This is a genomic window from Phaeodactylibacter luteus, assembly GCF_007993045.1.
Classification (GTDB): Bacteria; Bacteroidota; Bacteroidia; order Chitinophagales; family Saprospiraceae; genus Phaeodactylibacter; species Phaeodactylibacter luteus.
Genome location: NZ_VOOR01000006.1, coordinates 115,343 through 173,013 on the forward strand (window position 1 = coordinate 115,343; position 57,671 = coordinate 173,013).

42 protein-coding genes (2 of these 42 running past the window's edge) are annotated in these 57,671 nt (G+C 53.1%); 28 read left to right on the forward strand and 14 right to left on the reverse strand.

Annotated features, from left to right (window positions below; translation table 11 throughout):
• The 5 genes from alr to FRY97_RS04405 form a co-directional block, all read right to left on the reverse strand.
• Positions 1-860 carry the 5' portion of an alanine racemase gene (gene alr, locus FRY97_RS04385; protein WP_147166214.1) on the reverse strand. The gene continues 295 nt to the left of window position 1, outside the view, so 860 of the gene's 1,155 nt are visible here — the first part of the coding sequence; the start codon lies at positions 858-860; the stop codon falls past the left edge of the window.
• A 14-nt stretch (positions 861-874) separates the two neighbouring features.
• Positions 875-2,032, reverse strand: a complete 1,158-nt coding sequence (locus FRY97_RS04390; protein WP_147166215.1) for an amidohydrolase — start codon at positions 2,030-2,032, stop codon at positions 875-877.
• A gap of 22 nt (positions 2,033-2,054) precedes the next feature.
• A complete protein-coding gene (locus FRY97_RS04395) occupies positions 2,055-3,524 on the reverse strand; it encodes a sodium:solute symporter family protein (protein WP_147166216.1) in 1,470 nt (489 codons plus the stop codon).
• Between the two features lie 87 nt (positions 3,525-3,611).
• Positions 3,612-4,058 (reverse strand): GNAT family N-acetyltransferase, encoded by a 447-nt coding sequence (locus tag FRY97_RS04400; protein ID WP_147166217.1) that lies wholly within the window; start codon positions 4,056-4,058, stop codon positions 3,612-3,614.
• Between the two features lie 362 nt (positions 4,059-4,420).
• On the reverse strand, positions 4,421-5,653 hold the full coding sequence (locus FRY97_RS04405; protein WP_147166218.1) for an aspartyl protease family protein: 1,233 nt from the start codon (positions 5,651-5,653) through the stop codon (positions 4,421-4,423).
• 445 nt (positions 5,654-6,098) lie between these two features.
• Here FRY97_RS04405 and FRY97_RS04410 point away from each other — a divergent pair, with 445 nt between their 5' ends.
• The 21 genes from FRY97_RS04410 (at position 6,099) to FRY97_RS04510 (ending at position 39,649) form a co-directional block, all read left to right on the forward strand.
• Positions 6,099-9,092 (forward strand): SusC/RagA family TonB-linked outer membrane protein, encoded by a 2,994-nt coding sequence (locus FRY97_RS04410; protein WP_147166219.1) that lies wholly within the window; start codon positions 6,099-6,101, stop codon positions 9,090-9,092.
• A gap of 20 nt (positions 9,093-9,112) precedes the next feature.
• On the forward strand, positions 9,113-10,711 hold the full coding sequence (locus FRY97_RS04415) for a RagB/SusD family nutrient uptake outer membrane protein (RefSeq protein ID WP_147166220.1): 1,599 nt from the start codon (positions 9,113-9,115) through the stop codon (positions 10,709-10,711).
• Positions 10,712-10,799: 88 nt separating this feature from the next.
• Positions 10,800-14,075: a VCBS repeat-containing protein gene (locus tag FRY97_RS04420; protein WP_147166221.1), complete on the forward strand. Its 3,276-nt coding sequence runs from the start codon at positions 10,800-10,802 to the stop codon at positions 14,073-14,075.
• Positions 14,062-14,640: a hypothetical protein gene (locus FRY97_RS04425; RefSeq protein WP_147166222.1), complete on the forward strand. Its 579-nt coding sequence runs from the start codon at positions 14,062-14,064 to the stop codon at positions 14,638-14,640. The genes FRY97_RS04420 and FRY97_RS04425 overlap by 14 nt, the downstream gene beginning before the upstream one ends.
• 54 nt (positions 14,641-14,694) lie before the next feature.
• Positions 14,695-17,979: a VCBS repeat-containing protein gene (locus tag FRY97_RS04430; protein ID WP_147166268.1), complete on the forward strand. Its 3,285-nt coding sequence runs from the start codon at positions 14,695-14,697 to the stop codon at positions 17,977-17,979.
• Complete coding sequence (locus tag FRY97_RS04435) at positions 17,972-21,241, forward strand: VCBS repeat-containing protein (RefSeq protein ID WP_147166223.1); 3,270 nt, start codon at positions 17,972-17,974, stop codon at positions 21,239-21,241. Before FRY97_RS04430 ends, FRY97_RS04435 begins: the two co-directional genes overlap by 8 nt.
• Before the next feature lie 504 nt (positions 21,242-21,745).
• Complete coding sequence (locus FRY97_RS04440) at positions 21,746-22,465, forward strand: hypothetical protein (RefSeq protein WP_147166224.1); 720 nt, start codon at positions 21,746-21,748, stop codon at positions 22,463-22,465.
• A gap of 19 nt (positions 22,466-22,484) precedes the next feature.
• A complete protein-coding gene (locus tag FRY97_RS04445; protein WP_147166225.1) occupies positions 22,485-23,573 on the forward strand; it encodes an endonuclease in 1,089 nt (362 codons plus the stop codon).
• 58 nt (positions 23,574-23,631) lie between these two features.
• The gene (locus FRY97_RS04450; RefSeq protein ID WP_170254493.1) at positions 23,632-24,954 is read left to right on the forward strand and encodes an alkaline phosphatase D family protein; all 1,323 of its coding nucleotides are present in this window, start codon (positions 23,632-23,634) and stop codon (positions 24,952-24,954) included.
• 52 nt (positions 24,955-25,006) lie between these two features.
• Positions 25,007-25,780, forward strand: a complete 774-nt coding sequence (locus FRY97_RS04455) for a DUF6503 family protein (RefSeq protein WP_147166226.1) — start codon at positions 25,007-25,009, stop codon at positions 25,778-25,780.
• Positions 25,777-26,751 (forward strand): glycosyltransferase family 9 protein, encoded by a 975-nt coding sequence (locus tag FRY97_RS04460; protein ID WP_147166227.1) that lies wholly within the window; start codon positions 25,777-25,779, stop codon positions 26,749-26,751. The genes FRY97_RS04455 and FRY97_RS04460 overlap by 4 nt, the downstream gene beginning before the upstream one ends.
• A gap of 508 nt (positions 26,752-27,259) precedes the next feature.
• Positions 27,260-28,330 carry a PorP/SprF family type IX secretion system membrane protein gene (locus FRY97_RS04465; RefSeq protein ID WP_147166228.1) on the forward strand — a complete coding sequence of 357 codons (1,071 nt, stop codon included), beginning with the start codon at positions 27,260-27,262 and terminating at the stop codon, positions 28,328-28,330.
• Between the two features lie 109 nt (positions 28,331-28,439).
• A complete protein-coding gene (locus FRY97_RS04470) occupies positions 28,440-30,911 on the forward strand; it encodes an OmpA family protein (RefSeq protein WP_147166229.1) in 2,472 nt (823 codons plus the stop codon).
• Between the two features lie 358 nt (positions 30,912-31,269).
• Positions 31,270-31,884, forward strand: coding sequence for a nicotinamide riboside transporter PnuC (gene pnuC / locus FRY97_RS04475; RefSeq protein ID WP_147166230.1), 615 nt, complete (start codon positions 31,270-31,272; stop codon positions 31,882-31,884).
• A 309-nt stretch (positions 31,885-32,193) separates the two neighbouring features.
• Positions 32,194-33,840: a Na(+)-translocating NADH-quinone reductase subunit A gene (locus tag FRY97_RS04480; RefSeq protein WP_147166231.1), complete on the forward strand. Its 1,647-nt coding sequence runs from the start codon at positions 32,194-32,196 to the stop codon at positions 33,838-33,840.
• Positions 33,841-33,889: 49 nt separating this feature from the next.
• Positions 33,890-35,212 (forward strand): NADH:ubiquinone reductase (Na(+)-transporting) subunit B, encoded by a 1,323-nt coding sequence (locus FRY97_RS04485; protein WP_147166232.1) that lies wholly within the window; start codon positions 33,890-33,892, stop codon positions 35,210-35,212.
• 36 nt (positions 35,213-35,248) lie between these two features.
• The gene (gene nqrC, locus FRY97_RS04490; RefSeq protein WP_147166233.1) at positions 35,249-35,983 is read left to right on the forward strand and encodes an NADH:ubiquinone reductase (Na(+)-transporting) subunit C; all 735 of its coding nucleotides are present in this window, start codon (positions 35,249-35,251) and stop codon (positions 35,981-35,983) included.
• Between the two features lie 96 nt (positions 35,984-36,079).
• Positions 36,080-36,790, forward strand: coding sequence for an NADH:ubiquinone reductase (Na(+)-transporting) subunit D (locus FRY97_RS04495; RefSeq protein ID WP_147166234.1), 711 nt, complete (start codon positions 36,080-36,082; stop codon positions 36,788-36,790).
• A 67-nt stretch (positions 36,791-36,857) separates the two neighbouring features.
• Positions 36,858-37,469 carry an NADH:ubiquinone reductase (Na(+)-transporting) subunit E gene (nqrE, locus tag FRY97_RS04500; protein WP_147166235.1) on the forward strand — a complete coding sequence of 204 codons (612 nt, stop codon included), beginning with the start codon at positions 36,858-36,860 and terminating at the stop codon, positions 37,467-37,469.
• 142 nt (positions 37,470-37,611) lie between these two features.
• Positions 37,612-38,925: an NADH:ubiquinone reductase (Na(+)-transporting) subunit F gene (nqrF, locus tag FRY97_RS04505; RefSeq protein WP_147166236.1), complete on the forward strand. Its 1,314-nt coding sequence runs from the start codon at positions 37,612-37,614 to the stop codon at positions 38,923-38,925.
• Between the two features lie 370 nt (positions 38,926-39,295).
• Positions 39,296-39,649, forward strand: coding sequence for a hypothetical protein (locus tag FRY97_RS04510; RefSeq protein ID WP_147166237.1), 354 nt, complete (start codon positions 39,296-39,298; stop codon positions 39,647-39,649).
• A gap of 66 nt (positions 39,650-39,715) precedes the next feature.
• On the opposite strand, the gene FRY97_RS04515 is transcribed toward FRY97_RS04510, so the two are convergent.
• Positions 39,716-40,480, reverse strand: a complete 765-nt coding sequence (locus FRY97_RS04515; RefSeq protein ID WP_147166238.1) for a hypothetical protein — start codon at positions 40,478-40,480, stop codon at positions 39,716-39,718.
• A 378-nt stretch (positions 40,481-40,858) separates the two neighbouring features.
• Here FRY97_RS04515 and FRY97_RS04520 point away from each other — a divergent pair, with 378 nt between their 5' ends.
• On the forward strand, positions 40,859-42,046 hold the full coding sequence (locus FRY97_RS04520) for a Pycsar system effector family protein (RefSeq protein ID WP_170254494.1): 1,188 nt from the start codon (positions 40,859-40,861) through the stop codon (positions 42,044-42,046).
• Positions 42,047-42,330: 284 nt separating this feature from the next.
• Here the strand turns inward: FRY97_RS04520 and FRY97_RS04525 are convergent, their stop codons facing one another.
• Genes FRY97_RS04525 through FRY97_RS04535 form a run of 3 tightly spaced genes read right to left on the reverse strand, consistent with a single transcriptional unit; the run spans position 42,331 to position 44,865 of the window.
• Positions 42,331-43,374 (reverse strand): NAD-dependent epimerase/dehydratase family protein, encoded by a 1,044-nt coding sequence (locus FRY97_RS04525; protein ID WP_147166240.1) that lies wholly within the window; start codon positions 43,372-43,374, stop codon positions 42,331-42,333.
• A gap of 12 nt (positions 43,375-43,386) precedes the next feature.
• Complete coding sequence (locus FRY97_RS04530; RefSeq protein WP_170254495.1) at positions 43,387-44,505, reverse strand: anhydro-N-acetylmuramic acid kinase; 1,119 nt, start codon at positions 44,503-44,505, stop codon at positions 43,387-43,389.
• 9 nt (positions 44,506-44,514) lie between these two features.
• Positions 44,515-44,865, reverse strand: coding sequence for a c-type cytochrome (locus FRY97_RS04535; RefSeq protein ID WP_170254496.1), 351 nt, complete (start codon positions 44,863-44,865; stop codon positions 44,515-44,517).
• Between the two features lie 279 nt (positions 44,866-45,144).
• Here FRY97_RS04535 and FRY97_RS04540 point away from each other — a divergent pair, with 279 nt between their 5' ends.
• Both FRY97_RS04540 and FRY97_RS04545 read left to right on the forward strand, forming a co-directional pair.
• Entirely contained in the window at positions 45,145-45,966 is an 822-nt protein-coding gene (locus FRY97_RS04540) for a prohibitin family protein (protein ID WP_147166243.1), read from the forward strand.
• 332 nt (positions 45,967-46,298) lie between these two features.
• Positions 46,299-47,546 (forward strand): NAD(P)/FAD-dependent oxidoreductase, encoded by a 1,248-nt coding sequence (locus FRY97_RS04545; protein WP_147166244.1) that lies wholly within the window; start codon positions 46,299-46,301, stop codon positions 47,544-47,546.
• A gap of 311 nt (positions 47,547-47,857) precedes the next feature.
• Here the strand turns inward: FRY97_RS04545 and FRY97_RS04550 are convergent, their stop codons facing one another.
• From FRY97_RS04550 to FRY97_RS04560, 3 genes are all read right to left on the reverse strand, one after another.
• Entirely contained in the window at positions 47,858-48,085 is a 228-nt protein-coding gene (locus FRY97_RS04550; protein WP_147166245.1) for a hypothetical protein, read from the reverse strand.
• 445 nt (positions 48,086-48,530) lie between these two features.
• Positions 48,531-50,645: a methionine--tRNA ligase gene (gene metG / locus FRY97_RS04555; RefSeq protein WP_147166246.1), complete on the reverse strand. Its 2,115-nt coding sequence runs from the start codon at positions 50,643-50,645 to the stop codon at positions 48,531-48,533.
• A gap of 535 nt (positions 50,646-51,180) precedes the next feature.
• Complete coding sequence (locus tag FRY97_RS04560; protein ID WP_147166247.1) at positions 51,181-51,498, reverse strand: hypothetical protein; 318 nt, start codon at positions 51,496-51,498, stop codon at positions 51,181-51,183.
• A 630-nt stretch (positions 51,499-52,128) separates the two neighbouring features.
• Between FRY97_RS04560 and FRY97_RS04565 the strand changes: the two genes are divergently transcribed.
• Together FRY97_RS04565 and FRY97_RS04570 are read left to right on the forward strand one after the other, a co-directional pair.
• Entirely contained in the window at positions 52,129-53,241 is a 1,113-nt protein-coding gene (locus FRY97_RS04565; protein ID WP_147166248.1) for a DUF1015 family protein, read from the forward strand.
• A gap of 47 nt (positions 53,242-53,288) precedes the next feature.
• Positions 53,289-54,467, forward strand: coding sequence for an amidohydrolase family protein (locus FRY97_RS04570; protein WP_147166249.1), 1,179 nt, complete (start codon positions 53,289-53,291; stop codon positions 54,465-54,467).
• On the opposite strand, the gene FRY97_RS04575 is transcribed toward FRY97_RS04570, so the two are convergent.
• Complete coding sequence (locus tag FRY97_RS04575; RefSeq protein WP_147166250.1) at positions 54,464-54,919, reverse strand: hypothetical protein; 456 nt, start codon at positions 54,917-54,919, stop codon at positions 54,464-54,466. The two genes, FRY97_RS04570 and FRY97_RS04575, sit on opposite strands and share 4 nt — an antisense overlap.
• 301 nt (positions 54,920-55,220) lie before the next feature.
• On the opposite strand from FRY97_RS04575, the gene der reads away from it, so the two are divergent.
• A complete protein-coding gene (der, locus tag FRY97_RS04580; protein ID WP_317131901.1) occupies positions 55,221-56,525 on the forward strand; it encodes a ribosome biogenesis GTPase Der in 1,305 nt (434 codons plus the stop codon).
• A gap of 106 nt (positions 56,526-56,631) precedes the next feature.
• Positions 56,632-57,180 (forward strand): dTDP-4-dehydrorhamnose 3,5-epimerase, encoded by a 549-nt coding sequence (rfbC, locus tag FRY97_RS04585; protein ID WP_147166252.1) that lies wholly within the window; start codon positions 56,632-56,634, stop codon positions 57,178-57,180.
• 86 nt (positions 57,181-57,266) lie between these two features.
• On the opposite strand, the gene FRY97_RS04590 is transcribed toward rfbC, so the two are convergent.
• Positions 57,267-57,671, reverse strand: partial view of a sodium:solute symporter family protein gene (locus FRY97_RS04590; RefSeq protein WP_147166253.1) — the 3' end only. 1,185 nt of this gene lie beyond the right edge of the window; the window shows 405 of its 1,590 coding nt (coding positions 1,186-1,590); its start codon lies beyond the right edge, outside the window — the gene reads right to left on this strand; it ends in the stop codon at positions 57,267-57,269.

Consider the following 57,671-nt stretch of genomic DNA (forward strand, 5'->3'; position numbering starts at 1 on the left):
TTCATGGTATCGCTAGCCAGGTAGGAAGTGCCATAGCCTACATATTCGCCGGTGCGCACCGTTTTGACATCCATCACCTGGCTTTTCCAGGTGATCAGCCTTTCCAGCGGATTGTCTTGCCGGTTGGCTTTGGCATTGAATTCGATCAAGGTTTCCCGGCTGGGCCAGAAACCGTACTGCAGAATGCCGATCCGGACCATATCCATGCGGGTAGGAGGGTAGCGCATGGCAGCAGCGGAGCAGGCGGTATGGTAAAATTGCGGCTGCAAATGCTGGGCGCTGAACCACTTGGATATTTTCTTGTACAACTTTCGCTGTTGGGTGACCCGAACATAGTTGGCAATGCTTTCTGCCCCGGCAAAGTGGGTGCTGAGCCCTTCAAAGTGCAGGTGTTCCGGGTGGCTGCTGAGCAGCGCTGCCACAGCTGGGAGCTCATGCGCTTCGTAGCCTATGCGGTTCATACCGGTCTCAATTTCTATGTGTACCCGTGCACGCTTCTTTATCCGCTGTGCTGCTTTGGCGGCGTAAGCCAGCCGCTCCAGCTCAAAAGTATAGAAAGAAATGCCGGACTCGATGGCCCAGTCTACGTGCTCATCCTCGATCATGCCCATGATCATGATCTCGGTATCTGGGTGCTGTATGACCTGTTGCACCCGGTAGGCCTCTGCTGCATCAAAAACCGAGAAATGACGGATGCCGCAGGCTTCAGCCATAGGGACGAAAACCTCCAGCCCATGGCCATAAGCATTGCCCTTGACCACGGAGGATAGCCGGGGCTGCTCTCCGATCTGCGCTCTGATAAAGGCCAGGTTTTTGGCCAGGGCCTGTTGGCTGATTTCAATTTTTGAGGTAGCTAGCATAATGTAGTGATGGCTCAGTGGTTGAGGATGGCTTCGCACAAACGGGTGTACATGCGTACGCCAACCGGTATAATTTCATCGGGGAAATCGTAGTCGGGGTTGTGCAGGGCCGGGTGGTCTTCGCCCGAACCGATGCCGAACATCGCGCCCCGGTACTGCTGAGTGAAGGCCCCAAAGTCTTCCCCCCATTTGAAAGCATAAGGAGCGGTATGATAGGAAAAGCCCTCAGCCTCCGCCGCCGCCTCAATCAGGGCGGCCATTTCCGGGTCATTGCGGTTGGTCCGGAAGATATTCGTCCATTCTGTTTCGGCTTTGAGGCCGTACTTTTTACTGACCCGCCCGATGTAGTCCAAAAGCCTTTGGCTTAGCTTTTCCATTTCGGCCTCTGTCCAAGTGCGTATGGTGAGGTGTATTTCGCCATAGCCGGCCGAGACGCCATAGGCCACTTCCCCCAGGTTGATGTGCACCGGGGTAAGTATGGCAAAGCCTTCTTTGTCCCGGTCGGGCTGGCAGGCGGTCTGAGATGCTTTGATGATTTCTGAGATGGCCATAGCGGGGTTGGTCCCATTTTCCGGCTCACCGGCATGAGCTGTTTTGCCGTGCAGGCGTACGATCAGGCTTTGCACAGCTGCGCTGAAAGGCCCTTCCCGGCAGACGATCTGCCCTGACGGGAAACCGGGCAGGTTATGAAAGGCAAAAGCATGGTCGATCGGCAATAGCGCATCGAACCCAGGGTCGTCCAGCATCCACTGTGCGCCAGCGCCAATCTCTTCTGCAGGCTGGAACAAAAGGAGCACCCGCCCCTTGCCAGGGGGGTGGCCCTGCAGGTAGTGGGCGAAGCCCATCATCACCGCCATATGGCCGTCGTGCCCGCATTTGTGCGAAACGCCAGGATTGGTGGAGCGGTACGCAAATTCATTGACCTCTTCTATGGGCAGGGCATCGAGTTCTGTACGGAAAAGGAGGGTAGGCCCCGGCCGGCCACTGTCGAATACAGCAGCTACCCCATGGCCTCCCAGCCCTGTGAAAATCTGGCTGGGCTGTAAGTGCTCTAGCTTTTCCAAGACCCGCAGGGCGGTCTGCTCTTCTGCTCCGCTCAGCTCCGGATGCTGATGTAGCTGCCGCCGAAACGCCTGAACTTCAGGCAGCCATACTGGTTTAGTCTGCGTCATGTGGCAAGGTCGCGTTTTGGTTTTATGCCCGCCCTGCTGAAAGCCGGGCAGATGCAGGGTCTTCCGGGGCAGGTGTGAGGTAGCTCAATAATAGGAAGGAAAGCGCAGAAATACTAATCCCGGCGATATTGGAGTCCAGCCCGTACGGCAGTTGGTAGCCGGCCAGTATAAGCCCCAAGGTAGTGCCCCCGCCTAACAACATGGACCAAAATGCAGCAGTGGGCGTGCTGCGTTTCCAGTACATCCCCCCGAGCACAGGCACAAACAGGCCACTGACCATAAAGGCATAGGAAAGGAGCATGAGCTCCAAGACGTTCTGCATAGACATAGCTATCAGTAGCGCTATTGCGCCGATGGCAAAGGTCGCAACCTGCGAGTAGCGGAGGATTTTCTTTTCATGCCCTTTGATCGGCATGAAGCGTTCCAGGATATCCGTTACCACATTGCCGGAAGCCGCCATCAGGCAGCTGTCTGCAGTAGACATGATTGCAGAAAAGTAAGCGGAGAGCATCAGCCCGGTAAGCCCTGCGGGCAGTACAGTGCGCAGCAGCAGCGGCAGCCCCATCTCTGCATCCATTTGAGCAGGGTCAGTATAGCCTAAGCCAACGAACATACCCTGGTCTGCGCCTACGCGGGCGAACAAGCCGAGCAGTACGCCCATGAAGGCCATGATGGGGTACTCAAACAATCCCGCTATGTACCAAGCCCTGCGGGCTGTTTTTTCATCCCTACAAGCATAAATGCGCTGGTAGAGCGTCATCCCTACAAACCAAATGGGGATGATGGTCACGCCCCAGTTGACGAGCTGAGACCAGGCCACGTTCGTTAGGCTGAGCATCTCCGGCTGCACAGTGGCTTTGATGCTTTCGTACCCGCCCACTGCATAGTACCCCATCGGTATGCCGATGAAGACCAGGCCTGCCATGAGTATGATCCATTGCACGGTGTCGGTATAAATGACCGCTTTGAGCCCTCCCGCCACGGTATACACTACAGCAATGATCCCCATGATGATGAGGGCCTGCGTGAGGCTGAGGGCGGTAAAGGTGGCGGATGCCAGTTTGGCGCCAGCCAGGAGCTGGGAGCTGGTGAAACCTATGTAGCCGATGGCGGAGATAAAGCCGGCCAGCAGTGCAACTTTGGGGTTGAAGAGGTACTCAAAAAGCTGTGGGAAAGTCAGGAGGTTGATCTGTTTGGAGAGCCGGTTCACCTTTGGGATGAGGAAAACTGCGCTGAGCCAGGCCCCGATCAGCCCGGTGAACAGCATCCAAGACCCGGACAGCCCCATCATGAAGCCGAGCCCGCCCAAGCCTATGGAGAAGCCGCCCCCTACGTCAGTCGCTACAACCGACAAGCCAATGTGCATGCTGCCCATGTCGCGCCCGCCCACATAGTAGTCATCTGCATTTTTGTTCTGCCGGAAAAAGAAAAAGCCAATCCCGAGCATGGCTAGGAAGTAAACAATGAATATGGCGATGTCTATTGGGTGCATGGAGGTAGGATTTGTGGCAAACAGGGTCGCCCCGCGCCGGGCGGTTGAGCAGCCTGGGCGGGGTGGAGGAATATCTTATCGAAAGGGTTAGGCGCCAGCTTGCTTGAGGCGCATTTCGAGGTATTTATTGGTGAAGCCGAGCTTGGTGTAGAGGTGGCGCGCGGGGTTGTCCGGCTCAACGTGGAGAGCGATATCGCCTTGTGCCAGGCTAATGGCTTTTTGCATCAGCTGCTTGCCGATGCCCTTGCCGCGGTGCTGATTGTCTACCGCGATATAAACGAGGATGTTTTCCGGGATATACCCCTCCATGCCGGTCCGGTTGATGACTACGGCGCCTACAATCTCATCATCAATCAGCCCTGTGACGATATAACCGCCGTGTGAGGCAGATTCTTTCTGTGCATACTGAATGCACTTCATAATGTCTTCCCGGGGATCGCCATACTCGTCTAGGTGTTTGTGGAGAAAGTCTACGATTTTGTCTTTTTCAGGAATTGAGGCTGGGTCAAAAGGGGTAAATACCTTAAAATTCATATCGATGTTTAATCAGAAGTGTTTCAGGGCGGCTCGGGTTTGGTTTTTGTAAGACACTGATAGCCAAAGCCTTCCTGTGAAATAAAACATAATGGTTCCATATAAGCAACGCATAAAGGGCAGATAGGTTGGCTGCAGGCATCCCACAGGCTATAGGGGCGCAAACCAGATTGCCGTTTTTTCGCCCTGCCCCCTCCGTAAGGATAGGGGCCTGCCCCTGCCTAGCGGGCAGGTGCCGCTATGCTCCGGGGCTCGCTATCCGCTCGGCCCTGTCGGGCTTGCCACCCCTTCGCAGCGCTAGGCCAATGCCCGCCTATGGCTGATCTAGCACAAACGCCTATGGCATGTTGGTTTTCGCCCGGCTACAGCAGGTCTTCCAGCAAGAAGGCCACCTTGAACTTGGCCTCCCCTCTTCTTACCTTCATCCGGATGCGCTTGCCCGGCTGCTTTTGGAGCCGCCTGATGATGCCTTCGAGGGAAAGCAGGCTGGCGGGCATCCAATTGACCCGTAGTATCTCGTCCCCTGGTTTTAGCCCGGCCTGGCCAGCGGGGCTGTCATCCAGCACACTGTAGATGTCAAACTGGTTGAGGGCTGGGCCAGAGGCGATGATGAGGAGCCCGCTGCGGTCTTTCTTGAACTCTTCTTTGTAATATTTATTGGGCGCGAAGTAGGCCTTCTCCTCGATATAGTTCAGCACAACAGTGAAGCGGCGTAGTATGCCGTTGCCGATGATGCCGTTCCGGCGGTCGAGCTGCGTGGTGTCGATATTGGGTAGGTCATACTCCTGATAACTGGTGACGACCTGTGAAAAAGTGAAAGGGGGCAGCTTCAGTTCATCTACCTGCCCCTGATACCCGAGGAGGAACCCGCCCAGCCCTGCCCCAAGGTTGGTGGGGATGACGCGCTCTGGGATGTGGAGCCCCGGAGCGCTCTGCGTATTGATGAGCAAAGGCAAGGCCGCGCCGGTATCGAGCAGGAAATTCAGGTGGGAGCTGTCTGAGCCCTGGGCTACATCTGCCATGAGGTAAGGCTTGCTGCGCAGGAAGCGGGCGTCAACCTCGGTGAAAGCTCCTCCAGGCCCCTCGAAATTGTTGGGGTTGAAAAAGGAGATGACCTGCCGCCGGTAATCGATGCGCACAATAAAGCGCCGGAAAAAGTCGGCCCCTAGAATGCCGTGTATGTCGATCCCAGCATAGTCCTCAAACCGCATATAGTCTTCCTCAAGCACGAGCACTGCCCGGTTTTTTGCAAGAATGTCCCCCATTTTCAGGTTGACGCCCTGTGCCAGGTAAGCGTAAAGCTCCGTGCTGAGATCAGACCCCAAAATGGTGAAGCGCCGCTTGTAGTCGATTTGGAGCAAGTCGGTAATTTCCCGCTGTGTGATAATGGTGTGCTCTGCACCAGTATCAAAGATGAAATTGAGCGGTAGCAGCCCTTCGAAAAGTACGGGGACAATGACAAAGCCATTGATGTATTCAAAGCGGATATCCACCCGCTTGAAATTCTCCCGGACTTCAAGGTCGGCCAGTTGGGCAAAGGCTCCGGGGGCAGCCATGATCAGGCAGAGCAAAAAGGCAGTCAGGCAGGGCTTCATAAGCAGTCGGTGGTTTCCCGGATGTGGCTACCCATTGTAATGCGTTGTAGCACGGCTTGGTTCACCAAAGGAGGGCCCGGTGCAGCCCGGCGGAAAGAAAAGGTTGGCGCTGAGGCAGCAATACGATAAAGGCTGCCGTTTTAATTGGGCTGTTACGTAAACTGCAAGTTAATATCATAATTAAATTTGGTATTTCTGCTAATTGTAAAAAAGTGTTCGTTGGTTTTTGTTTTCTCAGCGTATTTTATGACTTTTACGACCTAGTTAGTGTAAAACCAACACAATTGCTTAGCCTTTCTACCGCTCCCATGAACCCAAATAATGAAAACTTGCCTAAGGGCTAAAAGACCTGCAAGGTGAGGTGCTTTGGCGAGCATCCCTCCCTTCCTCGGCGAGGCGATATTTTAATCAGATATAGTTTTACTAACTAAACCAATTGTAGTGTATGAAACTTAACTTCAACTCCATGACGAGGGGCGTCGTCTTGGTTTTAGCGCTGTTCCTGTGCAACTTCACCTTTGCGCAGCGGACGATCACCGGCACGGTGACAGACGCTGAAACCGGCGAGACGCTCATCGGCGCCAACGTTCTCGTGGTTGGGACTAGTACAGGTACCATTACAGACTTTGACGGTACCTATTCTCTGAATGTTTCGGAGGATGCCACGGCTCTTGAGTTTTCTTACACCGGCTATGGCTCTCAGCGTATCGAAATCGGCTCACAGACCGTTATCGATATTGCTATGAGCGCGGGTCAGCAGCTTGAAGAAGTTGTTGTTGTCGGTTATGGATCACAGAAAGAGAAAGAAATCACTTCTTCTGTCACTTCTGTAAGTGCGGAAGAGTTCAACCAAGGGCCTATCACCGACCCAGCACAGCTGCTGCAGGGCAAGGTAGCAGGCCTTCAGGTGTACAACCGGGGTGGAGACCCCAACGGGCGGAGCGTTATCCGTCTGCGTGGTATCTCTACTGTTGGGGCCAACACGGAGCCGCTCGTAGTAGTGGACGGCATCATTGGTGCCTCTCTGGACAACGTTGACCCCAATGATATCGAGAGCGTGACTGTCCTCAAGGATGGTTCCGCTGCTGCTATTTATGGCTCTCGTGGTTCTGCAGGTGTTATTTTGGTAACTACCCGTACGGGCCAGAAAGGGCAGGGGGTTCAGTTCTCTTACAATGGCCAGCTCGGTGCTTCTACTGCATTCAACAGCGTGCCAGTAATGAGCGCTGAAGAGTTTGTTGCTGCTGGCGGTACGGACCTTGGCTCACAGACCAACTGGACTGACGAGGTGACGCGCACGGGCATTACCAATGTGCACAGCCTTTCTGCTTCTGGCGGCTCAGGCAACACCAACTACCGCGTTTCAGGCAACTATCGTAACGTGGATGGTATCCTGAACAACTCGGGCTTTGAGCAGTTCAACGGCCGTGTCAACTTGTCTACAAAGGCATTCAACGACCGCGTTAGCCTGGACTTCAACTCTTCTTTCACCAACCGCAACTCTGACTACGGCTTCAATGAAGCACTGCGCTACGCGGTTCTGTACAACCCTACCGCTCCTGTTTTTGGTAAGGATGCACCGTTCCCTTTCGCCAGCGATCAGTATGGCGGGTACTTTGAGACCCTCGGCTTGTTCGATAGCTTCAACCCGGTCTCTATCATTGAGCAGAACCGCAATCAGGGCAAGCGTACAGAAGTAACTTACGGCGCACGCCTTGGCTACCGCATCACGGATAACCTGGAAGTTTCTGGGCGTGTGGCTCAGCAGAAAACTACGCTGGCCAACCGGGCTTACTACCCCACCACTTCCCTCTTCCGGGGCAATGCTACCAGCCCAACCCGGAAAGGCCGTGCAGACTTTTACGACGAGATCACTAGCTTCCAGCTGTATGAGGGCTATGCTACTTATGTGAACGACATCGGCAGCCGCTCCAACCTTCGGGTAACAGCAGGTTACTCTTATCAGCAGAACAACTTCGAGTCTACTTACCTGAGCCTGGGCGACTTCCCGAACAATATCCAGGACTACGGCAACCTGATCCAGACTTCTCAGGATTTGCAGAACGCTGGCTTTATCCAAGCCAACAGTGCAGTTTCTCCAGATGAGAAGATCATTGCTTTCTTCGCTCGTGCCAACTTCTCGTTCGACGATGCCATCTTCCTGAACGCTTCGGTACGCCGTGAGGGCTCTACTAAGCTTGGTGAGGACAACCGCTGGGGTATTTTCCCTGCCCTTGGTGTGGGTGTAGACCTCAACCGTTACCTCAACTTCAACCGGGTAGACCTCTTGAAGGTGCGCCTTGGTTATGGTGTGACGGGCTCTCTGCCAGGCCCCAATGGCTTGTCTCAGCCTATCCGCCAAGTGGTTAACGGCGCTGACGGCAGCGTTTCAACTGAGCTCATCCGCGCAGCTAACCCCGACCTGAAGTGGGAGGAAAAAGCTGAGCTAAATTTCGGTGTGGAATTTGGCATGGACCGCTTCACGGCTACCTTGGACCTCTACAACCGCGATATCTCTGACTTCATCCTCGAGCGTACTGTTGATGCAGCTGTATTCGGTGTAGACCGCCGCTTTGAAAATGCAGGCCGCCTGACTACACAGGGCGCAGAACTGACACTGGGCTACGATGTAGTCAATTCCAGCAAGGTAAGCTGGAATACTGGCGTCGTGCTTTCTACCTACAAAACGACACTGGAAGAGTACGTCATCCCTCAGGAAATCCGTGCTAACCTCGGTGCTCCTGGCCAGAACGGTACCAACCTGATCCGCGTAGCGGAAGGTGAGGAAATTGGCCAGATCTGGGGCCCTGTCTATGCTGGGGTAGGTGAGAATGGCGCGCCACTGCTTTCTGATATCAATGGCGATGGCCAGGTTATCGGCGATCAGGGCAACGCGCTGAACCCAGAGGCGGACTTCCAGGTATTGGGCAATGGTATCCCTGATCTGGAGTTTGGCTGGACCAACCAGCTGAGGCTGGGCGAGTGGTCTGTCAATGCCTTCTTCCGTGGCGCATTGGGCCATAGCCTCGTGAACACTTTCCGCGCTTTCTACGAGCCGCGCATTTCTTCTCAGTCTTCCTACAACTTTGTCAATACAGAACTGGTGGAAGAAGGGCTGACCGCAGCTCAGTTTAGCTCCCTTTATGTAGAAAAAGCAGACTTCTTCAAGCTGGACAACCTGACCATCTCTCGCAGCTTCAGCTTTGCCAAAGACAGCGCCATCCGCGGCCTCACAGTGTCGCTAACTGGACAAAACCTGTTTATTTTGACCAACTATACGGGTACAGATCCTGAACCAGCACTGGTCGATTATGGTTCTGCTGATAACGGCGGAGAAGTAGACTTTTCTAATCCTGACGTGCTCAGCCCAGGTATCGACCGCCGCTACAACTACTTTGCGTCGCGGACTTTCACCCTGGGAGTGAACCTCAATTTTTAACTAGAAAAATTTAAAAGGTGATGATTAAGCTTTTTAAGTATTCCATAATCTTCAGCCTGGGTCTTCTGGTTGTCGCATGTACTGACTTGGAAGAAGATCTGGTCGGCGATATTACTGAAGATTTCTCTGAAGATGGCGTCAATGTTGACGGCCCAGGAGGTAGCGATGGCCCACTTACGGCCCTCTACGCAGAGCTTCGCAACTCCGGAACTGCCAATCATGGCGGTTATTACTCCATACAGGAGATCACAACTGATGAGATGTTCATCGGTGCCAAAGGTGGCGACTGGTTCGATGGCGGCGATTTGATCCGCCTGCATCAGCACACTTACACGGCCAACCACCCGTTCATCAATGGCGCGTGGGTAGCTACCTACAACGCGATTGCTACCGCCAACGATAACCTCGGGAGCGGCAACCTGAACGAGTCAGAAGTGGCTCAAGCTCGTGCAGTACGTGCTTACTTCTACTGGCGTTTGCTCGACTCTTATGGCCGGGTGAAGCTCGTAACGGAGAACGATACCGATCCTCCTCAAGCTTCCCGCGAAGATGTCTTTGCTTTTGTTGAGAGCGAGCTGCTTGCTGCGTTGGGCATTTCTGAAGTTACTGCTGACATGGACCTTTCTGCAAGCCCGCTTGCTGACGGTGGCTCGGCTTATACCATGAACCGCTACGGTGCGCTCGGCCTGTTGGCAAAGCTTTACCTCAATGCTGAAGTTTACACGGGCATGCCTATGTATGACAAAGCAGAAATTGCGGCTTCGTTTGTAATTGACAGCGGTGTTTATGTGCTTTGTGACGAGGGCTGCTCTGTCCCTAACTTGGGCAGGCGTCCGGATGTTACTACAGACCCCGCTACCCTTGATGGCTATGCGGCGGTTTTTGCAGCCAACAACGAAGGTAATCCTGAGCATATCTTCTCTGTCCGTTATGACGAGGTGAACGGCCCAGGTATGAACTTCAGCCAGATGAACCTGCACTACTCCAGCCAGTTTACTTTCAACTTCCAGGAACAGCCATGGAATGGCTATGCCACGGTCGAAGAGTTCTACAACTCTTACGAGGATGGCGATAAGCGTAAGGAGGCGAGCTTCATCGTTGGCCCACAGCTAGACTTCAGCGGTTCTGCACTGCTCGACTATGCTGCCGATGATGATGACATTCAGCTCAACTATACGCCTGAGATCAACGAGCTGGCCCCTAACTCTTCACGCGAAGCGGGTGCACGCCCAGCTAAGTTCAGCTTCAAGCAGTTTGGCCGTGCCGAAATGGACAACGACTTCCCTATCGTCCGCTTGGGAGAGCTCTACCTGATACGTGCTGAAGCGCGTGCCCGTCAGGCTGACAACTGGGCTGTAGCTGAGGCTGACGTAAACGTACTGCGTGAGCGTGCTGGCGTTGACCCCTACAATGGGCAGTTGACAGAGGACGAGTTCCTGGCTGAGCGTGGTCGGGAAATGTTCCAAGAGACGGCTCGCCGTACCGACCTCATCCGCTTTGGCCGTTACAATGACACTTGGTGGGAGAAGCCTGTTTCTGAGCCATTCAAAAACATCTTCCCTATCCCTCAGGAGCAAATCAATTCAGGCGGTGGCCTGACACAGAACCCAGGGTACTAATCTGTTGCACCCTGAATAATTAGTCATCCCGAACGTTCTTGGTCTAGAGCGTTCGGGATACTTGTTCTTATCCCTATCTGAAGTCCTCATGAAACACTCTCCGCCCCTATTTGCCCGCGCAACCCCTGCCCGCATACTGTGGAGGAGCAGCCTGGCCTGCATCTTGGCCATGAGCGCCTGTTCGGCAGAACAGCCCAGCACGCTTTTTACCGCTTTGAGCCCCGATGAAACCGGGGTCAGCTTTGCCAACAACCTCTACTATACCGAAGCGTACAACCCTTATACCTACCGCAATTTCTACAACGGGGGAGGAGTCGCCCTAGGCGACATCAACAACGACGGTCTGATCGATATCTATTTCGCCGGCAACTTGGGCCCCAATAAGTTGTACCTCAATAAAGGCAACCTACAGTTTGAAGACATTACAGAGCAGGCGGGCGTTGCTTGTGAAGGGGTTTGGACCTCCGGCGTCAGTTTTGTAGACCTCAACGGTGATGGGCTCCTGGATATTTACGCCTGTAAAGCTGGCAAGCCCGGTGGCCCCAACCGGCACAACGAGCTCTTTATCAATCAAGGAGACCTTACTTTCAGCGAACAGTCAAAAGACTATGGGCTGGACATTACCGGCCTCTCCATTCAGGCCGCATTTTTTGATTACGACCTGGACGGAGATCTCGACTGCTATCTGCTCAACAACTCCCTGCGCTCCGTCGGTGGCTTCGACATGCAGGAAGGCCTCCGGGACCAATACGACCCTGAGGGCAATAAACTGCTCGAAAACCGGAATGGGAAATTCGTGGATGTCACCCAGCAGGCTGGCATCTATTCCAGTAGTATTGGCTATGGGCTGGGCATCACCTTAGCGGATTTTGACCAGGATGGCTACCCCGATATTTTCCTTTCCAATGATTTTTTTGAAAAAGACTATCTCTACTTCAACAACCAGGACGGCACTTTTTCTGAGCGGTCCGACAGCAGTTTCTATTCCCTTTCTATGGGCTCTATGGGGGCAGATGCCTGCGACCTGGACAATGACCTCCTCTCCGAAATTTTCGTCACGGAGATGCTGCCCCGCTCGCTTGACCGCAAAAAGACCAAGGCGGTATACGAAGAGTGGGATAAGTACAAGCTGAGCGTCAGCAAAGGGTATCACCATCAGTTTTCCAGGAATGTGCTGCACAAAAACTACAACGGGGCTCAATTTGCCGAGCTCGGCCGGCTGGCCGGAGTGGAAAGCACCGATTGGAGCTGGTCTGCGCTCATGCAGGATTATGATGGAGACGGGCTGCGCGACATTTTCGTGAGCAACGGGATCCGGTCTGACCTGCTCGACAAAGATTACCTCAACTATATGGCCAACGAAGTGCAGGTTAGGGCAATGATGGCCGAAGATGAGGAAGTCTTGAAAAAGCTGATCGAAATTATGCCCTCATCTCCGGTGCCCAATGCCATATTCAAAAATGAGGGCGAGCTGCGGTTCAGCTATAAAACGCCTGAGTGGGGGCTTGCTGCGCCCACTTTCAGCAACGGCAGTGCTTATGGCGACTTAGACAACGACGGCGATTTGGACCTTGTGGTCAACAACGTAGATCAGCCAGCCACCATTTACCGCAACAACAGCAGCCGGGAGGATGCCCACAGCATTTCGGTCGCTTTAGAATATCAGGGGCAGAACACAAAGGCGATCGGTGCCAAAGTACTGCTGTATGCTGGCGCTCTAAAAAGCCTGTTTGAGTATTATCCGGCCAAAGGGTTTCAGAGCTGTTCCGCTGTGCCTGTCTTTTTTGGCCTGGGCAGAGAAGAGCAGGTAGACAGCCTTTTCGTAATCTGGCCAAATGGCGAAGTGAGTGCCCGGCGGGGCCTTGCCGCCGGGCAGCAGTACACCATCCGCTATGCAGAAGGCACGGAGGCGGGCCGCCCCGCGCTTAGACAGCCGCAGGCCGCCGTACTGACGCCTACCGCCCCCCCCGTGATTTTTGAGCATGAAGAAGTCAGCCTCAACCTGTTTGGCAGGGAGCGCATGCTCTTGTCCATGCCAGGGGGGAAAGGGCCAGTTCTCCGTACCGCAGATGTAAATGGGGATGGGAAAGCCGATTTTTTTGCCGGAGGCGGCAAGAACCAGCCCTCTCGTTTGTACCTCGCTATGGACGGCGGTTTTGAAGAAGCCCTAGTTTTTGAGCAGGCCCGGCGCTCCGAAGTGACAGATGCCCGGTTTTTTGATAGCGATCAGGATGGCGATTTGGACCTGTACGTTGCCCATGGCGGCAAAGCTTTTTCCATCTATGCCCCTGAGCTGCACGACATCCTCTACCTCAACGATGGGCAGGGGCATTTTACACCGGCTCCTGAGGCATTCCCCTTTCCATACCCGCTCTCAACTGGCGCCGCCGCAGTAGCCGATTTAAACAATGATGGGCGTTTAGATGTCGCAGTGGGCGAGGCTATGAAGGTCAATACCTATGGCCTTCCGGGCAAATGCCTGATCTGGCTCAACCAAGGGGGCAACCGTTTTGCACTGGCAGAAGGGCCGCCGCAGGAGGAGATGGGCATGATCACCGCCATGGCTTGTGGCGATTGGGACAATAACGGCTGGGCAGATATTTTGCTGGCGGGCGAGTACATGCCCCTTACTGTATTGTACAACGAGCAGGGCACCTTCCGCCGGGAGTCCCTCAAGGATACTGATGGGCTTTGGAACACAGCAGAAACTGTAGACCTGGATGGGGATGGGGATATGGATGTTGTGCTGGGCAACTTGGGCGAGAACAATTTTTTCGGCGAAGGCCTCACCGTATTTGTTGCTGATTTTGACCACAACGGCACCATAGAGCAGCTGGCCTGCCGCGCTGCCCCTGAAGGGCACTTCCCTGTACATGATATTGATGAGCTTTACAAGCAGATGCCGGTGCTCCGGAAAAAATACCGGACTTACGAGGGCTTCTCAAAAGCCCCCTTGGAAGCTTTGATCCCTGGCGAAGACTTGGCCCAAGCTGGCCGTTTGTACCTTAAAGAGCGCAGGAGCGTTGTACTGTGGAACGAGGCAGGCCAGTTCCGGCTAGAGCCCCTGCCACGCACCGCGCAGTACAGCAGCGTGCACGCTATTTTGGCTGAGGATATCGATCAGGATGGCATAACCGACCTACTGCTCGGGGGCAATGATTACCGTTACAAGCCACAGTTCGGCCGTCAGGATGCCAGCCGAGGCTGTTTCTGCAAAGGGCAGCGTACGGCAGAAGGGGTCCGTTTCCCTAAATGCATAAACTTGGAGATAGATGGGCAGGTGCGCACCATAGCGCGCATAGGCTCCAACAAAATAGTTGTCGGAATAAACAATGGGAAAATTCAGTGGTATGAAATGGATTAATCATTTTTATGGCGTATTGCTGTTGCCGCTTTTGCTATCTGGCTGCGAGTCGGAGTATCAGCAGTATGTAAACCGCGAGCTGGGCAGCGGGCTGCTGCAAGACAGCCTCATTTTTGATATGCGGATGGGGCAGACCAAAAAAGAGTTTTATACTACCTGCTGGGAGTTGAACAAGCAGCAGGTCATCCTTGCCGGGTCGGGCAACCGCACCGCCCGCTATGTAGCCGATCAGGACTCCCTTGGCAACGCCTCAGAAGCCAAAGAAATGCTTTTCTATGGGGTGTTTGATGACAATGATACCATGCGGGGCATGGAAATGACCTATTCTTACATCACCTGGGCCCCCTGGAACCGGGAACGGCAGTCTGACAGCTTGCTACAGGTGCTCAGGCGGCAGTATATGGAAGGGTATCCCGGCAATGAGTTCATTGAAATAGATGTAGAGCACCTAGACCATCCTGCACTGGTGAAAATTGACGGGAATCGGCAGATACTGATGTACCCGAAGAACAAAAAAGATGTGCTCGTCCGTATTGAAGATTTACGGTATAAGTTCAATAAGTGATCGGGTGGGGGAGAGGCTGGCACGGCCGGGCCCCTGCCAAAAACTTAAGCGATGATGATGCGAAGTTTAACCTGGATAATGCCGCTCTTGCTTTTGCTGCAGGCTTGCAGCCCAACAGAGCCCGGAGCGCCGGAGCGCAGCGCTAGCCCCCTGTTTGCCCTTCTGGACAGTACGCAGACCGGTATCTCCTTCCGCAATGACCTGGCCTATGACGAAAACTTCAACGTCTACAAATACCGCAATTTTTACAACGGTGGAGGAGTGGCTATTGGAGATGTCAACAACGATGGGCTAGCTGATGTCTACCTGACTTCTAACCAAGGCCCCAACCGGCTCTACCTCAATAAGGGGGAGATGCAATTTGAGGACATTACCGCCCAAGCCGGCGTGGCAGGGCAGCGCGCTTGGTCTACTGGGGTCACTATGGCTGACGTCAACGGCGATGGCCTGCTAGACATCTACGTTTGCAATTCTGGGGATGTAGCGGGCGACAACAAAGAGAACGAGCTCTTCATTAATCAGGGCGGGCTGAAATTCCAGGAAATGGCTGCCGAGTACAACCTCAACGACAAAGGGTATTCTACCCATGCCAGCTTCTTTGATTATGACAAAGACGGCGACCTCGATGTTTACATCCTCAACAACTCCTTCCAGGCCATCGGCAGCTTCAACCTCCGCAAAAATGAACGCCCCAATCGGGACGAGCTCGGCGGAGATAAGCTCATGCGCAACGACGGGGGGCAGTTTACGGATGTGAGCGAACAAGCCGGCATCTACGGCAGCGTCATTGGCTTTGGCCTGGGCGTGACCGTAGGGGATGTCAACAACGACAATTGGGAGGACATCTTCATTTCCAATGACTTCTTTGAGCGGGATTACCTCTACATCAATCAGCAAAATGGCACGTTCAAAGAAGACCTGGTCAATCAGATCAAATCCATCAGTGGGGCTTCTATGGGGGCGGATATGGCTGACATCAACAACGATGGGCATCAGGATATATTTGTGACCGAAATGCTGCCTTCTGACTATCAGCGCCTCAAAACGGTGACGACCTTCGAGGGGTGGGACAAGTACCAGTACAATACCGCCAATGGGTACCATCATCAGTTTACCCGCAATGTGCTCCACCTCAACCGGGGCGACAGCTCTTTTAGCGAGGTATCCCGCATGCTGGGCGTGGAGGCTTCCGACTGGAGCTGGGGCGCCCTGTTTTTTGATATGGACAACGATGGCTACAAGGACCTCTTTATTGCCAATGGCATTTACAAAGACCTCACCGATCAGGACTACCTGCAGTATGTGGCCAACGAATCGGTCATACAGTCCATCATCAGTGATAAAGGGGTAGATTTCAAAAAGCTCATCGATATCATCCCTTCCAATAAGGTGCCCAACCATGCTTTCCGCAACGAGGGCGGGCTTTCCTTCCGGAAATACCCTGAAAGCGGGCTGCAGGACCCCAGTTTCTCCAACGGTGCAGCTTATGGCGATCTGGACAACGACGGCGATCTCGACTTGATTGTCAACAACGTCAATATGCCTTGCTTTGTCTATGAAAACCAACAATCGGGCAGCAACTACCTGAAGTTCCATCTGCGCGGTACAGGCATGAACACCTTTGCCATTGGCAGCAAGATAAGGCTGAAGCACGGTGAGCATACCTGGGTGGCCGAAAACCAGCCCACCCGAGGGTTTCAGTCTAGCATGGACCCCGCAGTCGTCCTGGGCCTGGGGTCGGCTGATGAAGCTGAAGTGGACATCATTTGGCCAGATGGCAAGGTCACCCAATTGGGGCCGGTCAAGGCCAATCAAACCCTCACCATATCTTCCGAAACCGGCCAGCCGGTAGATTTGAAAACGGAAGCCGCATCAGCAGTGCAGCAGCTTAGGCAAATCAAAAATGCCATGGCCTATACACATATAGAAAACCGTTACATTGACTTCAACCGCGAGCGGCTGGTATACCACGGGCACAGCAATGAAGGGCCCCGCACTGCTACCGGCGACCTCAATAGCGATGGCTTAGCCGATTTTGTCATCCCCGGGCCCAAAGGGATGTCAAGCATGGTCTATTTTGGGCTGCAAAAAGGCGGGTTCGAGCCTGTCGAACTGAGCGCCCTTCCGGCTGACGCCGAGCATGTAGCAGCCCACCTCTTCGACGCCGATGGCGATGGAGACCTCGACCTTTACATCGCTAGCGGGGGCGTGGAGATTTCCGAGTTCTCCGCCCTTTACCACGACTACCTGCTGTTCAACGACGGGCAAGGCCGGTTCGGGGAGCCTGTACAGGTTTTCCCAGACGATAAAAAGCTGAGCACCCTGGCGGTCGCTTCCGCAGATATGGATGGAGATGGCGACCTGGACCTCTTTGTTGGAGAGCGTATTAAGGTTGGGAAGTATGGCGCCCGCTGCTCCGGTTATCTCTTAGAAAACGACGGGCAGGGCCGTTTCCAAGATGTATCAGCTGCCTATTACCCCGCTTTTCAGGACATGGGCATGATCACGGATGCTAAGTGGGCTGATTTGAATAGCGATGGCCGCCCCGACCTGGCCATAGTCGGGGAGTTCATGGAGGTACAGCTCTTGCTGAACGATGGCACGCAGCTCCGCAAAGCAGCCCTGTCATTCCCCTCTGGCGGGCTTTGGAACCGCCTAGAAACTGTTGACCTGGATTTGGATGGCGATCTCGACCTGGCCTTGGGCAACCTGGGCACCAATAGCCGCCTGCGCGCTAGCGAAGCCCACCCTTTGCGGTTGTACTACAGCGATTTTGATCAAAACAGCTTCCCAGAAAGCATACTGACTTTTAATGCTGAAAACGGCAAAGATTACCCTTACGCCCTCAGGCACAACCTGCTGAAACAGCTCCGCTTCCTCCAAAAGAAATATCCTGATTTTGATTCTTTCAAAGATCAAGATATGGAGCAGATATTTAGCCCGGAGCAGCTGGCTAGTGCCGATGTGCAGGAAGTACAGCTGCTGAGCTCAGTCTTGCTGCGCAATCAGGGCGAAGGGGCTTTCGAGATTGCCCCTCTGCCCATTACCACACAGTTTAGCCCCGTGTATGCCATCAAGTCTGCAGATGTGAACGGAGACGGTTACCCCGACCTCCTGACCGGCGGCAACCTCTTCAAGGTACAGCCGGAGCTGGGGCGCTATGACGCCTCCTATGGGCAGTGCCTCATCAACGACGGGAAAGGGGTATTCTCTGACCGTTCGGTAGAACTGGGCTTCTCTGTAGAAGGCGAAATCCGTGATTTTCAATTTGTAGACGGCAGGGTTTATGTTTTCCGCAACAACGATGCCGTTGTGACTTATCAACTCAATTATGAATAGCCACCTTTTAAACTATACCCTCATTTGCTCCTTTCTGGCCCTTGCAGCCTTTGGTTGTGGGGAAGCTGCTTCCCCAGCCTCTTCTGTGGGCACTATGGTAAGCCTTGGCCCGGAAGAAACGGGCATAGATTTCGTGAACGAGCTTTCCCGCAGCGATCGCCGCAACATCATCGAATACCTCTACTACTACAACGGCGGGGGAGTAGCTGTGGGCGATATCAACAATGACGGCCTGGAAGACCTCTTCTTCACCGCTAATGAAAAACCCGATCGGCTCTACCTCAATAAAGGGGGCTTGCAGTTTGAAGACATTACACAGCAGGCAGGCATCATTGCAGATGACGCCTGGTCTTCTGGGGTAACTTTTGCAGATGTGAACAACGATGGCTATCTCGACCTCTACGTCTGCAAAGTAGGGGTAGGCGTCATGCCGGCCGCCCACAACCTTTTGTACATCAACCAAAAGGACGGTACTTTCCGGGAGGAGTCCAAAGCCTACGGGCTGGACTTTCAGGGGTATTCCACGCAAGCCTGTTTTCTGGATTATGATCAGGATGGCGATCTCGACCTCTACTTGCTCAATCATAACGTACACTCCGTACGCAGCTATGGCACTACCAAGAAACGCAAGGAAACCGACAAGTGGGCAGGCGACCGCTTTTTTGAGAACCGAGTCAATGAGGCAGGCGGCGCCTTTGTCGATGTCACGGCGGCTACTGGCATATACAGCAGCCCCCTTGGCTACGGGCTGGCCATTGCAGCAGCCGACCTGAACGGCGACGGCCTGACCGACATCTACATCGGAAACGATTTTCACGAGAATGACTACCTCTACCTCAATAATGGCGACAAGACCTTTACAGAGGCGATAAGGCAGTGGGCCGATCATACCACACAGTTCAGTATGGGCGCCGATATTGCCGATTTGAACAACGACGGCTACCCTGACCTGTTCAGCACGGATATGCTCCCTTTTGACGAAAGCGTCTACCTCAAATCAGGAGGGGAAGATACGGATCAGCTCAAGCGCATAAAAGCAGAGCTGGGTTTTGAAAACCAATACGCCCGCAATCACCTTCAGCTCAATTCACAGCAGGGGCACTTCACCGACCTGGCCCTACAGACCCGGACCTTCGCTACCGACTGGAGCTGGGCGGTCCTTCTACAAGATTTTGACAACAACGGCCGCAAGGACATTTTCATCACCAATGGCATCCTCAAGCGCCCCAATGACTTGGATTACATCAACTACCTCAATAGCGAGGCCATTGCCAAGTACAGCGAAGAGGACCCCGAGCGCACCCGCAGGCTGATTGAAAAACTGCCTTCCCAAAAGCTGAACAACATCCTCTTCTTGCAGAAAGGAGACCTCGAGTTCTCTTCCATCAATGAGGCGAAAGTGGGCAACCCTGGCTTTTCCAATGGCGCTGCCTTTGCCGACCTCGACCTGGATGGTGTGCTAGAGGTGGTAGTCAACAACATCAATGAGCCTGCTGCTATCCTCAAATGCAAGCCGGAGGCACGCAAAGGCAATGCGCTGAGCCTGTCCCTGTCTGACCCAAGCCAGAAAACAGTGCTCGGCACAAAGGTTTTTGCATACGCAGGCGGGCAACAGCTGTTTCAGGAGCTCCAAGTCGTAAGGGGCTATCAGTCGTCCTCTTCTTACCGTTTGCATTTGGGCCTGGGCCAAACCGAACAGGTCGACTCCCTCCGTATCATCTGGCCAGACGGGGCTCAGCAGCTCCTGTCCAACCTGACTGTCAATGAGCTCCTGGAGGTTCAAAAATCAGCCAACAGCCAGCCTGTGCCTGCTGTAGCAGGGGCTGCCGTAAAAACAGAAGGGCAGTTTCGGGTATTGCCCCTCCTACATGAAGAAAACCCTTTCCAGGACGATGAAAATGAAAAGCTTATCCCAGAGCTGCTTTCCCGCGAAGGGCCGGCTGTACTCTATGAAGACCTTGATGCGGATGGTATCCCTGACTTGGTCCTAGGCGGTGCACACGGCTTCCCGCTCCGGCTGCTCAAAGGGGGCTCAGATGGCAGCTTCCAAAACCTGGAGGTAGCAGATTTCAACCGCGATGCCCGTTATGAGGACGTCAGCATAGCCACCATTGATTTTGACCAGGATGGCGACCTCGACCTCTATGTGGCCAGCGGGGGCAGCGTCGCTAAAGAATTGGACAAAGCCTTGGAGGACCGGATCTACCTCAACAACGGCCAGATGGATTTCCGCCGCATACCGCTTTCCCTGCCCCATACCAATGGCAGTGTAGTGGCGGTGGCCGACTTCGACCAAGATGGGTACGAAGATATTTTTGTCGGCGCCCGCTCCATCACAGGCTCCTACGGGCTGTCCCCCTATAGCTTTGTGCTGAAAAACCGTCAGGGCACTGGGGTAGAGATCGCTTATCAGTACCGCTTTGGCATGGTCACAGATGCTGCCTGGCAAGACCTTGATGGCGATGGGGATTTGGACCTGGCTATATGCGGCGATTGGATGCCGGTGCAGGTCATGGAAAATGACGGGCAGGGCGGCCTGGAGTTTTTGCCACAAGGAAAGCGCGTACCGGAGCTTGCCGGTTTCTGGTCCCGCTTGGCTTTTGCCGACCTCAATCAGGACGGTCTGCCCGACATCCTGGCTGGCAATCTGGGCACCAACAGCCTGATGCAAGCTTCTCCAGAACAACCTGCTTATCTATACCTTGGAGATTTTGATGAAAATGGGTTTGTAGACCCACTTATCTTCTTCCATTATTTCGGCCGGTACGTGCCTCTGGGCTCAAGGGATAAGCTCTTGACCCAACTGCCGGGGCTTAAGCGGGAATTTGTAAGCTATGACGCCTATGCCCAGGTCAGCCAATTTGAACAGCTGTTGCCTGCCGGGCAAGAGCTCTTGGTGGAGACAAAGCAGGTCAATGAGCTGCGGTCTATGGCGTTCTTGTCCATCCCAGGCGGAGGCTACGAGCCTGTGCCCTTGCCTGCTGAAGTGCAGCGCGGCAAAGTGCAGGATTGGCTATGGGACCGCACCGCTCAGCAATTGTACTATGTGTGCAGTCAGGGCGAGCTTGCTGCGGTACGGGGCAACAGCCTTTCTGCCAAGGGCGGCGTGCTTAGCGGGCTCGACCCTTCTTCGGGCACATTCTCAGCTCATGCCCCTTTGCCGCTGCCAAGGAATGTGCAGGCGCGCGCACTGCTCAAGCTGCAGGGTGGCGAATTCCTGCTGGTGACCAACAACGGCTACCCTTACCTGATTGTAGAGTAAGCTTGGGGGCTCCTCCTGCCCTAACGGCAGGAGGCCGCTATGCTACGGGGCTCGCTTTTCGCTCGGCCCTGCCGGGCTTCCCACCCCTCCGCAGCGCTAGCCCGGCCCCATCATGGCAAGCAGAAGGCCCAAGCGCCTGCGGTATTTGGATATACAACATACCCGCCACCACAGTGCGGTTAGCGCTTTGGCCCTTAGGAATAAGATGCTTGATCGCCTAGGATAAACACCATCAAATATCTTGTTTGTGGCTGCCTCACCTCCTTGATGGCGCTTAGTTTTCATGGGGCCATAAGGAGCTGCCCGAAGTGTGAAGCCCAAACAAGTCCTTGGGCAAGGCACAAAAAACGGAGCTTAGGCAAGTCCCGCTTTTTACGAAAGCAGGAAGGGTTTGCGAAACGAGGCATAAGCAAAAAGCGCTGTTTACAGCCCGATTACTAAAGCCCAAACAGGCTCTAAATCACAACAAGGGCTTATCTTTGCGGCAAATGATCAACGCCCTACATGCAACTTAAGCGCATCAAGCATTACTTCGAAGCCTACAAAGCCTACCTGCAAACGGAGCAGGCACAGGCCACCCGGGTGCACATCTGGGAGTCGCAACGGATTTTCCAAAATAATTGGGACCGGGACGCTACAGAATGGGCTGCTATGTACGATGCCTGCCTAAAAAACAGCACCAGCCGGCGCCTCTGGAAACGGGAAGCTTATGAGCCCAAACGGATGATGCTGGAGCTCATGCGCATGCAGCCTGATTTTACCCGCCACATGTTCCTGGACCTTTTCAACGAGGAGAAAGCCCTGGAGGGGCGCGCCAGCCGGTTTGTCCATTACTGTAATATGCTGTTCGAGGAGTACCAGGACAAGCACCCCGCACGGCGGGACAACAGCCACTACCATGACGATGGCTACCAAATGGTTTTTCTTTACCTGGCCTTCCGCTTCCCAGAGCATTATACCCTATATGAAGGGGAGACCTTCCGTCGGTTCCTGCAGCACTTGGGCAGCCCAGACATCCCCGCCGCCCACGACTTGGAGCGCTTTGCGAAAGTCATGCGCACCATTTACAAAATGATGGAAAAAGAGCCTGAGCTGTTGCCTTCCCACCTGGCCCGGCTGCCAGCTGCCGAAAAGGATAGCAGCGGGAGCCTATTGGTCGTATATGATTTTTACCAGGCAGTAGCGGGGGAACGCGCTGCCCTGCCTGCATACACCGGGCGCTAAGGCGCTCCAATAAAAGCACATGTTGAATAAGCTAGTTTTTCTTCTTGCAGGAATCTTCGTCCTCAGTTCTGCTTTCGGGCAGCTCCATCAGCCTATACTGCCGGGTTTAGAGGGAGATGCTTTGCTGCAAGCCTTACAGGACAACTTCCGCCCTTCCAGTGTACTGACTTACGGAGAAGCCCGGGACTTATTGTTTGGCGAGATCGATCCCAGCAACGACACCCTATATTGTGTGTATACAGGCCTCGCTGCCTATATCGCCCCCGGCGAAGACCCTACGGAAACAGCCTTTGACCAAGGCATCAATACAGAGCACACCTGGCCGAGGAGCAAGGGCGCATCCGGTTTTATCCCAGAAGCGGATATGCACCACCTTTTCCCTACTGAAGCACAGGCCAATTCAGACCGTGGCTCATTCCCTTTTGGCGAGGTGCCCGACGCACAGGCCATCAGGTGGTATGGCAACGGCAGTGAGTTCAGCAGTCAGCCTGCCGATGATAATGGCCAGTACAGCGAGCTGGGCAATCAGCTGTTCGAGCCCCCGCATGCTCATAAAGGGGATGTCGCCCGGGCTATGTTCTACTTCTATACGGTATACCGGGAGGAAGCCTTAGCCGCCGACCCATCCTTTTTTGAAGCCCAGCGTACTACGCTCTGCCTTTGGCAGGCAGAAGACCCGGTTACTCAAAAAGAGTGGGACCGTACCCACGCGATCGCCCCGCATCAGCAGGGTAAAGCCAACCCTTTTGTGCTCGATTGTACCCTGGCCACCCGCTGCTATTGCGATGATGTTGTCCCTCCATGTACCCCGCCCGTGAGTGTGGAGGAAGTGGCGCCCGGGAAGCTTTCCAAGGTTTTGTTGTTCCCTAACCCCGCCTATGGGGCAACCACCTTAGAGCTGGCCCTGCCAGAAGCAGGGGCACTGACGTTGCAATGGCACAATACGTTAGGGCAGCCGGTACTAGGGCCTCAGGAGCAGGGGCTGCCCAAAGGGCCTTCTGCCTGGGAAGTCGAAGCGCCAAAGCAAGCCGGTATTTACATCGGCCAACTCCGCCTAAGTGGCGCAGGCAGAGCATGGACGGGCACCGTCCGCTTGCTCGTCGAATAATGTTGGAATTCATAAAACGGCCCAGGCGGCTTGCTGCCGGGCGACAAACTGGATAATCATGAAAAAAAGGGTGTCTTCCTGGTTCGTACTGCTGTTCGTTGCACTCAGCCCTGCCTGGGCGCAATCTTCCCTGCTGCAGTCTGGCCCTATGCTGGGCTACAATGAGATGAAAGAAGTACTGCTCTGGGTGCAAACTACTGCTGCTGCTGAAGTACAGTTTGCCTACTGGCCGCAGTCTGAACCCTCCAACCGGCGCCTGACCGCTGTGAAGCAAACACAAGCTGAAGAGGCCTTTACTGCCAAACTCCTGGCTGATGAGTTAGCGCCTGGGGCAGCTTATTCTTATGAGCTGCTGATCAATGGAAAGAAAGTCGAGCTGCCTTACCCAACGGAATTTTCAACTCAGCCCCTTTGGCAATGGCGCACAGACCCGCCTGAATTCAACGTAGCTATTGGGAGCTGCGCTTATATCAATGAGGAGGTTTATGACCGCCCGGGAACACCCTATGGAAGCGAGTACGAGATTTTTGAAGCCATCCACAGCAAGCGCCCAGACGCTATGGTCTGGCTGGGCGACAACTTCTACCTGCGCGAAGCCGACTGGTTCACAGCATCGGGCATTTTGCATCGTTATACACACACCCGAAGCCTGCCTGAAATGCAGCCCCTGCTCGCTAGCACCCACCACTATGCCATTTGGGACGACCACGACTTCGGGCCCAACGATTCTGACCGCAGCTTTGTGCACAAAGACAAGACCCTGCGTGCTTTTGACCTGTTCTGGGGGAACCCTACGGTGGGCATACCCGGGCAGGAAGGGGGCATCACTTCCTACTTTCAGTATAACGACATAGAATTTTTCCTACTGGACAACCGCTACTTCCGGAGCCCCAACCGCAGGGCTTCTGGTGAGCGCACCATTCTGGGCGAAGCGCAGTTGGAGTGGCTGATCGATGCACTGAGCAGTAGCCGGGCCCCATTCAAGATGGTGTGCATCGGCGGGCAAGTCCTGAATACTGTTGCGCGGTATGAAAATTATGCCAATTACGCCGAGGAGCGCGCCTACCTGCTCAACCGGATCGAGGAGGAAGGCATCCGCAATGTGGTCTTCCTGACCGGCGACCGCCACCATAGCGAGCTGAGCCAATACCGCAACAGCGCAGGCTATACTGTGACGGACCTCACCATTTCCCCCCTCACGGCAGGGACAGGGCATACGGTAGAAGAGGAGAACCGCCTCAGAGTACCTGGCACACTCCTCTCACAGCACAACTTTGCGGTCCTGAACTTCTCCGGCGAGCGCCGGTCCAGAAAGCTGAACATCACTGTTTTTGACAAAGATGGAGTGCAGCTGTGGGCCAAGGAAATCGCCTCAGAATAGTGTGCCCCCAAGGTCCAGTACACGCTTTTCCCTACTCAAAACCAGCTTGACAATGACCATCCGGTTGCTGATTTTTAGCCTTGCTCTATGGCCGCTGCTGAACAGCTGTAGCTCGGCAGGCAGTGATGAAAAAAACGCCCTGCACAGCTCGCACCGTACAGATTCCCTGATTCAGCTGATGCTGCAGGCGCATGGAAGCCATATCGTGGGGCAAAGCAGCGTCTCTTTTGATTTCCGCGGGCGTTCCTACCGCAGTCAGCGCAATGGCGGAGCTTTCCAGTACGAGCGCCAATTTGCCGATAGCTCAGGAGCTGTTGTCCGTGATGTCTTGACGAACAATGGGCTTTTCCGTGAGATGGACGGGGAGCGGCAGCCCCTCACCCCAAAAGACAGCACAGCCTATGCAGGCTCGGTCAATTCCGTAATCTACTTCGCCCTGCTGCCTTATTTTTTGCAGGACAAAGCCGTAAATGCTGCCTATGCAGGGGAGGCGGTGCTTAAAGGGGAGCCCTACCACAAAATCAAAGTGACTTTTGCCGAAGAGGGCGGTGGAGAGGATCATGAGGATGTCTATGTTTATTGGATGCATCAGCAGCAACATACGATGGACTATCTGGCTTACAGCTATGTAGTGAACGGTGGAGGTGCCCGTTTCCGGGAAGCCTACAACGTAAGGTCCATAGAAGGGCTGCGCATCGCGGACTATCATAATTACAAGCCCATGCTGGATACCCGGGACGTTATGGTGTTCGACAGCCTCTTCGAGGCAGGGCAGATGGAGCTGCTCTCTGAGATCGAAATCAGGCAGATAACCCTCAGCAAATGAAAGTACTGATTGTCCGCTTTTCCTCTATAGGCGATATCGTCCTGGCCACGCCGGTCATACGTTGCGTGCGGCAGCAGCTGGGGGCAGAGGTACATGTACTGACCAAACATGCTTTCCGCTCCATCCTTGAGCCCAACCCTTATGTTGACAAAGTATACAGCATACAGAAGCGCGTCAGCGAAGTAACGCAGGAGCTGAGGGGCGAGCGGTACGATGCCGTTTTGGATCTGCACAACAACCTGCGCAGCCTGCAGGTGAAATGGTCTTTGCGGGCACGTTCCTTTACCTTCAACAAAATCAACTGGGCGAAATGGCTTAAAGTGAACCTTAAAGTCGACCGTTTGCCCAAGGTGCATATCGTAGAGCGCTATATGAAGCCGGCAGAGGCCCTTGGCGTGGTTTATGATGGGCAGGGGCTCGATTATTTTATCCCCCGGGAAGCAGAAGTCAGCCTGCCAGGCGCTTTGGGGGTTTCACCGGGCGGGTATGTCGCTATAGCTATCGGCGCTGCACATGCGACTAAGCGGCTTCCTTTAGAACAGTTGGTAGCCTTGGCGCGTGGGCTCAGCGAGCCGGTCGTGCTGTTGGGCGGGCCCGGAGACGCTGAGGCAGGGGCACAGATTGCAGCAGCAGCAGGAGCGCACGTGGCCAATACGTGTGGGAAACTGAGCCTCCACCAATCGGCGAGCATCGCCAAACAGGCCCGCCACGTGATCACGCATGATACTGGCATGATGCACATCGCAGCAGCCCTGCGCAAGCCGATTACCGCAGTGTGGGGCAATACAATTCCAGGCTTTGGAATGTATCCTTTTTATCCAGAAGGCGTACAACGGCATACCGATGTAGAGGTGGCCGGGCTGGGTTGCAGGCCTTGCTCGAAAATTGGGCACGAAGCATGCCCGAAGGGGCACTTCCGCTGTATGAAAAACATTGAGATTGCAGCAATCTTGCAGGCTGCCCAAAAATAAGTGCGATTGTCTGCCAGGCGTGGAAAACAAAAAATGGGGCTTTGTGCGCCCTGCCGTATTCCGCCTATCTTAGCCCTGATTTTGCCAGATTATTGAAGAAATCATTTATCTTTCGGTTTTAGTCTATGTTGGGGGTTCGCTTTTGGGGCGGATGTAGTCCAATTTTATCCTGAAAAGGCACGGCACATTCACGAATGAGATAATAAGAGATCCATTCTTGATGGCCTGCCCGCTATGCAATGCTTTAGCAGGCGGCAGGGCAGCCAAGTGCAGGACAAGGTTTGGCCAATGCAGCCAAAAGGGAGAAACCACAACATAGCCTTAAAGCTCATTGGGGGGCTGACACTTAATCAGTGCGAGCCGGTTTGGTAGGCTGAAAGCCAGCTTTCACCCGCTGTAGCCAAAAGCAAATTGAAAATAAAAGCTGGGCAGCCCCACTTGGACTTTGTAACGCGAACGAACACAGCACCAAGGTACTTCCCTCGGTTATCCTAAATTCAATTACTCTATGAAGCTAGTTAGATCTCTGTTATTGTTCTTCTTTGCCGCTGTACTGGGGAGCCTGCAAGCTCAGGATATTCACTACACGCTCTTCAATATGTCCCCGCTGACGCTCAACCCAGCGAACACAGGGGCTTTCTCCGGTACCGTCCGTGTAGGAGGTATTTACCGCGGGCAATGGTGGGCGGTATCCTCAGAGCGGGGTTACAATACCCCTTCAGCTTACGCTGATGCCCCTATCGTACGAGGGTTCCGGGATCAGGATTGGGTAGGCGTAGGCCTGTCTTTTTTTCAGGATAAATCGGGCTCCCTGGCACTGACGACCAACACGTCTATGTTGTCCGCTGCTTACCATTTGGGGCTAGACAAAAAAGGGGAATCGGTACTGACGCTCGGCTTGCAGGGCGGGCGCGTCAACCGCAGCCTGAACTCTCAGAATGCACGGCTGGCAGACAGCTGGGACGGCTCCACCAATATCTTTGAAGATACCGCAGATCCGGTCTTTACAGGAGGTACGGGCGGTGGCACGGAGCCCGGGGAGAATGACATTCAGACGGACTACTTCGATTTCCGTGCGGGCTTGCTGTTCCGCTCTAAATTTGATGAGTTCGACAATATTGAGGTGGGCTTCTCTACGGGCCGCATCAATACACCGGAATACCTCTTCCGTGCGGGCGGCGGCAATCAAGATTTCGCAGACCGGCCGATGCTGCTCGCCGCTCATGCCAAGTACGAGTGGAAGCTGAACGACAAATGGTCAGCTGCCCCTACTGTGCTCTGGCAGTCTACAGGCGGTGCCAATTTGTTCAACCTTCAGGCTTGGGCTGGCTATGACCTCAAGCCAGAGGAGAAGATCAAATTGCACATGGGGCTGGGCTACCGGATAGGCGACTCTGCTAAAATCCTGGCTGGGCTCGACTATAAAGACCTGCGGGTAGCTGCTGCTTTTGACCTCAACGTGTCTGAATACCGGGTGGCTACGGATTATCAGGGCGCGTTCGAAATTGCTGCTTTCTACATCATCAAAGTATACCCGGACCCCCAGATCAAGCCGGCTATCCTTTGCCCAAGGTTTTAACAAATCATTTAAAAAGCAAAGACTGGCTTAAACGTTTACTTTTCCAAGACAACGACACATTTCGCCCCGCCGTGCGGGGAAAATTGCCTAAAAAATAGATTGACCGCATATGAAAAATGCATACTTACTCCTGGTTCTGGGTCTCGTACTGGGAGGGCAGGTGCTAATGGCTCAGCCGCTCTCAAAATCATCTACGGAACAAAGCCTGATTGCAGCGCGTAAGGCCATGAGCAATAAGGATTATGTCAATGCCTTAGAGCGCTATGAGGAGGTCTATGAGGAAAACGATGACCGTGCATTGATTGACACAATCGCCTGGCTTCAGTTTTATATCCGCGATTACCGCACTGCAGAGCGGTGGTTCTCCCGCATTCTCCGCCGGGATAAGGAAGGAGAGCTGGACAGCTACCGCTTCACTTACGGCCGTCTGCTCAAAATGAACGAAAAGTACAATGAAGCTATCCCTGAGTTTCAAAAATTCTTGGCGAGCAACCCGGGCGATAGCCTGGCAACCTTGGCAAAGAACGAGATTTCCGGGGCAGAGCTCGCCCTTGAGCTGCCACAAAACCTGAAAGGCGTTGCGGTGGAAAATGCCGGGCGAGACCTCAATGAGAAAACTTCTGAGTACACGCCCTCTCTTGCCGTAAATGGGACGGAGCTCTACTTTGCAGCCTTCGATGCAGATGACGTTATCTACGTCGAAGAAGAAGACCAGGAAAATGCATTTGCCATCATCTACAAAGCTACCAAAGATGATACAGAGTGGACAAAACGTAAGCCGCTTGGGGGCGAGATCAACCGCCCTGGCTTTCACAACAGCAACGTGACGGTATCTCCAGATGGAAGGACGATGTTTTTTACCCGTGCGAAGCTGCAGGGCAATACACTGAGCGAGAGTAAAATTTTCTACAGCACTGGTGGCTCTGACAGCTGGAAAGGCGCAGAGGAGCTCAAAGGTGTCAATGGTGACTACCTGGCTAAGCACCCGGCCCCGGGTGAGCTGTTTGGAAAGCGTGTGCTTTTCTTTGCATCAGATATGCCCGGCGGGTATGGCGGCTTCGATATTTACTATGCCACTGAGCTGGAGCCCGGCTCCTACAGCGCCCCGGTAAATCTGGGGGATGTCATCAATGGGCCTGGGGATGAAGAAACACCTTACTATCGCGATGGCACGCTTTACTTTTCTTCTAACGGACATCCAGGGCTTGGCGGCTTTGATAACTTCTACAGCAATTGGGACGGCGAAAAGTGGAGCCCTGTGCTCAATATGGGGCGGGGGTACAATTCTAGTGTAGACGATTACAGCTTCACCCTCGATACGGAAGGTTATTTTGGCGTACTGACTTCTAACCGCCCTGGCGGGCGCTCGGCTTACGGCCGTACCTGCTGTGACGATATTTACACGGTCAATATCGCACGGGTAGTTGTCGACTTGGTGGTCGGCACTTTCACAGAAGACAAAAAAGCCCTGACCAACGCCACTGTATTTTTGGTGCCTTCCAAGAAAGACCCCTCTTCCCAATCTACAGGCGAAAAGAGCAACGTAGCAGGTTTCGACTTGGGCCTGGAGGAAACCTATATGGTCATTGGCACTCACCCTGATTATTTCCCGGATACGGTGCAGGTCAATACCGTTGGCATTACGGAGTCCACTTCTTTGGAGCACCGTTTTTACCTCAAACCACGGCCCGTGCCGCCGGCAGAGCCCGAATTTGATACCATCACTATCGAAGAGCCGATCGTGCTGGAGAACATCCTCTATGATTTTGATGACGACCGCATCCGGGAAGAAGCAGAAAGCGACTTAGAGGTAGTTTTTGAGCTGTTGAACGATTACCCTGAAATGGTCATTGAGCTCAGCTCTCACACGGATAGCCGCGGTGAAGCGCCTTACAACGAAAGCTTGTCTCAACGCCGTGCGGAGTCTGCCCGCCGTTGGCTCGTCCGAAAAGGGATAGACCGCGATCGGATTGTCGCTAAGGGCTATGGCGAAAGTCAGCCGCAGACGGTCAATCGGATCAGTGCCGCCAAACATGAGTTCCTCAACGAAGGGGATGTGCTTACTGAAGACTTCATCAGTGCCCTTGAAGGCGAAGAACAGAAAGAAACTGCAAACGAGCTCAACCGGCGCACAGAATTCAAAATCCTGGAAGGGCCGACTTCTATCACGATCAAACGCACGAGCTTGCGCAAAAAAGAAGAGGTGAAAGAGGGCAGCAACCGCAATAGCTTGCCTGGCGGGCTCGGTATGAACGCGACCTTGAAGTTCGATAGTGATTTTGTTGATTTTGGGAAAGTGAAGAAAGGGGAGAAGCGCTCCCACACTTACACCTTTTTCAATGCCTCTGACAAGCCGTTGACCATCGACTTGATATCTGCCTGTGATTGTACTACAATTGTGAAAGACCCTACAGGCAAGACCTTTCAGCCAGGCGAGAAAGGGACCTTGGGCATCGTGTTCGATTCTTCTGAGAAAGAAGAGTCTGAGGTGATCGATATCGATATCTTCCTTGCGGGTGACAACCCGGATGGCGGGCCCCTGATGAAAACGGTACAGTATCAGTTTGAGCTGGTGAAATAAGCAAGAGTATAGCGCGGTTGGCGCTGCGTAGAGCAGTCCAATGCAGCCGCTTTTTACAGAGAGAGCGTAATCCAGAATGTCGCAGGCGTTCAAGCTTATCGGGCTTTATAGCCTGGCATTGGCCTAGCGCTGCGAAGGGGTGGCAAGCCCGATAGGGCCGAGCGGATAGCGAGCCCCGAAGCATAGCGGCACCTGCCCGCTGGCAGGGGCAGGCCCCTCCTTACAGCAGGGGCAGGCCCAAAAAATGAAAATCTCGTTTGCGCCCTTTCCCAGAGGGCAGTGCCGGTAGCCGGTGCTGCCCTCTGTTGCTGTTGGCAGTGTAGGCGGCGACATCCCTATATTTTGATAAAGAGCGGGCATGGAAAGTTTTGTGGATAAAATAGCTATGGAGGCGGGGAGCCTCAGCTGGGTAGATTGGGCGGCTTCAATAACAGCAATAGTTTATGTGGTTCTGGCGGCACGGAGCAATATCTGGTGCTGGTTTTGGGGCATCATCAGCTGCAGCTTGTGGGCATATGCTTCCTTTGTTTTTTATGGGCTTTACCTCGATGCCTTGTTGCAAGTTTTTTATGTGGGGATGGGCTTTTGGGGGATTTACACTTGGCGCAGTGCGGGCGCACAGGAAGGCATTGTTCCGGTTAGCCGCCTGGGGTGGCAGCAGCATGCATGGTATCTTTTGGGCGGCGGCTTGGCTACGCTGGCCTTCGGCTATTTTTTTGGAGCATACACACCTGCTGCAGCTACTTACTGGGACGCCGGCACTACCACCTTTTCTGTGCTTGCTACCTTCATGCTGGCCCGCAGAAGGCTTGACAATTGGGCATACTGGGTAGCCATAGATGCGGTGTATGCCGGGCTGTACTTTTCACGGGGCGCTTACCTTTTCGCCCTGCTGATGGCCGCCTATACACTGATTGCCGGCAAGGCTTGGGCCAGCTGGAAAAAGGAGTGGCAAAATGCACAGTTCTACTGAACAAAAAGAAGGCATGAAGGGTCTTACACGGCAACAGTTAAAGCCTAACAATAGGACAAGTACTGTGCGCTTTATCACCAAAGGCGCTTTACTGTAGGATAACCTCCTGATAAAAAGGCAGGTAAGGCTTTTATTTAGAACAAATCTAAATAATTATCCACTTTCAACTTAACCAAAAGCTGCCTGCTTATTTACAGTAAAAGCTTTCTATATTTGCGGTGTTTTTGAGAAGCCTATAAGTCATGCCGAGCGTTGAAACAGGCAGGAAAAAGCCTGGCGGCTCCGGTTAAAACTCTGAATTATACAAACATGAAACAAGCAGCTAGTAAGGCGGTCATTTTCGGTATCGCTATGGCTTATTCTACCGCTACCTGGGCACAGTCAGGCGGTGAAGGAGGGTTCGGGTCTATCCTGACCTATTCGCTGATCGCGGTTGCCGTACTGATTTTCTTCTTCCTGATCATTCAGGTCTCCAACAACCTGTTGGCTATAGAGGCAAAGCAGTTGGGCATAGATGAGGATGGTGAGTCTTCTTCTGCCAACAGCGGTGTACTTGGGAAGTTGTTCAAGCCCAAGATGCCGGCTTATATTCCGGAGGAAGAGCAGGTGACGATCCTGCGCCGTGGCCATGACCTGCTCCTAGAGGGCGAAGCTTCCGAGACAATAGAAGAAGTACAAGTTTCTACCTTCGCCGTTCAGCCTCCCAACTTCATTGGCATTTCTCCCATCCCTAAGGTTGAAGTGGAAGAGGGTGCCGAAGTGAAAGCTGGCGATCATCTTTTTTATGACAAGCGGACACCTGAAGTGAAATGGGTCGCTCCGGTCTCAGGAGAAGTTATTGCTATCGAGCGGGGTGCAAAGCGTGCGATCACTGCGATCACTATACTGGCTGATAAAGAGCAAAAATACCGCCAACTGGAATCTTTTGACCTCGAGCAGGCAGACCGCTCTGCTTTGGTCAACTACCTGCTCGATGCAGGCGCTTGGCCGCTTTTCCGTCAGCGCCCGTTCAATATCGTAGCGGATCTCAACGAGGTGCCGCGCGATATATTCGTTTCTACTTTCGATACCGCACCGCTCGCGCCCAACCTCAACTTGGTAGTTGAGGGGCAGGAGGAGGCTTTCCAAAAAGGCCTTGATGTATTGGGCAAGCTTACGAGCGGCCATGTTTACCTTGGCCTCAATGCACGCGGCGAGCAGGCTCCACACCAAGCATTTACTGCTGCTACCGGCGTGAAAAAGCGCTGGTTCCATGGTAAGCACCCTGCAGGCAATGTAGGCGTTCAGATTCACCATATCAAGCCGATTAGCCTAAACAGCAAGGTGTGGACGATAGGCGTACAGGAAATCATCACCCTTGGCAAAATCTTTACAGAAGGCCGCTTTGATGCCACCCGTGTAGTCGCCCTCACAGGTGCAGAGCTGGAAGCGCCTAAGTATGTGCGTACAAAGGTTGGCGCAAAACTGGAAGACCTTGTCAAGGAAGGCTTAAAGCAAGACAATGTCCGCCTGATTTCAGGCGACGTCCTTTCTGGCGAGCAGAAGGCAGCAAGCAGTTTCCTCAATTTCTACGACGATCAGCTGACCGTTGTGGAGGAAGGAGACGATTATCAGCTGTTTGGCTGGCTATTGCCGTCTTTCAATACCCCAAGTATCTCTACCACATTCCCTTCTGCCCTTATCCCTGACATGAAGTTCAAAGCAGAGACCAACACACATGGCGAGCGCCGTGCATTTGTGGTAACTGGCACTTACGAGGAAATGCTCCCGATGGACGTATACCCGCAGGAGCTGATGAAGTCTATTTTGATTGGCGACTTCGAGAAGATGGAAGGCCTGGGCTTGCCCGAGCTGGTCGAAGAGGATGTGGCGCTCTGCGAATTTGCCTGTGTATCTAAGCAGCCTGTTCAGCAAATCCTGCGGCAAGGGCTTGATACTATGCGGGAGCAGGCCTAAGGCCCGGAAAAAATCATTCAACAACTGATTAATCTCACGATATAGAGATATGAAACAAGCATTGCTCAAACTACTCAAGCAGGTTGAACCGGACAAGGAGAAGTCTCCTTTCCTCCACACTGCTTATGATGCATTTTTTACATTCGCCTTCACTCCTAATATGGTGACTAAAGGTGGTGTACACGTCCGTGATGGCATGGACCTCAAGCGGCAGATGGTGCACGTTGTGCTAGCCCTTCAGGTGCTGTATCTTTTTGGGACGTACAACATCGGGCATCAGCACTTTGTAGCCCTTGGCGAGTACACGGGTTTCCTTCAGGGGGCACACCTGAAGCTGGTCTATGGCCTGGTCAAGATGATCCCGATTTTCATTGTCACCCACGTAGTCGGGCTTGGCATTGAATTTTACTATGCCTACAAAAAAGGGCATGGTGTGGAGGAAGGCTTCCTGGTATCCGGGGCGCTCATCCCGCTGATTATGCCACCGGATATCCCCCTCTGGATTTTGGGCGTTTCTGTAGCCTTTGCAGTATGGATCGGCAAGGAGGCTTTCGGGGGCACAGGCATGAATATTCTCAATGTAGCGCTGCTCGCTCGGGTATTTGTCTTTTTTGCTTACCCAACGTACATCTCAGGCGATGAGGTGTGGATAGCCGGCATTGAAAAGGCAGCGGAAGGCGGTTATTTTGGGCAAGCTTACGGTGCGGTATATGGCGTATTCGACAGCTTGTTCGGGAGCCTTGGGCTAGCTACTTTTGGCGATGGTGGCAAAGCAGTGATTGACGGCTACTCCGGTGCCACACCGCTTGGCCTGGCCTCCAAAGGGGGCTGGGATGCGGTCACGCAGTCTTACACCACAGGGCAGATGCTCTGGGGGACTATCCCTGGCTCAATTGGCGAAAGCTCTAAGCCGCTCATCATTGTAGGCGCACTGTTTCTGATCATCACCAAAATCGCAGACTGGCGCATTATGCTTTCGATGGTGATTGGCGCTGTAGTCATGGGGCTGCTGTTGAATGCATGGGGCGCAACCCCATTCATGGAGGTGCCCTGGTACTACCATTTCTACATGGGCAGCTTCTTGTTTGCGATGGCGTTTATGGCGACAGATCCGGTTACCGCTTCTTCTACGAGCACAGGAAAGCTGATCTATGGTTTCCTGATCGGGTTTGTAGGCATGATTGTCCGGGTACTGAACCCGGCATATCCAGAAGGCTGGATGCTTGCTATCCTGTTCATGAATGTCTTTGCGCCACTGATTGACCACTACGTACTGCAGGCCAATATCAACCGCCGTGCTAAGCGCCTTCAGGCGGCTATGAAGCCGGCTGAGACTGCTGCCGCGCCGGCAGCTGCGGAAGCACAAGCGTAAGGTTTATTTCATTAGCAAGCAAAAAAGCAAGTACTCATGGAGTCAACAAGATATGTAGTCATTTTCATCCTTATCCTCACGGGCGCGGTAGCAGTTGGGCTTACCGGCATGCGCGAAGCGACAAAGTCGCAGGCCGCCTTGAATGAGGATATATTCAACAAGCGTGCTATCCTGACCGCAGTTGAAGATTACCTGCCCGATGGACAGAAAGTCAGCCAATTGACTGACGACCAGATTGTGGAGATCTTCAGCGGGATGGAACAGCCGGTCGTCAATATGCAGGGGGAAATCCTGGATGGCGTACAGGCTGAAGACATTGATATGGCTAAGGAGCGCAAGAAAGCAGAAGAGGACCGCCGCCTGCCTGTTTACGTTTACGAAACAGGAGGGCAGAAGTTTTACATCCTTTCTGTACGTGGCAATGGCCTGTGGGACGAGATTTGGGGCAGCGTGGCCCTGAAAAGCGACCTGAGCACGGTTGCGGGCGCTACTTTTGACCACAAAGGCGAGACGCCGGGCCTCGGTGCGGAAATCAAAGACAATCCTAGCTTTGCAGAGCAGTTCCAGGGCAAGGAAATTTATGATGATGGGGAGTATGTCTCCATTAAAGTCCGCAAAGGCGGGGCTAAGGACCCCAACCATGAAGTAGATGGGATTTCTGGCGCAACGGTCACTGCTGATGGCGTTTCAGAAATGCTCTACCGAGGGCTGAAGTACTACGAGCCTTACTTAGAGAAAATTAAGCAGCAGAGCCTGTTGCTGAACCAATAAAAAACAGTGCCCGGGTGGTCTGGCTGCCCGGGCTATTGCTAAAAAACACGCTGGCACCCGCCTTGCGCCGGTCCTGCAACTATAAAAAAACAAAACATGGCTGAGACTGCTGTAAAAGAGAAAGAGTCGGTTTTTCAGTTTGGCAACAAAGAGCGCAAACTGCTTTCTGACCCGCTCAACGACAACAACCCTATTACCGTGCAGGTGCTTGGCATCTGCTCTGCACTCGCGGTTACCTCTCTGGTCTATCCTTCTTTGGTTATGGCCATCGCAGTAATTTTCGTTACTGCATTTTCCAGCTTGTTTACTTCCCTGCTCCGGAACTACATCCCTAAGCAGGTGCGTATGATTGTTCAGCTCGTAATCATCGCTACGCTCGTAACGGTAGTAGAGCTGGCACTGAAATACCTCAACTATCCGGTTTACAAGCAGCTTTCCGTTTACATCGGGCTGATCATTACCAATTGTATTGTAATGGGCCGTTTGGAGGCATTTTCTATGGCCAATACTCCATGGCGCTCATTCCTTGATGGGGTCGGCAATGGCCTGGGCTACGGTATCATCCTGGTGATGGTTGGGGTAGTGCGTGAAATCTTTGGCAAAGGCAGCTTGTTTGCAGGCAGCCCTATCGAATTGAAAATTATAGGCCCTAACGCGGATTACCTGATCAATACAGTGGACAGTGCGATGTTCGCCTGGTACGCCAACAACAACCTTATGGTGCTCCCGGCTTCCGCTATGTTCATCATCGGTATTATGATTTGGATTCAGCGCAGCTACAACACCAAGCTGGTTGACGTATCCTAAGCAGGCGCTTTGGGGGCTTCCCCTTTCCAAGCCTGATTAAATTGCCAAAACGTATCAACACAATAAAATGGAATTCTTAAATACCTTCATAAAAGCAGCTTTCGTCGAGAACTTGGTCTTGGCTTACTTCCTAGGCATGTGCTCTTACCTGGCTGTTTCCAAGAGCGTGAGCACGGCTTTCGGCCTTGGTTTAGCTGTTATTTTTGTTCTGGGCATCACCATGCCTATCAACTGGCTGATCAATGAGTACCTGCTCAGCGAGTCTGGCCTGCTTGGCATGGACCTTACCTTCCTCCGGTTCATCCTCTTCATTGCTGTTATTGCATCTATGGTGCAGTTGGTAGAGATGGTGGTGGAAAAGTATTCGCCTTCCCTTTACAGCGCATTGGGTATCTTCCTCCCGCTCATCACAGTGAACTGTGCCATCCTTGGCGGCTCGCTATTCATGGTGTCCCGGGAATATAACTTCTCCAACGCCTTGGCTTTTGGTTTGGGCGGTGGCTTCGGCTGGTTCTTGGCAATCATTGCCATTGCGGCCATCCGGGAGAAAATCCGGTACTCCAATGTGCCGCCTGCACTGCGTGGGCTGGGCATGGCTTTCATCCTCACTGGATTGATGGGGATCGCTTTTATGAGCTTGATGGGGATTGACCCTGCCGCTCTGACTGCTGGCAAATAATTGCTGCTGACTTCGATGCCCCGGGTCTGACGGTGCGGTGACAACCCTTTTGACTGCAAGAGGTTTTATCTGGGAAGCTGAAGTTGAGATAGAGGGTATGGCCCTCAACCAAACTTATGTTAATTTCTAAATTAAGGATACAATGACGATTTTATATGCTGTAATCGTTTTTAGTGCGGTTATCCTGATGCTAGCCTTCATGCTCATCTTTGCCCGGAAGAAGCTAGTCCCACAGGGTGATGTGAAGATCATCATAAATGGGGATGAAGACAACCCTATGCTGGTCAAGCCTGGAGCTTCCCTGCTGAGCGCCCTTTCCGATAAGAGCGTGTTCCTCCCTTCAGCTTGTGGTGGCGGGGGTACTTGCGCTATGTGCGAATGCCACATTGATGAGGGCGGTGGAGATGTGCTCCCTACAGAAATGAACCACTTGACCCGCCGTGAGGTAGCAGAAAATAAGCGCTTGGCATGCCAGGTAAAGGTCCGTCAGGACATGCGCATCCGCATCCCGGAAGAGATATTCGGCATCAAAAAGTGGGAGTGCGAAGTAGTGTCCAACTACAACGTCGCTTCTTTCATCAAAGAGTTTGTTGTCCGTTTGCCGGAAGGCGAAAGCCTAGAGTTCGAGTCCGGTGGCTACATTCAAATCGATGTGCCCAAGATTGAGGTAGACTTCAAAGATATCGATATCACGGCTCATCCACGTATGACGGATAAAAAGCCTGACGAATACCAAGAAGAATGGGACAACTTCAAGCTTTGGGATCTCAAGATGAAGAACACCGAAGAGCAGTTCCGTGCTTACTCTATGGCTAACCACCCTGCTGAAGGCAACATCGTGATGTTGAACATCCGTATTGCTACGCCACCTTGGGACCGTAAGAACAATACTTGGATGCAGGTCAACCCTGGCGTGTGCTCTTCTTACGTTTTCGGCTGCAAGCCAGGTGATAAGGTGACGGTGTCCGGCCCTTATGGGGAGTTTTTCATCAAGCCGACTAAAAAAGAGATGGTCTACATCGGCGGTGGCGCAGGTATGGCGCCCCTCCGTTCACACATATTCCACCTTTTCCATACCCTTAAGACCAAAGACCGGAAGGTATCATATTGGTACGGCGGGCGTTCTAAGCGTGAGCTCTTCTACACAGAAGACTTCCGCGAAATCGAGCGAGAGTATGATAATTTCAGCTACCACATTGCCCTTTCTGATACGAAAGTAGCCCATGAGGTAGACAAGTGGAAGGTCAAGGAAGATATCGATGATAAGAACGGTGACGGCTACCTTGGGTTTATCCACCAAGTGCTGCACGATGAGTATCTTGCAAAGCACCCTGAGCCGGAAGAAGTAGAATATTACCTCTGCGGCCCACCGTTGATGCTGCAGGCTGCACTGAAAATGCTCGATGATCTGGGTGTGCCCGAAGAGAACATCGCATTTGACGACTTTGGCAGCTAAACACTAAAAAGGTCATATCGTAAAGCCCATCCTGGCGTCTGTCAGGATGGGCTTTCTTCGTTAAAAGACCGCTTGGAAGGGGAAATAGGCCACAGGTGCGTTGCTGTATATGCCCCTGACGCCCTCGTCTTTGAAATCAGCCTGTTGATAGAACCTACCCATTTCAGGAGCACCTTTATGTGCAACCTTTGCGTTTTAGTTCCGTCATTACTTTTGAAATCACCGCTGATCTTACCATCAGCATTCTCCCTGGATTAGTCTTAGCAAGTTGATATCTCTGCTTGGCAGGCAATGGCCCGCTAAGCCTCGAAATAGCTATGCCTTGGCTATCCGTTACACATTTTGCCCATATTCTAAAACCACCTGACTTATGAAAACCTTCAAATTTGCTTTCGTTCTTAGCCTGCTGGCCCTTACAGCCGTTTCTACTTGGGCGAAAAGCCCCGACTCCCTTACGACAACGAAAGAACTGCGTAAGGAAGTCGCCCGCCTGATCGATTCTCCTGACCTGCTTTCGCTAGGCGTACAAGAAACCTTTGCTTTTGTGCACTTTGAAGTGAGCAGCAGCCAAGAGATTATCGTAAAGGAAGTACGCGCACAGACACCTGAGATTGCACAGCAAATACGGCAGAACCTGCACCTGCACAAGGTAAGCAGCGATTTCACCCCAGGGCAGTGCTACAACCTCAAAGTGAGTTTTGTCGCAGAGGCAGAGCAGCTGTAAGCGTTGTAAAGGCCTCTGTTGCCGGGCGCCCTGCATACCCAATGAGAGGTATGCAGGGCGTCATGGTTAGTAGCGGGTGCGTTGGGACAGGCGTTGCCCAAAGCTCTTGGAGAGTGGCCGGGACAGCGCTTGCCAGATAGAGTAGACATGCCATAAGCTGCAAAGCGGGAATATAAACCCTTGGAGCAAAATAAATATGGGCTGCAGCAGAAAGGTCCCATCTGGAGATGTTTCAAACAATTGCCAGCTGCCTGGCACGGAGACCAGCGCGATGCCAACGAGGTACCATAACGAGAAAAGCCCGAAGCTGTTCCAAAGCAGTATTTCTGGGCGCCGTAGCCGGCCACGTGCAAAGAAGGCATAGCTGCCCATCAGTGCGCTGACCCCCACTACGATGTCATAATTGAACCACAGGAAAGTCAGTTGTGGGGGCACGTACTGGCCTTGGTACCCCAGCCATAACAGCAGGCTCACGATAATCCGGATGCCTTGTACCTTTACCAGCCAGGATGGCGGTGTGGCCCGCAGCAAGAGCCGGAAGAATCGGAAACCTAACAACGCCAGCCCTACCGCTACCGGCAATAAATAAGCAAAGCTCAAGACAGCTCCTGCGCTGTTAGCCTCCTGCTGCAACAGTAGCGCCCCGCCTGCCAATATCATTGTCCAAATCCCGAGCGCGCTAACGGAGAGCAGTGCAGCCCGCTTTTGCTGTTCTACGGGAAGCTTCAGCTTGGAAAGCCCCTTGCGCACGCTAGTGTAAATGCTGCCAAAGAGCCCTGCGCATAAGACTAGGGTGATGAGCTGGCCGATTATGAAAAGTGGGGTAGACATTTGGCTGGCGTTTTAGAGCGTTTTGGGATTTTGGTCTTCTAGTCGAAAACTAGCAATTTTTTGATTAGACGAGACACGAAAACCGGAGTTTAGCCAAGTCCCGCTTTTGATGCACAAAAGCGGGAAGGATTTTCGGGGCGAAGTATAAGCGAAAAAAGTGCAGTTTACAGACCGATTACTAAAGTCCCAACACGCTCTTAGCCCCCGGAAGATAAGGCCCTTGTCAAGAAAAACAGGCTCAAGGCTTACCTTTCCTACGGGAAAAGCTACCGCTCCGTACAATTTTCGGATTTGTGCATCTAAAAGGTAGCTTTTTCGTTATTTCCTATGTTGGCTACTTACTTTTTCAGGCCACAGCGCCATAGGAAAAACATCAACATGCAAACCGGCACTTTTCCAGAAATACTGACAGCCGCACAAGAATATGTGGCAGCGCTCCTGAACGACCAACTGACCAGCAACCACCTCTACCACGATCTGCAGCATACCTTGCGGGTATGCCAAATGGCACGCGAGCTCGGGGCCGCTGAAGGGCTGGGAGAGGAGGACCTGGAAGCACTCGAGCTGGCAGCCCTTTTTCATGATACAGGCTTCACCAAAACCTACGAAGGCCACGAAGCCATCAGCAAGCTGCTGGCGGCTCAGTTCTTAAGCACACAGGCTTATCCTGAAGAGCGCCTAGCCCAAGTGCTCGACCTTATCGAAGTGACCTACCCGCCTAAAGTCCCCCAAACCTTGCCAGAAAAAGTGCTCTGTGATGCTGACCTCAGCAACCTTGGGCATACCGCCTACTTTGACTACCTACAGTCTCTCCGTCATGAGTGGCGCTTCTTCCTCAACCAGGAATACGCCGATGAAGAGTGGTTTGCCCTGAATTATAAATTCGTAAAAAAGCACACCTTTTATACCGAAGCCGCTCAGCAGCGCTTGGGCGAGCAGTGGAATGCTAACCGTAAACAGCTGAAAAAACTGCGGGATAGCTACCGCGAAGCGCCCGCTAAACAAGACAAGGAGCAGGCACTCCCCGGTGCCATTAGCAATAATAAAAGCGCGCAGACCATGTTCAAGACGAGCCTTCGCAATCATCTTGACCTTAGCGCTCTGGCCGATAACAAAGCCAATATCATGCTGAGCGTCAATGCCCTTATCATTACCATCGCTACGCCATTGGCCGCCTCCTATGTACGCCATAATACCTTCGCCCTCATTCCTGCGATCCTGCTGTTGGCTACCTGCCTAGCCTCTATGATTTTCGCTACCCTTGCCACCAGGCCTATCAAAATGAAAGGGGAGACGAGCAGCCATGATATTGAGCAGTCGAAGTCCAACTTGTTCTTTTTTGGCAATTTCTTCCGCATGGACTACGAGCGCTATGAACATGGCATGCTGGAGGTCGTACGGGACAATCAGAAGCTGGACAGCTCTATCATGAGAGACCTCTACTTCCTCGGCAAATCGCTGGGGCGGAAGTACCATCAGCTCCGCATCTGTTATACCATCTTTATGTGGGGCATTATCATTACGGTTTTTGCTTTTGCATTGACGTATAACCTGGCCTCGAACTAGCTATTTCAAACCCGAGCCGCCTTAACCGGGCCTGTTGTTCCCTGCTCCACATCTTGGTATTGCTGTTTGGGATAGATATGGGGCCTGCCCCTGCCTTGAGGGCAGGTGCCGCTATGCTCCGGGGCTCGCTATCCGCTCGGCCCTATCGGGCTTTCACCCCTTCGCAGCGCTAGGCCGGTGCCATGATAGGGCCTAAATTATGTATGGAGGTATTTTGGCATACGCCCCAAGAGGAAGCACCTGATTTCAAGAAACCGCTTTAGGATGACGCCCTGCAAGGACGGTCAGTTCCTGCCCACGCGCTCAGGGCTCAGCGGCAGCCGGGCAGGGGCCGCCCCAGCTGAGCTCCGGTAAAGGCGGGCTGTTTCTTGTATGGTCTTGGCAATGGGCGTATACTGGAAGTTGAAGACCGCCTTAGATTTAGCATTGTCATAAAAGAACACCCGGCTGGAATTGTAGGCCGCTTCTTTGGTCAGGAAAGGGCGCTTGCCCGATAGCTTGGCCTGCAGCCATGCAACACGCCAAGCGATGCCCCGCAACAGTTTGCCAACCTTAAACCGTGGGGCCGGCCGGCCTAGCGCACCTGCAATTTCGGAGAGCAGCTGTTGGTAGGAATAGTGCTCCGCATTGAGTATGAATCGCTCGCCAGCAATATCACTGGCCATCAGCCTGGCCATGAACCAAGCCACATCGCGCACATCCACTAAGCCTGTAGTGCCCGCTGGGTAGAAGCGGAACCCCTTATCTATTGTTGGGAAAAAGTGAGGCGGACCGCTTTCCCAAAAGCCAGCGCCAAGTACGATGGCCGGATTGACGACGGCTACCGTCAGCCCTTCAGCCTGGCCGCGCCATATCTCCTGTTCCCCCTGAAATTTGCTGATGGCATACCGAGTGTTGAAAGGGCTGCGCTCCCATTTTGCCTTTTCGGTAAGCGTTACCCCCTCCTTCGTACGGCCAAGGGCTGCTATAGAACTGATGTAGACCAGCTTCTCGATGCCTAGGTGGAGTGCCGTATTCACGAGCAGAGCAGTCCCTTCTACATTCACCTTTTGCATGGCACTGAAATCAGCGGGGTTGAAAGAAACGACGGCTGCACCATGGAACACATGCGTACAGCCCCGCATCGCATCCTCTACCGCAAAAGGGTCAAGGAGGTCGCCCTCCACCCATTCTACCTTTCCCTCCAGCCCCTGTACCAAGCGCATATCACTGCCCGGGCGCTTTAAGCATCGTATATTGGTGTAGCCGTCGGCCAGCAGTTGCTGTAGCAGATGTGCACCGATAAACCCCGTTGCACCAGTAATGAGAATAGGAGAAGAGTGGTTCATACTTTGTGGTTCTTACAATTGGCCCAAGTGCAGTGCTCCACCGCTCACAGGGCGGCGGCTTCCAGTTACGGAGGGCAATACATTGGGGAGCCCTTGTAGGCGCAAAGCGCCCATTAGGGCCATGAGGAGGGCTTCCTTAAAGTTGATAAGCTGTGAGGAGGCGGGCGCTACATTGAGGCCGAGGCTAAGCGCTTGGCACGATTCCTGGATACAGTCCATAAGGAAGCTATTGAAAGCGCCGCCACCAGTGGCCAACAGTTGGAGGGGCCTTTGGGTGGATACCCTTTCTCGCTTGATGATGGCTGCTACAGCCATCGCCGTATGATGGCCAATTTGCCGGCAGGCAGTGTGCAGCCGGTCTTCCACGGCCGCGCCCCATTGTTGGTAAATGGGGATATGGGCTTCTCTTACCCAGTCATTCCCAAGAGACTTAGGGTAGGGCTGATGATGGTAAGGCAGAGCATTTACTTTCTCAAAAAGGGCGGGTATCATGCGCCCGCTGCGGGCAATAGCGCCCCCTTTGTCATAAGGCAGCCCCAGCTCTGCACAAAGGGCATTGAGGACTTGATTGGCCCCCGTGATATCAAAAGCGACATAACCATCCTGCCTCTTGGCGCTGATATTGGCTATGCCCCCTAGATTGAGCATAAAATCTTGTTCGGGGAAGAGCAGCTGATCTGCAATAGGGGCAATGGGGGCACCTTGGCCGCCAAGGCTCATATCCTGGCTCCTGAACTGGTCTATGGTTGTAATGCCCGTAACCCCAGCCATGGCCGCCCCATCGCCAATCTGTAGGGTCATTTGATGTTCTGGATAGTGGAAAATGGTGTGCCCGTGAGAGGCAATAGCATCAATGCTTTCTATACCGCTCTGGCTAAGGAAGAGCTTGGCCTGTTCCCCAAAGTAACGCCCCAGCTCAGCGTGGGCCAATGCTAGTTCATAGGCATCGGCCGACGGCAGGGCAGCCAGGCGCTCGGCCCAAGCCGTGGTGTACGGCAGGGTGTCAGCAGCAATAATGGACCAGCTCTCGGGCACTGGGCTATTGCCCTGAAAAGCAAACCTGCAGACCGCTGCATCTACCCCGTCTAGCGAACTGCCAGACATGAGGCCGAGCACTGTGTATTCCCTCATGGGCCCCATTTACGGTTTTAGTTTCATGGTGTACTTGGCTACCGCTTTGATCTCGTCGGCATCCAACAGCGCTTCAAACGCAGTCATGGCGTTCCGGCCATTGGTGATCACTGCAACGCGCTCTTCAAGCTTGAGCTTAGATTCCTGTAGGTTGAAAGCCCCGCTCGCGCCCATGTCCCCGTAAAGGCCGTGGCAGGTTACACAATATTGCTTGTAAATTTTTTCTCCGTCCGGCTTGTCCGCTGCCGCTACTGCCTGAGCATTCGCTGAGGAGCCTGAAGTTGTCGAAGCGCTCTCGCTGCTTCCTCCGCAAGCCATGATGAAGGCTGCAATGCCCAAGGATACGATTGTCTTTTTCATGGTGTTCCGTTGATTTTTGGCAGGCCGGATGCAGCCCGTCTGCCGGGCTGCATCCGGCCTAGGGTGAAGTATTTGCAAGGTAAACAAAAATGTTAAGTTAGGGTTGGGCATTAGACAGACTTGTCGGCCGTGGTGAGGAGGTGGGCGGTTGTCTCCGGACGCTCGTAGGTTTTGGGCAACCCCGGGCGATAGATTTTTGTTAAATTGTCGGAAAGTGCATTTACGGGCCGGCCTGCACAGGCTTACGGCTGCTCCATCCTATAAATAAAACCTGACTCAATGAGCCAAAGCAAGTTAATTACCTACGGAATCATTGTCTTTATCGGCTTGATTGCCATCCTTACTTTTTCCAATGCTACCTTCCTGACCATCGAGTCTGGAGAGCGAGGGGTCCTCTTCAAAAGATTTGGGGGCGGATTGGACAAAGAGAATATTTATGACCCGGGGTTTCACGTGATCGCCCCTTGGAATGTCATGTATGTTTATGATATCCGGGAAAAACAGCTCGACGAGGACATGACTGTGCTGTCGAGCAATGGACTGAACATTAAGGTGGAGGTGACGGTAAGGGTCAACCCCCGCTATGACAATATCGGAGACCTGCACGAAAAGTTTGGCCCCCAGTATATTGAGAGCCTGGTACGCCCCGAAGTCCGGTCTTCTGTCCGGGAAATCATCGGCCAGTTCTCGCCCGAAGAGCTCTACTCCACAAAGCGCAATGAAGTGCAAATCATGATTCAGGAGGACCTTAACGAAAACTTGGGTGAAAACTACGTTGACCTCCGCGCGACCCTGATCCGCAATATCGAGCTGCCAGATAAAGTGCGTGCTGCCATCGAGTCCAAAATCGAAGCAGAGCAGCAGGCCTTAAAGTATGAGTATATCCTGCAGCAGGAGCGCAAAGAAGCCGAGCGTAAAATCATCGAAGCGGAAGCCAAGTCGGAGTCTAACCGCATTCTTAGCGCTAGCTTGACCGATAAAATCCTACAGGATAAAGGCATTGAAGCTACCCTGCAACTGGCCAACTCGCCCAATTCAAAAGTGATTGTGGTAGGTGGTGGGGACAAAGGCGGGCTGCCGCTCATCTTGGGCAATAATTAAAATGGCGGCAAACATGCTGCTTGGGCCGGATTCGAATGCATGCTGTCCAGCCTACTCCCTGTAAAGGCCTGGCAGGACATAACCGGCCGAGCCCCATGAAGATGGGGTTTTGAGATGCCCCCTTCGTGGTATATTTGTATCGACAATTTTGATACTTATCTGGCGATCAGTACGATTGTAAGATAAGGGGGAATCTAAAGGGCCCGTAAGCAAGAACCGCTTACGGGCCTTCTTTGTGGGATACCCGTCTTGCTCTGCCCGACTTTTCGCCAACAGTGAGTAACTTTAGCCGGCAGGCTGTACTGCCTGCTAAGTATATTGAATCCCAAATTATGAACACTTCTACTATTGAAGCCTGTATTGTCGGTGCTGGCCCAGGCGGGGTAGCCACAGCCCTTAAGCTCAGCTATCTCGGGATCCCGAGCCTGCTGATCGATAAAGCGGCTTTCCCACGTGATAAAGTATGCGGTGATGCCATTAGTGGCAAAGTAACGACCCTCCTTAACCGGCTGGACCCCGCCATCTTGGAACGGTTCAATGCACGCCCGATCCAATCGGATGTGTGGGGCATCCGGTTTGTCTCGCCCGACAACAAAAACCTCAATATCCCTTTTAAGCCTAATTATGTCAGGGAAGCTACCTCCGCCCCCGGTTATGTCGCAAAAAGGCTGGACTTCGACGACTTCCTCATCGGGGAGGTGAAGAGGAGGGCAAATATTGAATTTTGGGAGGGTGTAGAGGTCAGCACTTACCAAAAGCAGCCCAACGGCTGGGCGGTAGGCACCAAAGACGGGCGCACTATTCATTGCCGGATGCTCATAGCTGCAGATGGCGCCTATTCTGCTTTCAGCAGAAAACAGGCCGGGCTGGCAAAAGACCCCAAGCATTACGCCGCTGCAGTCAGGGCTTATTACAAAGGCGTGGCCGGGCTAGACAAAGACAACTTCATCGAGCTCCACTTCATCAAGGCGATCACGCCGGGTTATTTTTGGATATTCCCTCTGCCTGATGGGCAGGCGAATGTCGGCTTGGGCATGCGCAGTGATATCATGGCCAAACGCGGCTTTAACCTGCGCGAAGAACTGGATAAACTGTTGCGGGAGCATCCTGTATTGAGCGCGCGCTTCAGCCAGGCAGAGCTCATTGGCAAAGTCAAGGGCTTTGGGTTGCCACTGGGGTCCAAACGCCGCTCAATTTCCGGAGATCACTATATGTTGGTTGGCGATGCGGGGCATCTCGTCGACCCGCTCACGGGAGAGGGGATCGGCAATGCTTTCTACAGTGGGTTTATTGCTGCTGAACAACTACAGCAATGCATAATGGCCGAGGATTATTCTGCCGCTTTTCTGAAAGCCTACGATAAGCGGGTAGACCGGGTGCTAGGCTCTGAAATGAGGCTGAGCTACCGCCTGCAGAAAATGCTGATGTACCCCGCTATTGTGAACCTCATTGCCAGTATCATCGCTGGCAACCAAAAAGTCATTGAGGTACTATCAGGCATGTACAATGATTTTAGCCTTAGGGAACAGCTGGCCCGCCCAGCCTTCTGGCTAAAAATGTTTTTGAAAAAAAAGCAGTGACCAACCAACCTAAAGCCCTAATAAGCCTTCTTTAATACGTACAAACAGTTGGAAATGGCTTGAAACAGCTTTTTCGCAAGAAAAAATGCTCAGACGGGAACTTTTTTCAATAAAATTGGGTCATTATAACAACTGATTGCATTTTAAACTTGAATACAACGCAGAAAACATCTTGACAAAGCAATATTCTAGCTTGGATTGATGTTCTATCAGCATAAAACCTAATTTCAACGTTGGTTTAAAGTTTCATAAACTAGTGAGTGTAAAGCGGCAGTCTTCCGTTTCTTCGGAAGGCTGCCTTTTGTTTGTGCTCACCCCCTAGCCTTCCGGCTTTTCCGGGCACCGTAAAACAGGAGGGCTGCGCCCATTGTGGCCACAAAAAGCCCGCCCCTCACAAAAGACAAGCTTAGGGGCTCTTCTCCGAATTCCCGCTCCACCTGAAGTACATCTTCGATTAGCGTCTGACTGAAAGCTACAGCGAGTATGCCCAAAAGGAGGAAAAGGGCACCGGCAGCTATGATTTTTTTAGAGGTCGGCATGATGATAGCTGATCATTTAGTAGGCTTGATGCGCCGGGGAGCATTGCAGGGCTGAAATGTCGCTTCCCTCCCCACGTTATGCCTTTTCCAGCCGCTCAGCTCAGGCTCAGCTCCTGAAGGAGCGCAACCCAAAACATTGCAGGCGTTTATGCTGTTGTCTAGCATTGGCCTAGCGCTGCGCAGGGGTGTAAGCCCGATAGGGCCGAGCGGATAGCGAGCCCCGTAGCATAGCGGCACCTGCCTTGCGGCAGGGGCAGGCCCCACCTGAGAAAGCCAGCGTATGGTTGAGAACAGTTCATTTGCCTGCCCCACCTGCCCGGCGCATCAAGTCTGGTGATGAAAAAGCCTGCTGACGGCCGTTGGTGGCCAGCAGGCCTTTACCTAGTTCTAGAGCTCAAAATATGCTCGTAACAACTCTTTTTTAGCAAATTGGTTGTGCAAGGCGCTAGCGAACGGTCCAGCCATTGCCAAAACCTGCTTCAGCCTGCACAAAAACAAGCTTGCCTTCGTTGTTTTCTGCCATCAAAATCATGCCTTGTGATTCCACCCCCCTGAGCTTGCGCGGAGCAAGATTGGCCACGACCACTACCTGTTGCCCAAGAAGTTCCTCAGCTTTATAGTGCTTAGCAATGCCTGAAACCACCGTCCGCTCCTCCGTGCCAAGGTCTACCGTCAGCTTGAGCAGCTTGTTGGCTTTGGGCACAGCTTCCGCTGCGGTGATCGTGCCGGTGCGGAGGTCAAGCTTGGTAAAGTCGTCAAATTCAATGACCGGCTTGGCCGGCTCCCGTTCGATGGGCTCAGCGGCGGCCATCAGCTCCTGTAATTTGGCTTTCTGCTTTTCGATGATCTTTAGCCTGCTGTCATCTTTCCGGTCATGGATTTTTGCGAACAGCAGCTCTGCTTCCCCCAGCTGATGCCCCACAGGCAGCAAGGGCTCGTGCGCAGACAACAGCTGCAAGGCCTGGCTCAGGCTACCGTTGGCCGCGGATTCCAGGCCAAGGATCCGCCTTAGCTTATCGCTGGTAAATGGGATGAAAGGAGCGCTGAGCAGGCTCAGCAAGGCCGCCACCTGAAGCCCCACAAACATATGGTCTTTTATCTCTTGGCTTTCCGGGTCTGTCTTGTAGATCGCCCAAGGGGCTTTATCCTGTAGGTAGGTATTGCCCCAAGAGCTGAGCTCCATCAGAGCGAGCGCTGCCGTACGGAAATTGAACTGCTCGAGGTCGTGGGTGAGGCGCGCTGCAATTTCGCGTACCGGCCCGAGAGCTGCTCCGAGGCTCAGGCTGCAGGCAGGCACTTCCCCATCAAAGTACTTATGGGTAAGGACAACCACGCGATTGATGAAGTTGCCAAGATTATCTGCCAGCTCTTTGTCATGAAATTCTACAAACTCGTCCCACTTGAAGTCTGCGTCCCGGTTCTCCGGCATATTCCGGATCAAGGCATACCGCAGCGCATCCTCTTTGTTGGGGAAATCTGCAAACTCCTCCAGATATTCGTGCTGCTCGATCCCCCAGCCACGGGATTTTGAGAATTTTTGCCCTTCAAAGTTGAGGAATTGGTTGGCCGGAACGTTTACCGGCAGGTTGTAGCTGCCATAAGCTTTGAGCATAGCAGGGAAAACAATACAATGGAAAACAATATTATCCTTGCCGATAAAGTGTACCAGCTGTGTATCAGGGTTTTTCCAATAGGCTTCCCAGTCTTTCCCGTTTTCTTCAGCCCAGGCGCGAGTGGCAGAGATGTAGCCGATCGGGGCATCAAACCAGACGTAAAGCACTTTCCCCTCTGCCTCCTGTAAGGGCACAGGGATGCCCCAGTCAAGGTCCCGGGTGATGGCCCGGGGCTGCAGCCCGCTATCGAGCCAGCTCAAGCATTGCCCGGTGACGTGCCGCTTCCAAGCTTTAGCGTCGTGGTGCGGCTGTCCGTCCAAGTCGCCATTCAAGATCCAATCCCTGAGCCAGCCCTCATGTTTGTCCAGCTTGAAGTACCAGTGTTTGGTCGTCCGGAGCACTGGCGCTTTCCCACTGAGCGTAGAGCGGGGGTTGATGAGCTCCGTAGGGGAAAGGTCAGAGCCACAGTTCTCGCATTGGTCCCCGTAGGCTTCTTCGTGGCCACACTTAGGGCAAGTGCCTGAAATGTAGCGGTCTGCAAGAAACTGATCGTAATCCTCATCGTAGTATTGCTCCTGTTCGCGCTCCTCAAATTCGCCCCCTTTCTCGTACAGGCGGGTGAAGAATTCCTGTGCGGTCTCGTGGTGGATCGGCTCGCTTGTACGGTGGTACATATCGAAAGAGATGCCCAGCTTTTCAAAGGTGCCTTTGTTCAGCGTATGGTACTTATCTATGATCTCCTGTGGGGATGTCCCTTCTTTTTTAGCCCGTATGGTAATAGCAGCGCCATGCTCATCCGATCCGCATACCCAGACTACGTCGCGGCCCATAAGCCTCAGGTAGCGGACATAGATATCGGCGGGGAGGTAAGCACCGGCAAGGTGCCCCAAGTGAAGGGCTCCGTTGGCATAGGGTAGGGCAGAAGTAACGAGGTATCTCTTGCTCATGATATGTTTTAAGCGGTTTCAGCAATCGTTCAGCGAGCGGAGAAGTAAAGGCTAGGGGGCCTTGCTTCAAAGAGGGGCTCTAGCCAGCAACAGCACTAAGCCCCTTCCGCCTGCGTTCTGCCGCAAAACTAAAAGGTTTATGGCAAATCCGTACCTTTTACAGGGGGCACGATGATAAAAGTGATGCTAAAAACGGGCTACAGAAAGATTTGGTTCCGCAAAAGAGGGGAAAGGGGAGCTCCTCCAGCCATACCGCGGAAGGGGCCCGCGGCCATATTAATCCCAAGTTTTAAGATGAGGGGGTGGAGCTAGGTTGCAGTTTTTATGGGGCCACCCCTGCCTAACGGCACGGGCCGCTACGCTTCGGGGCTCGCTATCCGCTCGGCCCTGCCGGGCTTGCACCCCTCCGCATCGCTTGTCCAATGCCACTGTAGTGGCTTGGGCTGCCCTCTGCCGCAGCATTGCAGCAATGTCAGTTAGGCTTGCCCTGCAAATTTAGGTGAAGCTGTCGAAGCTACAGCCTGGGAGGCTGTGCTTAGGATGCTATTGCCATACGGGGAGAAGTGGAGCCCCAGTGCAGTTGGCTGATTTCCCAAAGCTCGCGCGAAGTGAGGCACGACAGCTGAACGAGCAAAGTGCCATGCTCAAACCTGAGCTGATAAGTGGCTGCCTGCAGTGAAGTATCGTACTCCCGGTAATCCAACTGCTTTACATATTGCAGTGGGCCGGTAAGGTGAGCGGCATGCTGTGAAATGCCTTCCAAAAACCTGCTGAGGGCCTCCATAGGCTGTGGTGCCGGCGCATTATTTATGCCAATACTGAAAATTGCAGTCCTGATTGCTAAGTGGTCCATGGGAGCATTTTATATAACATACGGTGAAATAGGCAGCATGGATTTTTGGAGCGCCGCTTACAGCACAAATATTAACCGGCCTGTCTAGCATCACTTGCCTTGCACCACTTTGGAAGCGCCAAATTTTAACATTTACCGGGCAACAAAGCAAAAACCAGGCGCGTTATAGAGGTGAATTTCGAACAACACAGCGTAAATTCGCTGACAAGATTTATAACTGGGGTTTAGTTTTTTTGGAGTGTAGCGGTTTTGCCGCTACACTTTCTTTATGCCCTAGTGCCTTAAGTCATAAATCTCTGATACTTAAGTTGAAGTTGTTTTCCGGCTAATCAAGGCGAAGGTTCGCGACTTTAGCCCGAGCTAAAGGAGCGGTTCTTTAACGAAGAGTAGGCGGAAAAGAACGAAACTTGGGGTGTCAAGGATTTATGGCTTGAGGCACTAGCCTTTCCTGCAGCCTTCTGCTCAATTATGCCTGCCCGCATATTTTTTTTGTAATTTCCCGCCCGATTTAAGAGCTGCCGAGCTGTCCTGTCCATATCATTTGTACGAGGTGAGCGGGCGAGCTGCTTTTCAAGACCATATAAGCCATAACCCAGAAAGGCGGAGCTTTTCTGAAGAGATGAAACCTACATGCAGCTGACACCCTTTCGCGCGACATACCCATTGCTAGATGAGGTTGAATCGCCCAAAGATTTTTTCAGTAATGTGAAGCAGGATTATCGGAAGTACTATGCCTCCGGCCTGTTCGGCCGTTTCGGCCGCCCCGGGCTCTACATTTACAGTATCCGTAAGGCTAGCCATGTGTATACCGGAGTCATGGGCGGGGTAGCGGTAGAAGACTTTCTCGAGGGGCGGATCCGTAAGCACGAGCACACCATAGCAGAAAAGGAAGCCAAACAGCTGCAGCTCCTAAAATCCAGGCAGGCAGCGGTCAAACCGGTCCTGCTAGCACATGAGCCCGTTCCAGAACTGCAAGCCTGGCTTGAGCGGTATACGCAGGCCTGCCAACCTGTCTTGGCCGTCCCTTTCGAAGATAAAGAAGAGGAACACCTCATTTGGGCGGTGGAAGAGCCGGAGCATATCCACTGGCTGCAGGGCATTTTCCGGCAGCAGGTCCCTGTCTCCTACATTGCCGATGGGCACCACCGGACCTTCACCGCCGTTGAAATGTACCAACGCATGAAAAACGGTGAGGAAAAAGAGGTGTATTCCAGCTTTTTTGCAGCTTTCTTCCCTTTTCAGCATATTGAAATATTCGATTTCAACCGGGTGGTCTCCAGCCTTAATGGCCATTCCCCGGCTACTTTTGTAGCGCATCTGTCCCATTGGTTCGAGGTCGCAGTATTGCAGGCCCCATCCCGCCCCTCCCGAAAATTTGAGGTCACCATGCTGCTGCAAGGGCAATGGTATCTGCTCCGTTGGAAAGAGCGGGTGCTCCTTGAATATGCCGATAAAGAGGTACTCCTCGATGCCATGCTGCTCAATCATAAAATTATGGCAGGCCTATTGGGCATAGAGGATGTCCGCAATGATAAAAGGATTTATTACGTAGAAGGCCCGAAGGGTGTGAAGGGCGTTGCCAAGCAGGTCGAGAAACACGAAGAGGCAGTGGCGTTTTGCCTTTATCCTGTACAGATGCAGGAAGTGATGAAAATAGCAGACTTGGGCAAGGTGCTGCCCCCTAAATCCACTTGGTTTGAGCCACGGATGAAAAATGGCCTGCTGGTCCAGGCCTACCATTAAAAATACTGCCCTGCAGGGCATCCAGCTCCGGAAAACAATAAAAAATCATGCGTAAGATAACAGCAGACTACATCTTCCCGGTTTCCTCACCTCCTATCCCCGGAGGCGTGGTCATTGTAAACGAAGAAGGGCGGGTGCAAGCAGTAGAGCCCCGTGAGGGACATGACCCCGCCACTCTGGAAGCTCACAAAGGGGCGATTGTCCCCGGCTTTATCAATACTCATTGCCATCTCGAGCTCTCCCACATGAAGGGGAAGGTGGACACCGGCACTGGCTTGCTGCCTTTTTTGCAGAAAGTCGTTCAGTTTAGGGACATCCCCATGGAAGAGATACAGGCAGCTATCGATCAGGCCGACCAAGAGATGTACGAAGCCGGCATCGTAGCCGTGGGCGATATTTCCAACAAAATAGATACTGCGGCTCGGAAGCGGCAAAGCCCCATCCGCTACTACACCTTCGTAGAGATGTTCGATTTCCTACAGGAAAGCATGACCGAACAGTCCTTTGAAGGGTACAAACAAGCTTATGACGGGCAAGCACATGGAGAGGGCAATGTCAGGGTGGCTGTGCCACATGCGCCTTATACGGTTTCGCCCGGGCTATTCCGGAAAATCAACCAGCTCAACCCTGCAAGCGGAATAACCGTGAGCATCCATAATCAGGAAACTACGCACGAAGACGAGTTCTTCCTGAATATGGAGGGGGGCTTTATCGGCTTTTACGAAGGCTTCGGCTTCCCGGTCTCTCACCTGCAGGCTACCGGGAAAACCTCCATCCATTACGCTATGCAGCATATGAACCCAGGCTGCCGCACTTTGTTTGTGCACAACACCATGACAACAGCAGCGGATATCCGGGCAGCACACGAGTGGAGCCCGCAGGTCTATTGGGCAACTTGTGCCAATGCCAACCTTTACATCGAAAACCGGCTGCCAGACTATCAGGCTTTTTTGGACGAAGGCGCAAAAATGACCATAGGCACGGATAGCCTCACCTCCAACTGGCAGCTGTCTGTATTGGAGGAGCTGAAAGCCATTGCCCGCTACAAGTCATTCATTCCATTCGGAACTTTGTTGCAGTGGGCAACGCTGAATGGGGCGGAGGCTCTTGGGTTTGAGGATGAGCTGGGCAGCATAGCCCCTGGCAAAAAGCCGGGCCTCAACTTGCTCAGCCTCGATGAAAGCCTCCGCCTGCAGGCTGATACGCAGGTAAGGCGGTTGCTTTAGCGGAAAGCCCAGGCCATAGCCGGCCATACGCCAACAATAGGGTGGGGGGCGCGTTGCAGTTGTTGTTGCAAAAGGAGCCAGCCCTGGAGGAAATCGTAGCCGAAGGCTTGAAGGTCAGAAAGGCTGCAATCTTCACAGGACAGCACGAAATCTACAGTTTGGCTGAGCAGCGGCTCTAAGTTTTCGGGATAGCCCAGGAGATAGGCATCGCCGGGCTGAATTTCCGCTAATGCAATGGGGGTATAAGGGCAGGGCTCAATAGGGCGTTCCATCCATTGCAGGGCATGCAGCAGCGGGACTCCGCTCAGCTCAATCTTGTGGGGGGTAGCCTGAAGGTAAGGAGCGGAAGAGCTGGGCTGAAGTGAGAAGGAGGCAGTAGGGGCCTGAGCGGATAGCCCATAGGCTGAGATGATCAGGCACAGACCTGAAATCAGGGTGTTCAGTGTTTTCATTTTCTTTGGTTTTAGGGAGTTTTCTCGGGGGCTTCCGGGGAAGCATCATTATATAGACGCAGGAAGGCTGAAATTCCATAACTCAAGGCCAAAAAAATGGAGGGGCAGGCCTTTGAGCTGAATATCGCCCCCGCCCGTATTCCTAGCTGCTAAATGCATGGCTGCGAGGAGGAAAAAGCCTATCTTTGCACGTTCAGCTAGAAAGGTACCCTGGCAGCAGGGCCTGCTTGGCTGTTGGCGCCGCTCAATAATGGGCAGCCATCCTGGGCTTACTATTAAGCCAAGCACGATTTTCGATATCATGAATAACAATATTGTAGCCATTGTCGGGCGCCCTAACGTGGGCAAATCAACACTTTATAACCGCTTGATCGGTGAGCGGCAAGCCATCATCGATGATATAAGCGGGGTGACCCGCGACCGGCAGTATGGCACTTCCTTTTGGAATGGCAAAACCTTTACCGTTGTCGACACAGGCGGGTTCGTGAAAAACTCCGAAGATGTTTTTGAGTCCGCAATCCGCTCTCAGGTCAATATCGCTATAGAGGAGGCCCGCGTGATCGTCTTTATGGTGGATGTGACCACCGGTATTACCGACCTCGACGAGGAAGTGGCCGGCATGCTCCGCCGTAGCGATAAACCTGTCTACCTGGCAGTCAATAAGGTAGACAACCACAACCGGTTGATCGAGGCGAACGAGTTTTGGAGCTTGGGCTTCGAAAATACCTTCTTCCTTTCTTCCATAACCGGCAGCGGCTCTGGAGAGCTGCTCGACGCTGTGGTAGAGCACATAGAAGAGGACACAGAAACCAATAACGGCCTGCCTAAGTTTGCTATCGTTGGGCAGCCCAACGTCGGTAAGTCTTCCCTCACGAATGCGCTATTGGGGGAAGACCGGAATATCGTCACGGACATTGCAGGCACTACCCGCGACTCCATCCACTCCCGCTACACCAAGTACGACATGGACTTCCTGCTCATCGATACAGCGGGGATCCGGAAAAAATCACGTGTCGCTGAGGACCTCGAGTTTTACTCCGTGATGAGGGCCATCAAAGCTATTGAAGAGGCTGATGTCTGCCTGATGATGATCGATGCCCAAACTGGCGTGGAAGCCCAAGACATGAGCATTCTAAGGCTTGCGCAGCGCCGCAACAAAGGAGTGGTCATCTTGGTCAATAAATGGGACCTTGTGGATAAAGAGACCAATACGGCCCGAGATTACGAAGCAGAGCTGAAGAAGCGCATCGCCCCTTTCAACGACATCCCCGTCCTGTTCATCTCCGTTCATGACAAGCAGCGGATCTTCAAAGCCGTTGAAGAGGCCATGCGCGTTTATGAAAACCGCAACCGGAAGATCAAGACTTCCCAGCTCAATGAGGTGATGCTAGAGGCTATCGAGCGCTACCCGCCGCCTTCTCACCGCGGGCGTTTTGTGAAAATCAAGTACGTCACCCAGCTCCCGACTTACTACCCGGCTTTCGCTTTTTTCTGCAACAACCCCAAGCATGTAAAGGAAAACTATAAGCACTACCTGGAAAACCAGCTGCGCAAACAGTTTGATTTTTCCGGTGTGCCTATCGGTATCTTTTTCCGCCAAAAATAAAACCGGAGCAAAGGGCTGCTCTTCCTTTAGCTGAAGATTGGTGGAGTGTAGCCTTTGGGGAAACCAATGCCGGGCTTATCTTCGGACCGGGTAAAACTTTTGACTTATGCCATTTCTGGATACGCCGATTGATGGGCTGAAGATTTTTGAACCTACGGTTTGGGAAGACGGGCGGGGCTATTTTTTTGAAGCCTATAATCAGGATGCTTTCGCAAAAGCAGGCATCGAAGCCCAGTTTGTTCAGGACAATCAGGCCCGGTCTGTGCGCGGAGTGCTCAGGGGGCTGCATTACCAGGTAGGAGCGCATGCCCAAGCCAAGCTCGTACGGGTAACAGAAGGGGAAGTATTTGATGTCGCCGTCGATATCCGAGAAGGCTCACCGACCTACGGCGAGTGGTTCGGCATTACGCTGAGCGCAGCGAACAAACGGCAGCTCTTCGTGCCCAGGGGGTTTGCACATGGCTATTTGGTGCTCAGCGAGACCGCAGAGTTCTTTTACAAGTGCGATAACTTTTATGCCAAAGACAAGGAAGGCGGCATCCGTTTTGACGACCCCGGTATAGGCATCGACTGGAACGGCTTCGATTTGAGCTCCGCTATACTTTCTGAAAAAGACCAAGTGCTGCCAGTGTTGGGGCACCACCGCAAAGATTAGCCTTCCCCGCTCATCTCATAGCAGCTCCCGCCCAGGCCGGCTTTTTATTTTAGCCGTGTGCCGGGAGCTTCCAATGCCCTCTAAGCTTAGCGTTCCATAACCTGCAGGGGCTTTGCAGGGCAATACATTTGCGTAAGCCTGGAAACAATCAGGATGGCAGCTAGCCCACAGGCCATGGATAAAGTCCGGAAAGGGAACAGGCAGACACCGTCTTCTATCATAGGATAAGGGAGGAGCACGGGAAGCCCCAAAGTGGCATCCCCTCCGCCGAACCTGAGCGCTGCAGCTATGCCGAAGCCTGCAACAACGCCAGGGGTGTTCGCTTTGGGGTCGAACAGGGCTGCACAAAGTGCCGGGAACAATAAGCAGTACACAAAGTCGCTACAGAGGAACCACAGCTCGTACACGCTTTTGATGTTCAAAGCGATTAGGGTCGCTGCCGTCCCAGAGATCCAGATGAGCTTCTTGACCAGCTGGCTCATGTCCAGTTT

What these genes read in the sequence shown, in the direction of transcription:
- FRY97_RS04485 (WP_147166232.1), top strand. Translation starts at nt 33,890, where the DNA reads ATGAAACAAGCATTGCTCAAACTACTCAAGCAGGTTGAACCGGACAAG.
- FRY97_RS04520 (WP_170254494.1), top strand. Translation starts at nt 40,859, where the DNA reads ATGCAAACCGGCACTTTTCCAGAAATACTGACAGCCGCACAAGAATAT.
- nqrC (WP_147166233.1), top strand. Translation starts at nt 35,249, where the DNA reads ATGGAGTCAACAAGATATGTAGTCATTTTCATCCTTATCCTCACGGGC.
- FRY97_RS04455 (WP_147166226.1), top strand. Translation starts at nt 25,007, where the DNA reads ATGACCATCCGGTTGCTGATTTTTAGCCTTGCTCTATGGCCGCTGCTG.
- FRY97_RS04390 (WP_147166215.1), bottom strand. Translation starts at nt 2,032, where the DNA reads ATGACGCAGACTAAACCAGTATGGCTGCCTGAAGTTCAGGCGTTTCGG.
- FRY97_RS04415 (WP_147166220.1), top strand. Translation starts at nt 9,113, where the DNA reads ATGATTAAGCTTTTTAAGTATTCCATAATCTTCAGCCTGGGTCTTCTG.
- FRY97_RS04445 (WP_147166225.1), top strand. Translation starts at nt 22,485, where the DNA reads ATGTTGAATAAGCTAGTTTTTCTTCTTGCAGGAATCTTCGTCCTCAGT.
- FRY97_RS04460 (WP_147166227.1), top strand. Translation starts at nt 25,777, where the DNA reads ATGAAAGTACTGATTGTCCGCTTTTCCTCTATAGGCGATATCGTCCTG.
- pnuC (WP_147166230.1), top strand. Translation starts at nt 31,270, where the DNA reads ATGGAAAGTTTTGTGGATAAAATAGCTATGGAGGCGGGGAGCCTCAGC.
- FRY97_RS04470 (WP_147166229.1), top strand. Translation starts at nt 28,440, where the DNA reads ATGAAAAATGCATACTTACTCCTGGTTCTGGGTCTCGTACTGGGAGGG.
- FRY97_RS04575 (WP_147166250.1), bottom strand. Translation starts at nt 54,919, where the DNA reads ATGAAAACACTGAACACCCTGATTTCAGGTCTGTGCCTGATCATCTCA.
- FRY97_RS04450 (WP_170254493.1), top strand. Translation starts at nt 23,632, where the DNA reads ATGAAAAAAAGGGTGTCTTCCTGGTTCGTACTGCTGTTCGTTGCACTC.
- FRY97_RS04400 (WP_147166217.1), bottom strand. Translation starts at nt 4,058, where the DNA reads ATGAATTTTAAGGTATTTACCCCTTTTGACCCAGCCTCAATTCCTGAA.
- FRY97_RS04440 (WP_147166224.1), top strand. Translation starts at nt 21,746, where the DNA reads ATGCAACTTAAGCGCATCAAGCATTACTTCGAAGCCTACAAAGCCTAC.
- FRY97_RS04420 (WP_147166221.1), top strand. Translation starts at nt 10,800, where the DNA reads ATGAAACACTCTCCGCCCCTATTTGCCCGCGCAACCCCTGCCCGCATA.
- FRY97_RS04535 (WP_170254496.1), bottom strand. Translation starts at nt 44,865, where the DNA reads ATGAAAAAGACAATCGTATCCTTGGGCATTGCAGCCTTCATCATGGCT.
- metG (WP_147166246.1), bottom strand. Translation starts at nt 50,645, where the DNA reads ATGAGCAAGAGATACCTCGTTACTTCTGCCCTACCCTATGCCAACGGA.
- FRY97_RS04395 (WP_147166216.1), bottom strand. Translation starts at nt 3,524, where the DNA reads ATGCACCCAATAGACATCGCCATATTCATTGTTTACTTCCTAGCCATG.
- FRY97_RS04515 (WP_147166238.1), bottom strand. Translation starts at nt 40,480, where the DNA reads ATGTCTACCCCACTTTTCATAATCGGCCAGCTCATCACCCTAGTCTTA.
- FRY97_RS04425 (WP_147166222.1), top strand. Translation starts at nt 14,062, where the DNA reads ATGAAATGGATTAATCATTTTTATGGCGTATTGCTGTTGCCGCTTTTG.
- FRY97_RS04465 (WP_147166228.1), top strand. Translation starts at nt 27,260, where the DNA reads ATGAAGCTAGTTAGATCTCTGTTATTGTTCTTCTTTGCCGCTGTACTG.
- FRY97_RS04570 (WP_147166249.1), top strand. Translation starts at nt 53,289, where the DNA reads ATGCGTAAGATAACAGCAGACTACATCTTCCCGGTTTCCTCACCTCCT.
- rfbC (WP_147166252.1), top strand. Translation starts at nt 56,632, where the DNA reads ATGCCATTTCTGGATACGCCGATTGATGGGCTGAAGATTTTTGAACCT.
- nqrE (WP_147166235.1), top strand. Translation starts at nt 36,858, where the DNA reads ATGGAATTCTTAAATACCTTCATAAAAGCAGCTTTCGTCGAGAACTTG.
- FRY97_RS04430 (WP_147166268.1), top strand. Translation starts at nt 14,695, where the DNA reads ATGATGCGAAGTTTAACCTGGATAATGCCGCTCTTGCTTTTGCTGCAG.
- FRY97_RS04510 (WP_147166237.1), top strand. Translation starts at nt 39,296, where the DNA reads ATGAAAACCTTCAAATTTGCTTTCGTTCTTAGCCTGCTGGCCCTTACA.
- der (WP_317131901.1), top strand. Translation starts at nt 55,221, where the DNA reads ATGAATAACAATATTGTAGCCATTGTCGGGCGCCCTAACGTGGGCAAA.
- FRY97_RS04560 (WP_147166247.1), bottom strand. Translation starts at nt 51,498, where the DNA reads ATGGACCACTTAGCAATCAGGACTGCAATTTTCAGTATTGGCATAAAT.
- FRY97_RS04405 (WP_147166218.1), bottom strand. Translation starts at nt 5,653, where the DNA reads ATGAAGCCCTGCCTGACTGCCTTTTTGCTCTGCCTGATCATGGCTGCC.
- FRY97_RS04550 (WP_147166245.1), bottom strand. Translation starts at nt 48,085, where the DNA reads ATGCCGACCTCTAAAAAAATCATAGCTGCCGGTGCCCTTTTCCTCCTT.
- FRY97_RS04410 (WP_147166219.1), top strand. Translation starts at nt 6,099, where the DNA reads ATGAAACTTAACTTCAACTCCATGACGAGGGGCGTCGTCTTGGTTTTA.
- FRY97_RS04540 (WP_147166243.1), top strand. Translation starts at nt 45,145, where the DNA reads ATGAGCCAAAGCAAGTTAATTACCTACGGAATCATTGTCTTTATCGGC.
- FRY97_RS04525 (WP_147166240.1), bottom strand. Translation starts at nt 43,374, where the DNA reads ATGAACCACTCTTCTCCTATTCTCATTACTGGTGCAACGGGGTTTATC.
- FRY97_RS04545 (WP_147166244.1), top strand. Translation starts at nt 46,299, where the DNA reads ATGAACACTTCTACTATTGAAGCCTGTATTGTCGGTGCTGGCCCAGGC.
- FRY97_RS04480 (WP_147166231.1), top strand. Translation starts at nt 32,194, where the DNA reads ATGAAACAAGCAGCTAGTAAGGCGGTCATTTTCGGTATCGCTATGGCT.
- FRY97_RS04435 (WP_147166223.1), top strand. Translation starts at nt 17,972, where the DNA reads ATGAATAGCCACCTTTTAAACTATACCCTCATTTGCTCCTTTCTGGCC.
- FRY97_RS04565 (WP_147166248.1), top strand. Translation starts at nt 52,129, where the DNA reads ATGCAGCTGACACCCTTTCGCGCGACATACCCATTGCTAGATGAGGTT.
- FRY97_RS04495 (WP_147166234.1), top strand. Translation starts at nt 36,080, where the DNA reads ATGGCTGAGACTGCTGTAAAAGAGAAAGAGTCGGTTTTTCAGTTTGGC.
- nqrF (WP_147166236.1), top strand. Translation starts at nt 37,612, where the DNA reads ATGACGATTTTATATGCTGTAATCGTTTTTAGTGCGGTTATCCTGATG.
- FRY97_RS04530 (WP_170254495.1), bottom strand. Translation starts at nt 44,505, where the DNA reads ATGAGGGAATACACAGTGCTCGGCCTCATGTCTGGCAGTTCGCTAGAC.